Source organism: Nocardiopsis sediminis (genome assembly GCF_042650565.1).
Taxonomy (GTDB): domain Bacteria; phylum Actinomycetota; class Actinomycetes; order Streptosporangiales; family Streptosporangiaceae; genus Nocardiopsis_B; species Nocardiopsis_B sediminis.
Genome location: NZ_JBHSBH010000015.1, coordinates 669221 through 726891 on the forward strand (window position 1 = coordinate 669221; position 57671 = coordinate 726891).

Sequence of the window (57671 nt, forward strand, 5' to 3'; positions counted from 1 at the left end):
CCGAGGCCTCGGCGATGAGCCCTTCGGTATCGGCGTCCGCGTCCGTGCCATACCCGTGGGCGAAGGTGACGTGGTCGTGCCCGAGCGCCGCTCGCAGTTCGTGCAGCGGGATGTCGACCCGCGTCGGGTTGACATGTGAGCTGCCTCCGCCCTGGAACTGCGGGTCGATCGCGAACCCGCCGATCACGGCGACGTTGCGACCGGGGACCAGCGGCAGCGTCTGGGCCCGGTTGCGCAGCAGGACGACCGATGCCGCACCCGCACGCCGCGCGAGCGCGTGGTGTGCGTCGTGGTCCAGTTCGGTGCCGCCGTCGGGAGCGGTCCTCTCCGCGAGACGGGCGAGGCGTTCGTGGGCGCGTTCGACGGCGTCGCGGTCGAGGCGCCCTTCGCGCACCGCGCCGATGATCGCCGTGGTTCCCTCGTCGTTGGAGGACGGCATTTCGAGGTCGAGGCCCGCGCGCAGTGCCTCGACGCGATCCTTGACGGCGCCCCAGTCGGAGACGATGAGCCCGTCGAAGCCCCATTCGTCGCGGAGGAGTTCTGTCAGCAGCCACGCGTTCTCCGAGGCGAAGACGCCGTTGATCGCGTTGTAGGCGCTCATCACGGTGGCGGGTCGCGCCGTTGTGACGATGCGTTCGAATGCGGGCAGGTAGATCTCGCGCAGAGTGCGCTCGTCGACGTCCGCGCTGACCTGCATCCGATCGGTTTCCTGGCTGTTGACGGCGAAGTGCTTGACCGAGGCGCCGACCCCACTGCTTTGCAGACCCTGCACCCATGCGGCTCCGAGCTCGCCGGCGAGGCGGGGGTCCTCGGAGAGGTACTCGAAGGTGCGGCCGCCCAGCGGCGAGCGCTTGATGTTGATCGCGGGGCCCAGGACGACGTCGACTCCCAGGAAGCGGGCCTCTCGCCCGATCGCCTCGCCGATTTCGCGCATCAGCGCCCGGTCCCAGCTGGATCCGGTCGCCGCCCCGGGCGGAAAGCACGTCGCCGGCCGTGAGGAGTGGACCCCCAGATGGTCGGATTCGCCGTCCTGTCGGCGTACCCCGTGGGGCCCGTCGGCGAGGACGAGTGACCGGATGCCCTCGGCCGCCCGCGTGGACGCGAAGTCGCGGCCGGTCAGCAGCGCGGCCTTGGCCTGGAGACCGGCGTCCTCCTCTGCTGTCGGCTCGGGCGCGCTGAGGACGTCGAGGGGGATCTCTTCTCCCGCTGACACCGCGGCGAGGCCGCGTTCCAGGTCCGCCAGCACACCGTCGGGGCGCGGCAGCATCGCCGCGATCTGGCGCGGCGTGACCTGGTCCTGTCCGCGCAGGCCCGCCGACATGTGCTCCGCCGCCTCGGGGATGTACTTCGTGACCACGCCCTTGAGCACGGCCATGGCCTCGGCGTCGTCCATCATCTCGCCGAGCGGTGTGTCGACGGTGACGGTACGGCGTGTGGACGGCTCGACCTCGAAGGGCTCGGTGTACACGTGCGTGCCGTGTCCGGCCTCGTGCACGGCGCCGGAAGGCAGGACGACCTCCGCGGTGGCGCCCACCGGCACGACGACGGTGAGCTCGACCGCGCCGTCGGTGAGCGTCCATGCGCTCGACGCCGTGCCGTAGGGCGTGTGCAGGAGTGCCGAGGCCGCGGTCAATCCGCGCCGCGGCGGCCGAGGCGCCACGCGCAGGCGGCGGTAGCCGGGGGCGGCGGGGGCGAGGCCCGCGACCACGCGGTGCATCCAGTCGCCGACCGACCCGAAGGCGTAGTGGTTGAACGAGGTCATCCCGCTGGGGTTGACGGTGCCGTCGGGCAGGAGCGAGTCCCACCGCTCCCAGATCGTGGTGGCGCCGAGCTCGACCGTGTTGAGCCACGACGGGCTCTCGGTCTGCAAAAGCAGACGGTAGGCGGCTTCAGCGTGGCCGTTCGCGCTCAGCGCGTCGCAGATCAACGGCGTGCCGATGAATCCGGTGGAGATCTTGTACCCGTTGCCGCGCACGATCTCGGCGAGCCGGTCGGCGGCCCGCCGCCGCTCGTCGGCGTCGTCGATGAGGCCGAAGACGAGCGCGAGGGAGTAGGCGGTCGCGCTGTCGGAGAGCAGGCGACCGGAGCGCGCGACATATTCGCGGTGGAAGGCGGTGCGCACCTCGTCGGCGAGCACGCCGTAGTGGGCCGTGTCGTCGTCACGGCCGAGGAGCGCGGCGGCGTCGGCGACGATCCGTGCCGAGCGGGCGAAGTAGGCGGTCGCCACGATCTCGGGATAGGTCTGCGCCGCCTCGGGGCGCGTGGCGGGGGCGGTGGGGTCGAGCCAGTCGCCGTACTGGAACCCGGCGTCCCAGATGCGGTCGGCGCCCGCTGCCGCCTCGACCTCGTCGACCCAGGACGCCATGCTGTCGAACTGCCGGCGCAGCACGTCGAGGTCGCCGTAGGACTGGTAGAGCGTCCAGGGGACGACGGTGGCGGCATCCGCCCAGCCGGCCATCGGGCCGTTGTACCCGACCGTCACCGCGGGCACGATCATGGGGGTTCCGCCGTAGCGTTGCTGCTCGGCGGCGAGGTCGCGCAGCCACGATGACAGCATTCCGGCCGAGTCGTAGAGGTAGGCGGCGGTGGGAGCGAACACCTGGAGGTCGCCGGTCCAGCCGAGCCGCTCGTCGCGCTGGGGGCAGTCGGTGGGCACATCGACGAAGTTGCCTTTCATGCCCCAGACGATGTTCTCGTGGAGCCGGCCGACGAGGGGATCGGTTGCCGAGAACCATCCGGTGCGCTCCATGTCGGTGTGCAGCACCTCGGCGACGACGTCGTCGGCACCGACCTCTCCGGGCCAGCCCGTGATCTCCGCGTAGCGGAAGCCGTGGAAGGTGAAGCGGGGTGCCCACTCCTCGGCTCCCGTGCCGCGGAGCACATAGGTGTCGGTGGCCTTCGCGGCGCGCAGCGGACCGGTCGCGAGCTCGCCGTTCTCAAGCACCTCGGCGTGGCGGAGGGTGATGACGTCGCCCTCGTTGCCCCTGACGCGGATCCGCAGGCGCCCGACGAGGTTCTGGCCGAAGTCGACGATCGCCGCCCCCGAAGGGCTCCTCGTGATGTTCTGCGCGGTGAGCGTCTCGACTCGGCGGACGGGTGGGCCGTCGGGGGCGGTCAGCACGCCCGCATCGAAGGTGCGGACGGTCACGCTCTCCCACGCGGAATCGTCGAACGCGGCGGTCGACCACGCCGTGTCGAAGAGCCGCGCGTCGAAGTGTTCGCCGTTGTAGAGGTCGGCGGAGCGGATGGGGCCCGCGCCCGCCTTCCACTCGGGGCCGGATGCCACGGTCTGGCACTCCCCGTCCTCGTACTCGATCTCGATTTGGACGATGACGCCGAGTTCGGAGCCGTAGAGCGCCTTGCGTCCGTCCCATCCGAGGAACCCACGCCACCAGCCGTCGCCGAGCCACGCGCCCACCGCGTTCTTCCCGCTGGTGAGATAGCCGCTTACGTCGTAGGTCGCGTAACGCAGGCGCGATTCATAGGCGCTCCAGCCCGGAGCCAGCTCGTCGCGTCCGACGCGATGGCCGTTGACCTCCAACTCGAACACGCCGTGCGCGCTCGCGTGGACACGAGCGCGAGACACCGGCACATCCCGCACCCCGAACGTGCCCCGTACGAGCGGCGAGGACTCGGCGGCGATCGCGCCGGCCGCATCCGGGCCCACCATCTGCGCGACCCAATCCGAAGGGCTCAGTAGACCCGCCTCAACGGTGGCCCACTCGCTCCATGCCGACAGGGAACCGTCTTCTCCGGCGACGCGCACCCGCACGGCCCGCCGCTCCCGGGAGGAGAGCGGCGCGAAGGGCCACGCGACCAGCACCGACTCGTCGCCCTCGACCGACACGGTCATGCCGTCGTCGAGTTGGACCTCATAGCCGGACTGGCGCCATCCGGTCGGCGCCTCCGGAACGATCCAGCTCATGCGCGGTCGGGTCTCGGCGATGCCGATCGGATCGCGGTGGTGCTCGAAGCGCAGGCGTGTGGGGGTGATGGTCACGGAGACGGCCTCCTCGGGCTTGGTGCCGGACGGGTCGAGAGTGGGCGTGTCGGCGGCGGTTGCATGGGGGGCGGTGGGGTCGCGATCGTTTCCGGCGCGCTCACCGGACCGACCGAATCCGGGTGGTGGCGAGCCCTCCGGCCAATGTGCACACGGCCGCGACGGTGTAGAGCAGGGCGTAGTTCTTCTCCCCTGTGGCGCCCGCGCCGACGGCCAGGAACGCCGGCGCGATGAGCGGTGCGACCGCCTGCGGGATCGAGGTCGCGAACCCGGTGATGCTCATGAAGCGGCCGGCGTCGGTCTCGCGCTCGGGCAGCACGTCGAGCAGGAGCGCCTGGTCGACCGCTGCGAACGCGCCGATGCCGACGGAGGTGAGCGCGGCTCCGACGATGAGCAGGGGAAGATCCGCGGAGACGGCCATGACGATCGCGCCGGCCGCGAACAGGGCCCCGGCGCCGAACACGAAGACGCGGCGGCGGCGCAGCCGATCGGAGAGGAAGCCGCCGCCGATGGCTCCGACCGTGGTGGCCACAACACCGAACAGTGAGATTCCGGCGATCACCCCGGCGGCTTCATCGACGCTCACCCCCATGCGAGAGGCGAAGAAGAACGCCGTGAACGTCGTGTTGAGGGTGAGCCCGAAGTAGAAGAGGAAGCGGCCGAGCCAGTTCCACGAGTAGTCGGGGTAGGTGCGCGGGTCGTACAGGTACTTGCGCAGCAGCGACCCGGGTGTCAGCGCCTCGGGGAAGGTCGCGCTGCGGGTGTCGTCCTCGTGGACGAACACGACGAACAGCGTGACGAGCACGATGCCGATGGCGCCCGGCACGAGGAAGAGGAGGAGGTTGTCCCGCGTCAGCTGTCCCGCAAGCGCGACCCCGAGAACAGGGGCGACCTGGGTGGCGAATCCGGTCAGCCCGGAGACCTTGCCGCGCTGGGATTCCGGGAGCCGGTCGGCCGTGGAGAATTGCAGGTTTCCGAGCACCTGTCCCCAGCCGAGCTGCGCGAGGATCCAGCCCGCTCCCAACAGGACGATGTCGGGGGCCAGGGCCATCACGCACAGGGACGCGGTACCGAGTACCATTCCGGCGATCATGAACGGGCGCCGGCGCCCCAGGCGCGTGCGGGCACGGTCGCTGAGCACGCCGAGGACGGGACCGGCGACCATCACCGCCAGCGCCCCGGAACCGGTGATGTAGCCGAGGTACTCCTCGTGCCCGGGTGCGAGCTGATCGACCCGGATCGACAAGGAGATCGCCAGCGGCGTGATGAAAGCGACGAACACCCCGAACTGGGCGAACACCATCAGCCAGATGTAGACCGCCCCGACCTCGGGCAGGGTGTCGCCCGTGAGCGCCTCGTTCGGCGGGGACGCCGACTGCGCACCCGCGGAGGACGGTTCCTGGGCTGGCGCGCCGCTGGGGTTCATGGTCATGGCGATGGCTCCAGGGGGTGCGTGAACGCGCGACCAGCAACTATTGCGCGCTAGTTGTGCAATGACGTGATCGTAGACACATTCACTAGCGCGCGCAAGTAGGGGCAATTGGGCGGACCCAGAGGCGTCCACCGCGCGAGTACCACTGGTCGGCGGCCAGGAGCCGCGGTCGCGGGGCGAGATCGGTGCCGATGTCGTGCACGCGGACCCACGGAGCCGCCGGCGGGCCCGATCGATCAGCGAGAGCAGATGTGGGGAAGCGATGCCGCCAGGGCCCGCCGCGCCCGAGTTCAGGTCGAAAGGCGGATGCTCACGTGGATTCGCGCCGTACGACGGTCGCGTCGACGTCGAGGTGCCCGTGCGGCCGTGAGAGGCCGCCCACCTCGTCGAGGACCCACTGCGCGAGATACCGGCCGAGCCCGGCGGTGTCGAGCCGCACGCTGGAGATTGAGGGGAGGAACACCGCTGCCAGCGGGCTGTCGTCGTGGCCGACCACGGCGAGGTCTCCGGGCACCGACACACCCGCGCGGATCGCGGCACTCACGGTGGCGGCGGCGGTGTCGTCGTTGTAGGCCACGATCCCGGTCACTCCGGTCGCCCGCCATTGCGCGATCACGGAGCCGGCGCGCTCGTCGTCGTGGGCCACCGGCCGCACCTCCAGGGGCTCCAGACCGAGCCGCCGGGCGGCCTCCTGGGCCGCGCGCGCACGTTCGGCGACGATTGCGGCGATGCGCGGATCCGGTGCAGCGGCGAAGGCCAGGCTCCGGTGGCCCAGCCCGTGCAGGTGCTCGACCTGGAGCCGCGGCCCGGTGGTGAGAGCCGGCGACCCGCGGAAGGACGCCGGCTCCTCCTCCGGGGAAGGGATGATCCTGCCGACCCCGTTGGCGCGCATGGAGGCCACGTCCTCAGGGCCGAACGAGCTGAAGCCGACGACCACATCGGGGTTCAGCGACTCCCACAGGGGATGCGCCTGCCCGCTGGGGTGCGGGGTTGAGGTGACCAGGCTGTAGCCGGCCTCGTCGAGAAGGAGGGACGCCTCCTCCAGGTAGCGCCGCATGCTGTAGTCCACCGGCCAGTCGGGCAGGACGAACAGGATGATCCTGCTCTGACCGCTTGCGAGTGCCTGAGCGGCCCGGTGCGGCCGGTAGCCGAGGCGGACCGCCGCGTCCAGGACGCGGCTGCGGGTAGCCTCGGAGATCTTCTGTCCGGGGGTCTCGTTGAGGACGAAACCGACAGTCGCGCGTGACACGCCGACTTCATTGGCGATATCCGCGGCCGTGGTCCGTCGTTGCGAAGCCCGCCGTGCCATCGTGTGCTGTCTCCCGACCGTGCATATACTTGCGCGCGCTAGCAATGTGACAATACCAAAGCGCCCAGTGTGTCGGTCGGCAGATCAAAATGGCCGGCCTCCACAACAACGACCCAGCGGAACGTGTGCTCCGTTTGTGCTCGGTGGTCATGGACCGGGCCGGATGCAAACGGCACCGATCGACACCGGATGAATTCGCATCGCGGATCAGCAGGCACAAAAGGGCACTCCCTGCGACCGCCCGGCAGCTGGCTGGGCAACTTCTAATCCGACGGTCGCAGGTTCGAATCCTGCCAGGTGCGCCAGGTCAGACGGGGTGCGAGGAACAAACCGGACACCCAAAAGGGCCGATGTGTGCTCCATGTGTGCTCGGTAGTCGGGGACCAGTCGTTTCCGCAGGTGAAGACACCTCGACGGCGCCCTCGCCACCGCCATCGACCGCACCACATGGGCCGAACGGCCCTGGGCCCCATGCTGAATACGCGCTGAAAACCCCGCAGCGGGCCCTGCGCGCCGCACACCGGCCGACGACCCCGCCACCGGCGGGGAACCCCATGCGGCCCCCACTGGCCGGTAAAACGCCGTGCGGGGCGGACCACCATGGTGATCCGCCCCACCGGAACCATCCCCGCGGCCGTTTCACCCGATCCACACCGGCCAATCCCGGACGCCCTTTTCGCGTCCGAGGACCGGCGCCGGGCGGGTTCAACGACTGGCCGGTCTCACGCCCGCAACGGCACCAACGCGGCGGTGGCCTCGGCCGCCGCACGCGCGACCTCCGGGTACACACTCTGGTAGGTGTCCTGGGTGAAGCGGGCGGTGGAGTGGCCGAGTTCGGCCGAGTCCACCTTCACATCCACCCCCGATGCGAGGCCGTGGGAGGCGGCACCGTGGCTCGTGCAGCCCGATCGGGAGTTCGTGCTCGCCGAATACAATGACGACTCATCGTTCTTTGATCCGTCAGGCGAATCGGGACCGTTCCCAGAATCGGCGGGTAAACGCGGGACTGACAGATGCGGAGGTGATCATGGGCGAACCGGCCCGATCGGTCGGCCAGTGGCTCCGGTTGGCGACCACGGCTCTCCCGGAGGACCAGCGGTTGGAGCAGTGGGAGAGCCGCATTAGCCGGGTGGTGGCGCCTTTACGCTGTCGCACGCTGCAACCGCGTTTCCATGCCAGTGCCACGCTCGCCCGGTCCGGCTCCCTGATTCTCACGCGCGTTACCGGCGCCCCCCACATGATCGAGCGCGACAGCGAACACATCCGAGCCCAGCCGGGCGAATACGTCAGGGTGCTCGTCCCGCTCAGGGGCAGGACGGCCTTCTATACCGGCGATGGTGCGTGGACGCTGCGCCCGGGGCAGGCCCTCGTCCATCACTCCACCCTGCCCTGCCTGGTCGGATCCGCCAAGGGCATGGCGGAAGTCGCCGTCGTCATTCCCAGAGGCGTCTACGAGAACGCGGTGGGACCGATCGACCTTGCGGCGCCGCAGACGATCGGTACCGACGGCACCAGCGGCGCTTACGTGGCCGCTTTAGGCCGTCTCCTGGAAGGCGCCACCCGTTCCGAGACCGCGCCGAGACCCGACGAGGCCGCCGTCCTGGAACTCGTCGGCGCCATGTCCGCCGGAGGACGCGCTTCCCCCTCCCCACGTGCTCACTTCGACGCCGCCTGCGAGGTCATTGAACGCGGACTTGCCGACTCCGCCTTGGGAGCCGGCTACGTTGCGGCGCGGATCGGGATCAGCGAGCGTCACCTCTCCCGCGTCTTCGCCGCCCACCGAACCACGGTGCCGCGGTACATCCTCGGGCGGCGGCTCGACCATGCCCATCGCCTCATCACCTCGCGCGAGGGCGGGATGCTCACCGTCGCGGAGGTGGCCCACCGGTGCGGGTTCGCCTCGCCATCACACTTCTCCGGGAAGTTCACCGAGCGCTTCGGGGTCCGCCCGGCCGAACTCCGGCGGCAGGCCCGCAGCGCCTCGTCCGTACGCGCGTGAGCGCGGCGGTGGCGGATCCCGGCGCGTGCGCGGATCCGCCACCGCTTCCCGTTTCCGCCGTCTTCGCCCCTATTCCTCGCCGGTCATGCAGTGGAGCCGCGACACTCGCCTGTACCGACCTCTACACGGGTTGTGAGCGCTCCGGCGGCCGCCGGACCACCTCATGGCCGCACCGTGTGGTTCCGGTCGGCTCGCCCCTGCGGAGCGCAGGGGCCACGGGGAGAGGAGAAGCGGCATGACGACGACCGGCAGCGGTCCGAACACCTTGGGACTGGTGGGGTCCCCCATTCCCCAGCCTGAGCCGGGGCTCACGGCCGAGATGGTCATCCAGCGAGCCCGCGACATGCGCGACCACCTTCGCTCTGAGCAGGAGGCGACGGAGAAGCGGACGTACTACTCGCAGGAGACCCACGAGAAATTCGAGCGCGCCGGTTTCTACCGCATGCTCATGCCCAAGGCGTTCGGCGGCTACGAGATGCGGATCACCGACTTCATGCGCGTGGTCGTGGAGGTCTCCCGCGGCTGCCCCTCGACCGGATGGTGCCTGTCGCTCGGTTCCTCGCACGTACTGATCATGGCCGGATTGTTCGCCCCTGAGGTGCAGGCCGAGGCGGTGGGCTCAGCCGGGCATTTCGTGGCACCGTCCCGCATGGTCCCCTCGGTCCGGGCGGTGCCGCATGAGGACGGGTGGGAGCTCAACGGCACGTGGGACTACTCCTCGGGCGCCCCGTACTCCACGCATGCGATGAGCTCGGTCATGCTGCCCGCCGGAGACAACGATGCGCCCCGCATCGGCATGGCACTGGTGCCCCGCGCCCAGTGCACCGTTCTGGACGACTGGGGGAACACGCTCGGAATGCGCGGCAGCGGCTCGCACTCGATCCGAGTGGAGAACGCCGTGGTGCCAGCGGAGCACATCGTAGAGATGGGACCGTCCTCCATCAAGCTGGACCCGAACATCGGAATGGCGGCGCACGGGAACCCCATGTACACCGGCCGCATATTCGGGGTGCTCATGGCAGAGCAGCTCGCCATCGAGATCGGTCTGGTCCGGGCGGCGCTCGACGAGTACACCGCGATGATGCACGGCAAGAAGGCCACCTGGAACCCGCGCGTGACGCGCGCGGAGGACCCGCAGTACCAGGAGTGGTACGGCCGGATGTCCACGCTGGTCGACGTCGCCGAGGCCGCATTGGACCGCATCGGGGACTCCTACCACACCCTGTGTGAGCGCGATGCCGCCGGCGAGGGCGAGTTCTCCCACGCCGACGACCTGCGCCTGGCGAGCATGGCCCAGCAGGGCTGCCGACTCGTGACCGAGGCGATGGACCTGCTGGCCCGCACCAGCGGGACGAGCGTGATGCGCAGCGGTTCGCGGCTGGAACGCTACTGGCGGGACTTCAGCACCTGCCGTACGCACCCGGCCGAACTGATGCGGGAGCTCAATGCCACGCAGCTCGGATCCGAACTGCTCACGGCCGAAGACGCCGCTAAGGCCGGCGCGCGATGAACGCCACAGACCGAGGCCCGCGCGGTGGCGGGGGGAAACCGGCGCGTGTGGACCCGGCACACTTCCGCGACGTGCTCGGCCGGTTCTGCTCCGGCATCACCGCGGTGACGGCCGACGTCGACGGCCGTCCGGTCGGGCTCACCTGCCAGTCGTTCATGAGCATGTCGCTGGAGCCGCCCCTGGTGGCCTTCGCACCCGCGATCACCTCCACGAGCTATCCCTCGATCCGGGAAACCGGCCGCTTCGCGGCCAGCGTCCTCGCCGAGAGCCAGGTACAAGTGGCCCTGTCGTTCGCGCGGAGCGGCGGCGACAAGTTCGCCGACGTGCCATGGCACCGTGGGGTCACCGGTGCTCCGCTACTCGACGGGGCGGTGGCGCACATCGAGTGCGAACTGGCCGACGAGTACCGCGTCGGCGACCACCTGCTGGTCGTCGGAAAGGTCGTGGCATTGTCGGGCCATCCGGATGCCGCGCCTCTGCTGTACTTCCAGGGATCCTTCGCTGCCCTGTCCGCCAGTCACCGGCCGAAACCGGAGCGCACCGGCGAGGGGAAGCCCACGGCCGACGCCGGGTTCTGACGACACCTCCACATACCCGCGTGGAAGACCAGTCGCCCGCCCGGGGCGGTACCGGCTCACGTGCAGGGAGGCGAACCTGATCTCGCGTCGGCGCGGATCGGCGGCCCTGCCGTCCGGCGGGGCGATCGTAGCGGTCAAGAGAGGGCACCACAGGGATACCGCCGGCGGCGAGGAACGTTTGACCTGTCTCTCGTGCCCGGCGCTGGGGAGCGTCACGCCCGTGATCGCTCCAACTGCCGCCCCATGCGCGCCGCAGACGCCGGTAAAGCGCCGGGTGGGGCGGACCACCATTAGTGATCCGCCCCACCCGAACCATTCCGACGCCCCTTTCACCAGGTCCGCGCCGACCATCCCGGATGCCCATTTAGCGTCCGAGGACCGGCGCCGGGCGGGTTCAATGATCGTCCGGTCTCACGCCCGCAACGGCACCGATGCGGCGGTGGCCTCGGCCGCGGCACGCGCCACCTCGGGATAGACGGTCTGGTAGGTGTCCTGGGTGAAGTGGGTGGTGGAATGGCCGAGTTCGGCCGAGACCACCTTCACATCCACCCCCGCCCCCAGACTCAGCGAGGCGGCTCCGTGGCGCAGCCCGTGCAGCCCGATCGGCGGCAGCCCGGCCTCGGCGGCAATGTGCTGGGTTTGGGCGCCGCCCTCGTTCACGCCCTGGCGGACGACTTCGGGTGCGAGATCGCCGATGTGTGTCGTGGTCCAACCCGATCAGTGACACTGGCCGTCCCCTTGCCCGTCGGCTCTCACCCAAGGGCAGCTGGGTCAGCTGACCTGCCCGTACGCACCCCACGACCACCTGCCCCCGCGCACGCAGCGAGCAGCGTCGCTGCGCCATCGGCCCTCGGCGCCCACCCGGCCGATCTCCGCGGCTGGGACGGGGATCGTCATGTCCCGATCAGATCGAACGGCCCGGACAGCGGGCTACGGGAGCGGGCGCGGGCGCGGGCGTCGTCGTCGAGTCGGTGGCGGATCGCGTTGATCGCCGGTTCGACGGCGTCGAACGGGCAATCGCCGCGTGGAGCAGTTCGACGGCGCTCACCGCCCGGATTTCGCCGGCTCGGCCAGCCCGACGGCGCCGTGCTCCCGGTGGTCATCCTAGGTGATACCCATACGAGTGCTCCCATCCGAGCGATAAGGGGCCCGGTCCGCGGCAGGTCCGACAGCACGCCTCGGTCATCGGCGTCCCGGCCACGACCTCGTGCAGGTCTCGGCCGTCCGGTCGTGACCGCATCGGACACTGTTCAGCGATGTCGATCGGCCTTGGTTCGAGTCAACACCGTGCCGCAACGGCACACTCAAGCTCTTGGACCGGGATCACACCACGCCGGGTTCTGGGCGTCGGCGCGGTCGATCCGAGCACCCTCGAGACACGGTAGGGTTCGTGGCCACCGGCGACCGGGACGACGTCGCGCAGGGCCGCCTCACCCTCAAAGGTGGTCCGGGATGTGCTGCAAGAGGTGCGCAACGACACCGGACCGGCTCCCCCAGGCTTTGCCAGATCCATTTCCCACATATCGCCGAGAGGCCGTCCGGCGGCTTGGCCCCCGACCGGGGCGGAACGCCACCGAACTTCGTTGACCGCGCCGGTCTCCGGCTCCATGCCGCCGCCGTCGACGGCCGCACCCAGGAGCGACACACAGGAGTGACCATGCAATCTCGTGCCCATGCCATTGCCGACGACGCAGTCAGCACTGCCTTGCTGGCCGAGCTGCGGTCCAGCATCCCCGCAGGCCGCGTACTCACCAACGGACCGGAGTACGCGAAAGCAGCGACGTTGTTCAATGCAGCGGTCGATGTCCGTCCTTCCGTCATCGTGCGGTGCGCGACCACCGCTGACGTGCAGGCCGGGGTACGCGCGTCTCGCAACCACGGGGTGCCGCTCTCGGTGCGCGGCGGGGGTCACGACTTCTGGGGGCGGGCGTTCCGTCCCGGTGGACTGGTTCTCGATCTGACCGACATGCGGGGAGTTCAGGTCGACATCGGCCGCCGTTTCGCGACGGTGGGTGGCGGGGCGCTCTCGTCCGACGTCGTATCCGCCGCCGAGCGGGCAGGCCTGACCGCCGTCACCGGAACGGCGGGCGCCGTCGGCATGGTCGGCCTCACGCTCGGCGGCGGATACGGCCCCCTGACCGGGCGGTTCGGGCTCGCAGCCGACAACCTGCTCGGCGCCGAAGTCGTCCTGGCCGACGGTTCACTGGTGACCACCGACGCCGAACATCATCCGGACCTCTTCTGGGCGTTGCGCGGCGGCGGCGGCAACTTCGGTGTCGTGACCTCGGCGCGGATCCGTCTGCACCCCGTGCCGACAGTGGTGTCGGGAACCATCTTGTACCCGATCGTCCAGAGCGCCGACATTCTCGCCCGCCTCGGTGGGATCCTTCAGGACAGCCCGGACGAGCTGACGGTGGATGTGGGCTTCCTTCCCGGCCCGGACGGGAACCCCACGGTGTACGTCGCGCCGACCTGGTCGGGGGATATCGAGGTGGGCAACGCCGAGAACGGGCCGGTGCGTGCCCTGGCCGGACTCGGTACACCCGTGCTGGCCGAAGTCGGACCGATCGCCCGTTCCGCCGCGCTGGCCGCGACGGACGCCATGTTCCCACCCGGGCGGATGGGCGCGATTCGCACGCGCACCGTCCAGAGCATCTCCGGTTCCATCGCGACCGTCCTGGACCGGGCCGCCCAGGAGTTCACCTCACCGTACTCCGCGATCGTGTGGCATCAATTCCATGGTGCCGCCGCCCGTCCGCCCCTCGGCTCGACGGCTTTCGGCCGACGCGAACCGCACCTGATGATCGAGCTGATCTCATTGTGGGAGGACGGCGAAATCGAGGACAACGCAGGAGGTGGCGGCGGTGGGTCCTCGCACCTGCGCTGGCTGGAACAGCTGCACGCGGCGCTTGAGCCGTTCTCGTTGCCGGGCGGCTACGTGAACTTCCTGGGGCCGGAGACTCCCGACCAGGTTGCGGAGTCCTACGGGCCGAACACCGAACGTTTGCTCGCCGTGAAGTCCGCGGTCGACCCGGATTCCGTCTTCGCCGCCACGCCGCTCCCCAGCGGGACCGCCGACGCCGGTCCCAGACCCGTGTGAGGCGTTGAACCGAAGCATCCGGGGGTGCCGCCGGCCCCGCCGCAGAACGGAATCGGGTCGTCGGACCATCTGGCGCGCGGTCGTCGTCGGACTGATCATGCTCGCCGTCGGCGGACTGACCTTCGCCTTCCCTCTCTGATCAGCCGTGGCGGCGGCCTCCCAGGTGGCGGGCGAGGAAGTGCTCGGCCGCGCGGTGGGAGGCGATCGTGTTCTCCGGGTTCACGAAGTCGTGGCCCTCGTCATCGAAGACGATGTACTCGACCTCGACCCCGCCGGCGCGCACCGCCTCGACGATGTTGTCGGACTCCTCCTGGACGACGCGGACATCGTTGGCGCCCTGGACCACCAGCAGCGGCGTGCGGATGTCGGCGACCCGTCTGATCGGCGAGCGGGCCAGCATGTCCGCCTCCTGCTCGGGGACCTCGGGGTCGCCGACGTAGCGGTACCAGTTGTTGACCAGGCCCGGCTTGGCGCCCTCCGGCAGGTTGCGCATGAAGTTCGCCAGGTTGGAGATGCCGACGAAGTCGACGGCCGCCGCGAAGCGGTCCGGTGTGAAAGCGGCGCCCACCAGCGCCGCATAGCCGCCGTAGGAGCCGCCGAAGATCGCCACCCGCTCGGGGTCGGCGTAGCCCTGGGCCACCGCCCAGTCCACGGCGTCGATGAGGTCGTCGTGCATCGCGCCCGCGAACTCACCGATCGCGGCCTGGGTGTGGGCCTTGCCGTAGCCGGTGGAGCCGCGGAAGTTGACCTGGAGCACCGCGTAGCCGCGGTTGGCCAGCAGCTGCACGGTCGGGTTGAAGCCCCAGGCGTCGCGGGCCCAGGGGCCGCCGTGGACCAGCAGCACCATCGGCAGGCCTGAGGGCTCCACCCCAACGGGCAGGGTGAGGTAGGAGGGCAGCGCCAGCCCGTCGCGGGCGGTGATGGTCACCGGTGTCATCGGGGCCAGCGCCTCGGGGTCGAGGCCGGGGTAGGGCCGGAACAGCAGCCGGGACTCACCGGTGGAGTGGTCGTAGAGGTAGGTGGCCTCGGGGTCGCGGTCATGGAAGAAGCTGACGACCCACCGCTGTCCGCTGGTGTCGCCGGACAGTTCGCCGACGTCGCCGTCGGACAGCTTTTCCAGGTCGGCCAGCACCTCGGCGAAGTGCGGGTCAAGGGCGTGAATGACCTGGCGTTCGCCGAGGTAGCGCACCCCGAGCAGCTCCCCGGTCTCCCGGCCGAGGATCAGGGGCGACTCGGCTTTGGCGGCGGTGCGCAGCGATACGGCGAGTTCGGCGTCGGGGTGGGCGTCGACCTCGGTCTCCTCGCCGGTGGCCAGATCGATGCGCACCAGCCGGGTGAGGTCGCGGTCGCGGTTGGAGTCGATCCACATCGCGGTCCTGTCCGGCGTGAGCTGGGCCAGGGACATCCCCATCGGGTAGTCGGCGCCGTCGAGCACCAGCAGCCGGTGCAGGTCCCCCGTCGCGGGGTCGCGGCGGGAGATCTCGAGGTCGCCGTCGGCGTTGAGCGCTGTGGCGAGCAGCTCGCCGTCGCGGCCCTGGAACCAGCCCTTGCCGGGGCCGGGGCTCTGGGCCAGCAGGGTGAGCTCTCCGGTGGCGATGTCGAGCTCGTGGAGGTCGAACTCGGCGGTGTCGCGGGCGTTGAGGTAGAAGGTCACCTTGCCCGGCCGGCCGTGGGACGGCTGGACGCCGATGGCGGTGGCCCCGGGGAACGGGGTCAGGTCGACGGCCGCGGCGCCGGGGGCCTCCAGGTCGGCCCGGAACAGGTGCCAGTTCTCGTCCCCGCCGTCGTCTTGGAGGTAGAGCAGCCAGCGCGGGTCGTCGGTCCACAGGAAGTTCCGCACGCTGCGGACCTCGTCGGCGGTCACGCACCGCGGCCCGGTGCCGTCGTCGAGGTTCTGGACCCAGACGTTGAGCCGGTTCTTCCACGGCGCCAGGAACGCGATCCGGGTGCCGTCCGGCGAGATCGACGCGCCGGTCCGCTCCGGCGGGCCGAGGAGGTCCTCGACCGGGATCATCTCGGGCAGGGCCATGTCGTTGTCTCTCTTCCGGGATCGATGAAGCGGGCGGTGGGAACCGGGAGACGCTGTGGGATCTCGTGGCGTCGCCCTGCCGTCGATTCCATCGGTCGCCGCGCCCGCACGGCAGTGGGGCCACGTCACCACCTCGCCCGTAGGTTCGTCAGGGTGAACTCATGACGTGGTGTCACTGGTGGCGCGACGGGGCGCGTCCGTGCCGCCGCCTCGCAGTACACGGCATGGCCGGGTCCGGCCGGCCGGCGCCGCCGCACCCCTCGGCGATTGGTGACCAGCATCACATCGCCCGCATTTGAGTGTGCCGCAGCGGCACGGCCTTTCATGGCTTCCCGTCGCTTCGCACCCCTGAACACGGTGCGGAGCGATACGGAACCGACCGAGCCGCTGATCGCCATGTTCAACGCCACCGAGCGCTTCCTGGCGCAGCACCTGAGAGGACGGAAAGACCATGACCGGCCAGGACCTCACCCACGGCTCCACGTACGAGACCATCCGGCCTGAGCCGCCCGTCGGTCCCGAGCAGCCCGTCGCTCCCGAGCAGCCCGGGTCCGGCAAGAAGGGCAAGGGCACCCTGTCGACGATGATGTACGCGTCGATACCGGTCGTGGTCTTCGCGACCGCCGTCGGCTTCGTCGCGCTGCCCATCGCGATCGGGATCTCCATCGCCGTCGCCGTGGCCGTCGGCGTGTTCCAGATGATGCGCGGCGACACCTTCGGGAACGCGATCGGCGGCGTCATCGGCGTCGCGGTCGCCGGGGGCATCTCCGCCTGGACCGGATCGGCCAACGACTTCTTCCTGATCGGCATCTGGGCCGCCCTGATCGGGGCCGTCGTCACCCTCGCCTCGCTCATCATGCGCCGGCCGCTGACGGGTGTCATCTGGAACGCCATGCACGGCAACGACCGGCCCTGGCGCGAGGACCGGCCCACGCTGCTCGCGCACGACCTGGCCACGGCCGCGGTGACCCTCCTGCTCGCCGGCCGGTTCATCGCCCAGCAGTGGGCCTACCTGTCCGACTCCACCAGCCTGCTGGCGTTCGCCGACATCGCGACGGGCACCCCCGTGACCGCGGTGGCCGGGGTGGCCGTCTTCTGGGCGTTCCGCCGCTCCACCAAGCGCCTCATCAAGAACGCCGACGCCCGAAACACCGCTCAGGCCTGACTCGGTCGGCGTCGGCGGAGCCGTTCGGCCCTTCGGTGGGTTCGAGCGCACCGGGGCGGAGCGCGGCCCCGATGTCGTTCACAGGCGGGGCCCCGGCCACCGGCCGGGGCCCCGCCCCTTCATCGCGTGGATCAGGTGCAGCTGGTCCGAACCGCCGACGCCACCACATGGGCGTTGGTGTCCTGGCCATCGACCTGATCGGCCCCGCGGTTGTTGAGCTTCACGCTGAGCGTGTCACCCGGCGGGGAGTACTGGCCCACGTGGACCCAGGACCCCTTGTCCTCGACCTGGTTGACCCGGAACGAGCCGAAGGGCTCGCTCGTGGCCGGGTCGGCGGAGGGGTGGACCTGGTAGTAGGCGGGGACGCCGCCCACCCACCGCGGGCTCTCGGCCTCAGGGATGTGCACGTAGATGTCGCAGTTGGCACCCGTGAAGCCGATGTTGAACGTCCAGAAGGAGTACGGCTCGCTGGGTGCGGCCGGGTCCCCCGAGACGGGGATGGCGTGCCATCGTCCGTCGCAGTTCTGCTCGGTGTAACCGCCGTCGAACCCGAAGGCCCAGCTGTCGGTTCCGTCGCCCTCCCAGAACTCTCCGGACGTGCCGTAGGCGATGCGCTCATCAGGCGCACAGCCCACACCCGCGACCGCCTCATAGCGGGGTTCGGGAGCCGGCGGAGGCGGGGGCTGCTCCGCCGGCGGCTGCTCCGCGGGAGGCTCCTCCTGGGGAGGTTCCTCGTCGCGGACCGCCTCGTGCTGCGGCTCCTGGGGTTCCTCCCGCTGAGGCTGCTGCTCCTCGGCAGGCTCCTGGGGCCGCTCCTCCTGAGGCCGCTGCTCCTCAGCAGGCTCCTGCGGACGCTCTTCCTGAGGCCGCTGCTCCTCGGCGGGCTCCTGCGGACGCTGCTCCTCAGCCGGCTGCTGAGGCAGGCGGTCCTCGAGCCCCTCGGGGATGTCGCTGGAGACCATGGGCCCCGGCGCCATCGGCGCAGCAGGCGCATCCGACGCACCGTCCGCGTCCTGGGCGGCGGGTTCGTCGCCCTTTTCAGCGGAGGAGTCGTCGTCCTCGTCCCGGTCGTTCCCGGACCCGCCGGAGCCGGCCAGCGGCACGGCGCCATCGGTGTTGCGATCGGACAGGCCGCCGGACTCCCCGTCGGCCTCCGCGTCCTCATCCTCGGCGGAATCGGAATCGGAGGAGGAGTTGGAGGAGGAGTTGGAGGTGGAATCGGACTCGTCGCCGCCCCGGCCATTGCCGGACGCCGAGGAGCCCTCTTCCTCCTCTTCCTCTTCCTCGTCGTCACTGCCGAACAGGCCCCAGCCCGAGAACCAGTCGTCACCGGAGGAGCCCGACGACCCCGGCGAACCGGAGCCTTCACTGCCCGGCGTATCGCCCGGGTCGCCCGATCCCGCACTGGAGGAACCGTCCGAGCCCGAACCCGAACCCGCGGAGTCCCCGGAGCCCGGGTCCTCCTGCTCGCCGGCGGCGCCCTGCTGGGGCTGCTCCTGAGGCTGTACCTCGGGAACATAGCCGGTGTCGGGCGCCGGCTCGCTGTCCACACCGGTCGGCCCGGCTGCCGATGACCCCGAGGGCGGACGCTCCTCGGTCGCGGTCATCGCCGAGCCCGATGCGTCACCGTCGGGCCGCACCATGTACCCCAGCAGACCCTCCTGGTCCACCGGATCGATCGACGTGGCGACCAGTCGCTGCGAGGTCTCGTTCACGGCGAAGGGGGTGGCCATGAGCACCACACCCGCGATCGCCGCGAACGCCAGCACCGGACGGCCGGGCCGGCCGAGCCGGTCCCGGGCATCCGCCTCGGCGGCTGCGGCACCCGCGGCAGCAGGTGCCGCCGCGGCGGCCGCCGCCTCCTCGCGTCCGGTATCGGCCGTCTCCGTGCCGGCCTCGGCCGGAGCCGCCTCGGTGGCGCCCCCCGCCGGTGCCGGGGGGTCGGCCTGTGCCGCGGCCGGACGCTGTTCCGGCTCGGGGCGCAGGCTGGCCGGGACGACGGGGATCGGCTGGGAGATCGGCCCGCTGGATGCGGACGACGGCTCCGGTGCCGGACCCGTCCCGCCGACCTGGCCGGAAGGCGTTCCGGAGGCTGCGGCGTCGGCACGCCCCAGCGTCCCGTTGGTGAGAACCGAGGGGGTGCGGTCTTCGGCGCCGGCCGCGCCGACGTCCGCGGGAGCACGGTCCGTTGCCCCACTGTCCGCTCCGCGGGGGGCGGCACCGGAGTCCGGGCCGTCTGCGGGAGCGGATGCGCCCGGTGCGGGCGCGTCATGGTCGGCCGCCGCAGCGTTCCCGGCCGCAGAGCCGGGATCGCGGGCGGCCTGTGCTGCGGCGGGATCAGCGTCGTCGCCATACGCATATGTCGGCGACGACGCGTCCCTTCCGGCAGCTTGCTCTGCCATATCTCACTGGTCCTTTCATTTTTCCCTCGGGGGATAAGGACACCCGGGCCGCCCCTTCGCGCTCTTAGGAGGTCGCGAATGAGGCAGGGGAGGTTGCCGGCACGGCCGAGCCTCCATTCCCTGCCGCTTCGGCGAGGTACCGGGGACGCCCGGGACCATGCATCGTGATCATCCCCGTGGCCGCTGCGATCGTCCCCGTGGCGAGTTGGTTCGGAGTTCTCCGGCTCACCGGATGCGGGGGCCGCCGGTGGCGTGCCGTTCAGCGCGTCGACGACGGCGTTCCGCAGTTCGGGGGTGGCAGCGTGACCGGGGGGCAGGTTCGGCCCTCGGAATGCGGGGGGTGATCACGAATAGCAGACGCTACAGCGCCGGTGTCTGTTTCGTCCATTACGTGCGGTGACGCTTCGGTATCCATTGCGTCTCCACGAGACGCTCGCGACGGCGGCCCCGCTCGCGCAGCGGGACGGGTCCGTCGGGGACCGGCGCCGGGGCCGGCGCACGGATGCTTCAGAGGCGTGCCGAGTGCCCCGGCGGCAGGTCGGCGGGTGTGGCTCCGGGCGGGCCGAGGAGGATGTCGCCCATCTCCGCGGCGACCGCGTTGAACAGGTCCGCGTCGAGTGCGGTGGCGTCCGTCGCCAGGTGGAGCGGGGTGCCGGCGCGGGCGATGAGCTCGGCGAATCCGGCGGGCGAGGAGATGTTGATGGCGCGGGCGCCGTCGGCACCCGCTGCGATCGCGTGGGGGACGCTCAGCGGGATGGTGAAGAAGTCCCCCGAGCGCAGGGTCACCTTCTCGTCTCCCGCCCACACGGTCAGCGAGCCCTCGGAGACCCAGAGGCGCTCCTCGTACCTGGTGTGGGCGTGCAGCGGTGTGGCCGCGCCGGCGGGCATGAAGGAGTCCGTCACGTCGTGGCGGCCTTCGGTCTCCTCCGACGAGGTGAGGATCGAGATCCGCAGCTCCTGGCCGAGGACGTACTGGCGGTCGGGATGGGCCGGGTTGGTGGACAAGGACGGGAGGTGGCTCATTGGTTCTCCTTCACCAGGGCTGCCTGCGCTACTGCGGGGACATGGCAGGCGGGCACGGCAGCCGGAACGGCGCGAGCGGTAGCATGGCGCTCAACAATGATTAGAGGGACCCTATATCGAAAGTTGGTGCCGTGCCGCCCAAGGGTGCCGACCACCATGACGATGCGTCCGCGCAGCAGCGTGCGCACCGCCCCTATCACTCACCGGGCCGCGCGAGGGCGGCTGCGGGGACCCGCGGAGCGATCCTCGACGCGGCGACGCGGCTTTTCGTGGAGCACGGGTACGCGGGCGTCACCGTCGCCGAGATCGCCCGTGAGGCGGGGGCCGCCGTCCCCACGGTGTACGCCAGCACCGGCGGCAAGGGCGCCATCCTGACGATCCTCATCGAGGAGGGCATGCAGAGCTCCGCGTCCGAGGAGGCACTCGCCGCTGTGGGCCGGTCGAGCGGACCGCGCGAGGCGCTCGCGGCGGCCGCCCGCGGTACCCGCCTGGACAATGAGAGGCACCACCGCCTCGTCCGGGTCATGGTCAGCGCGGCGGACGCGGACGAGTACGCCGCCGCGGCGCTCGCCCGCGCGAACCATGCCTACCGCGAGGCCCTCGCCGCCGTGGCGCGCCGGCTCGGTGAACTGGACGCCCTGCGGCCCGGCCTCACCCTCGGACGCGCCACCGACATCCTCTGGTTCTACCTCGGCCACCGCTCCTGGTACGAACTGGTCGTCGAACAGGGCTGGCCGTGGGAGACGACGGAGCACTGGCTCGCAGAGCAGATCACGGCGGCCCTGGTGCCCGCGTCGGGCACGGTCACGGGTCACGCCACCGACGACCGGTGACACCGGACCCCGGGGAGCGGCACGCGGCCGGTCCCCGCTCTGTCAGTCCGCGTCCCTCCCGGCCGGCGCCGCCTCCTCCGCTTGCTGAGTCGCCGCCCAGCTGGCCAGCATCGTGAGCCCATCGGCGCCGGGGCTGTCCGGGGGTGCCGTGTAGACGTTGAGGGTCAGCCCCGGCTCGGAGGGCAGGTCCATCGACTCGAAGAAGAGGTCGAGCCGGCCCACGACGGGGTGGCGCAGGCGCTTCTGTCCGCTGCGGTGGAACTGCACGTCGTGGGAGGCCCACCGCTGCCGGAAGACCTCGCTGCGCGTCGACAGCTCGCCGACCAGCGCCACGAGCGCCTGGTCGTGCGGGTCGCGGCCCGCTTCCAGGCGCAGCATCGCGGCGGCGTCGTTGGCGACGCGCTCCCAGTCGACGAAGAACTCGTGCGCCGCGGGGTCGAGGTAGATGAACCGTGTGGTGTTGGCCGGCCGGCGGGGGTCGGCGAGCACGGGCGCGTACAGGGCGCGGCCCAGGCGGTTCATGGCCACGATGTCGTGGCGGCCGTTGCGCACCCAGGCCGGGGCATCGGTGATGGCGTCGAGCACCTGCTGGACGGCCGGCCGCACACCGGTCGGCGGGGTGCGTCGCGGGCGGCGGGCGGGGCCCGCTGCGCGGGCGAGGGCGAAGAGGTGGTCGCGTTCGGCCTCGTCGAGGTGCAGGGCGCGGCCCAGGGCGTCCAGCACGCTCTCGGAGGCACCGGCGAGGTTGCCGCGTTCCATGCGGATGTAGTAGTCGATGGAGACCCCGGCGAGCATGGCGACCTCTTCGCGGCGCAGCCCCTTGACGCGGCGGTTACCGCCGTAGGCGGGCAGCCCGGCCTGCTCGGGCGTGATGCGTGCCCGCCGGGAGCTGAGGAACTCGCGGATCTCGGCGCGGTGGTCGGCCTGGCTCATCTGCCCAGGTTAGGCGCTGGTCCGGGCGTGAGGGAGGTAGTGGCGGTACCCCGAACGACAGGCTCTCCCTGCCTGTGATCCGCCACAGTTGACTGGGCGGCATGAGAGCCACCTACATGTACGGGGCCGGCGACGTGCGCGTCGTCGAGGTCCCCGATCCGCGGATCCAGCTGCCCACCGACGCCGTGGTGCGCGTGGTGCGGGCCTGTGTCTGCGGGAGCGACCTGCACCCGTTCCACTCGCTGCCGGCCACCCCCGAGGGCACCCCCATGGGCCACGAGTTCGTCGGGGTGGTCGAGGATGTGGGCTCCGAGGTGTCGACCGTGGCCCGCGGCGACGTGGTCATCGCCCCGTTCGCCTGGTCGGACGGGACCTGCGAGTTCTGCCGCGCGGGGTTGCAGACGTCCTGCCTGCACGGCGGCTTCTGGGCGGCCGGCGGGATCGGCGGGGCCCAGGCGGAGGCGGTGCGTGTCCCCTTCGCCGACGGCACCCTGGTCACGGCCCCCGTCACCGAGGACTCCGGCCTGCTGCCCTCGCTGCTGACCCTCTCCGATGTCTATGGCACCGGCTACCACGCCGCCCTCAAAGGCGGTGTGACGCCGGGCAGCACGGTCACCGTCGTCGGCGACGGCGCGGTCGGCCTGCTCGCCGTGCTCGCGGCGCGCCGGCTCGGAGCCGAGCAGATCGTGCTGATGGGCCGCCACAAGGCGCGCACCGATCTCGGGCGCGAGTTCGGCGCCACCGACGTCGTCGCCGAGCGCGGCGAGGAGGGCATCGCCAAGGTGCGCGAGCTCACCGGCGGTCAGGGGAGCCCGATCGTGCTCGAAGCGGTCGGCCACATGCCCGCCTATGAGCAGGCGTTCGGCGTCGTGCGCCCCGGCGGCGTGATCAGCCGGGTCGGCGTGCCGCAGTACGACCAGGCATCGGTCGGGTTCACCAGCCTCTTCGGGCCCAACATCACCCTCACCGGCGGACCCGCACCGGCCCGCGCCTACATCGAGACCCTGATGCCCGCGGTCCTCGACGGCACCGTCGACCCGGGCAGGGTCTTCGACCACACCGTCGCGCTGGACGACGTCCCCGAGGGCTACCGGGCCATGGACGAGCGCACGGCGCTCAAGGTCCTCGTCCGGCCCTGACCGTCCGGGCCGGCCTGGCAGGAAGGCGGCGCGCCGGGCCGGTGCGCCTCCTAGACCTCGACCTCCGTGCGGTCGCCGGACCACAGCCGGTGGAAGGTGCCCGGCTTGTCGACGCGCTTGTAGGTGTGCGCGCCGAAGTAGTCGCGCTGCCCCTGCACCAGGGCGGCGGGGAGCCGGTCGGCGCGGATGCCGTCGTAGTAGGACAGCGACGACGAGAACGCCGGAGCGGGGATGCCCGCCCGGGCCGCCGCGACGACGACCCGGCGCCAGGCGGCCTGGCCGCGGGACAGGGCCTCGGTGAAGTAGGGGGCGGTCATGAGCAGCGGCAGGTCCGGCTCGGCCGCATACGCGTCGGCGATGCGGTTGAGGAACTGCGCGCGGATGATGCATCCGCCCCGCCAGATCTTGGCGATCGCACCCGGGTCGATGTTCCAGGCGTGCTCGGCCGCCCCGGCGCGGATCTCGTCGAACCCCTGCGAGTAGGCGACGATCTTCGACGCGAACAGCGCCAGCCGTACGTCCTCGATGAAGCCCTCCGTCTCGGTAGCAAGGGACGGCTCCTGCGGACCGGGCAGGTCCGCCGCCGCGGCGCGCTGCTCGGGGTGCGAGGAGAGCGAGCGGGCGAAGGTCGCCTCGGCGATGCCCGACACCGGCACGCCGAGGGAGAGCGCGGTCTGCACCGTCCATGCGCCGGTGCCCTTCGCTCCCGCCTGGTCGAGGATGACGTCGACCAGCGGCTTCCCGGTCTCGGCGTCGGCCTGGCGCAGCACCTCCGCGGTGATCTCGATGAGGTACGACTCCAGGTCGCCCGTGTTCCATTCGGCGAAGATCTCGGCGATCTCGGCCGGTGACCTGCCGGTGCCGCGGCGGATGAGGTCGTAGGCCTCGGCGATGAGCTGCATGTCGGCGTATTCGATGCCGTTGTGCACCATCTTCACGAAGTGGCCGGCGCCGTCGCGTCCGACGTGGGTCACGCAGGGCTCGCCTTCGGCGACGGCGGCGATCGACTTCAGGATCGGGCCGAGGGTGGCCCAGGACTCGTCGGAGCCGCCGGGCATGATCGAGGGGCCGGTGAGGGCGCCCTCCTCGCCGCCGGAGATGCCCGCGCCGACGAAGTTGACCCCCGTCTCCCGCACCGCCTTCTCGCGGCGGATCGTGTCGGGGAAGTAGGCGTTCCCGCCGTCCACGATGATGTCGCCGGGCTCGAATACGCGCAGGAGCTCGTCGATGACGGCGTCCGTCCCTGCGCCGGCCTTGACCATGATGATCGCGGTGCGCGGCTTGCTAAGGCGCGCGGCGAACTCCTCGTAGGTGGACGCCGGGACGAACCCCGCTTCGGGATGCTCGTCCAGCAGCGCCCGGGTCTTCTCTTCGGTGCGGTTGAAGACCGCCACCGTGTTCCCTTCGCGGGAGGCGAGGTTGCGGGCGAGGTTGGACCCCATGACGGCGAGCCCGACGACTCCGACGTTCGCTGTGCCGGCGGCGGCACCGCCCGTTGCGGCGTCCACGTCCATAGCTCTCACTTCTCCTCCAGGGTCGGCGGAGGGAGGCTCTCGATCGCGGTCGCGACGATCGTCTCCCCGTCTTCGCATAACTCCACGTACTACCCACGTCGTCCGGTTCGAGCTGCGCCCGGATGCGAATGCGCGGGGGCGTACGGGCGGCCGGCCGCCCGCGTCTCTCATCGGACGATGGCGCGCAGGAGTTCCAGGCCGATCTGGGCGAGGTCGTGCACGTCGATGCGGTGATAGACGTACCGGCCGCTGCGTTCCGACCGGAGCAGCCCGGCCGACCGGAGTTTCGACAGGTGCCGTGAGACCTGCGGGCGTGTCATGTTCGTGCGGCGCGAGAGGTCCGATGTCGTGATCGCTTCGTTCACCAAGTGGCGGCACAGGGCCAGTCGGCTCGGATCGGACAGGATCGTCAGCCGCTGCTGCATTTCGTCGATCGACGGGGGCTGCCTGCGCCAGGCCACCGGGTAGTGCACCACGACCGGGAAACCGGGCTCCCCCCGGATGATGACGTGCGGCCGGCCGTGAATGGTCGGAATGAGGAATGTGCGGTTCCCCCGGAGGGCGACGGTCAGGTTCTGGAGCTTGTCGAAGCGGACCGCCCTGCCGTCCTGTACCGGCTGCGCGGCCGGGCTGACCGATGAGATCAGCTCGGCGAGGGAGAGCCCGCTCAACCGCGATCGGGTCTGCTCGGCCTCGTCCCGCAGCCGCGGCCGGACACGCCCCCACTCTTTCGCGAAGAACTCCTCCACGCAGTCGGTCAGCGTCCGGACGAGGCTGTTCCGGAAATCGTCCGGATCGTCCAGCAGGAATCGCGCCAATTCGCCACGCGAGAACGACCGCGATTCACACGCCGCGATGAATTCGCCCGGCCGGGTGACCGCCTGTTGCGGGTCGAACGCCCCGCCTTGGATCGAGTACGCGGCGGCTGCGATGAATTCCGGATCGGGTAATCGCGCCACCCGCCCGATCTCGTCATCAACGCTCGCGTCGAGCGGCGCGCACAGCGGCAGCAGCAGGCGGCAGCGGCGGCGGGCCCAGAGCGGGGCGAACTCCGTGAGTCGCTGCCGCAGCTCCCGCGACAGGGACTGGCCGGTCTGCACCAGCCACGGCCGGGAGTCGAGGTGGTGGTCAGGCTCGGCCAGCGAGTGCAGGCACGCCTGAAGCTCCGCGATCGGCGACGTTCCGACCGAGACCTTCGAGCTCTCCGCCCCCACCAGGTCGAGCAGTACCGGCACGTCCCCGACCGTACCCCACTGTTGACGACCTCGCGGTAACAGTCCCGCTCCGACCTGCGGATCCGGTCTAGCATCCCGGGTCATCAACGGACCGACGATGTGAAGGAGCGCCCGTGGCCGGCAGTCCGGACGGAGACGACACCTGGCAGCACGTGCCCGAACCCGGCGCCGGCCGGCGCCGGGTGGTCCTGGTGCCGATGCGCGACGGGGTCGACCTCGTCGCGGACGTCTACGCGGCGGAGCCGGACCCGGGCCCGCGTCCGGTCCTGCTCGAACGCACGCCCTACGGCAGGCGGAAGGCGCGCGGCTCCGACGGTGCCCTGGGGTCCTGGAACCCGCCGCCGCCCGAGGCCGTCTGCAAGCGGTTCGTCGACCGCGGCTACCACGTGGTCAGGCAGGACTGCCGGGGGCGGGGCGACTCCGGCGGCGAGTTCGTCAAGTACCTCAACGAGGCCGAAGACGGCTACGACACGGTCGAATGGATCGCGGCCCAGCCGTGGTGCGACGGCCGGGTGGCCACGATGGGGGTGTCCTACGCCGCGCACGTCCAGACCGCGCTCGCGTCGCTGGGGACCCCCCACCTGTCGGCGATGTTCCTCGACTCCGGCGGTTTCGCCAGCGCCTACGAGACGGGGGTCCGGCTGGGCGGGGCCTTCGAGCTCAAGCAGGCGACCTGGGCCTTCGCCAGGGCGAAGACCAGTGCGGCGACGCTGGCCGACCCGGTGCGCCACGCCGCGCTGGAGGCCGAATCCATCGAGGAGTGGTTCAGGCACCTGCCGTGGCGGCGCGGGCACTCGCCCCTGCGCCACGCACCCGAGTACGAGGGCTACCTGTTCGATCAGTGGGAGCACGGCCGGTTCGGGCCGTACTGGCGGCAGCTGGGCATCTACGGCCGGGGGCACTTCGACCGCTTCCCCGATGTGCCGAGCCTGCACATCTCCAGCTGGTACGACCCCTATATCCGGACCGCGATCGAGAACTTCCGTGAACTCGGCGGGCGCAAGACGAGCCCGGCCTACCTGGTGCTGGGGCCGTGGACGCACGGCAAGCGCAGCTTCGCCCACGCCGGCGATGTCGACTTCGGCCCCGAGGCGACGCTGGACGGCAACCTCGCGACCGACTACGCGGAGTTCCGGGCGGACTGGTTCGACGCGCACCTCGCCCCGGCGCCGTCGGAGGATCCGGCGGTGCGCTACTTCCGCATGGGCGGCGGGCCGGGCGGCCGCAACGCCGACGGCCGCCTCGAGCACGGCGGCGGCTGGCTCACCAGCTCGACCTGGCCGCCCGAGGAGGCCCGCGCCGCGGAGTTCTTCCTCAACGCGGACGGCAGCCTGACGTCGCGACCGCGCTCCCCCGCCGGGTACCTGGAGTACGACCACGATCCGCGCGACCCGGTGCCCACGATCGGCGGTCAGGTGACGTCCGGTGAGCCGGTGATCGCGGGCGGCGCCTTCGACCAGCGCCCCGACGGCCGGACGTTCTCGCTGTCGGAGTCGCGTCTGCCGCTGGACGCCCGGCCCGACGTCCTCACTTTCGAGACCGATCCGCTGGATCGGGACGTCACGGTGGCCGGCCCGGTCGTCGCGCGGCTCGCGGTGTCGTCGACGGCGGCCGACACCGACTTCACCGTGAAGCTGATCGACGTCCACCCGCCGAGCGCGGACTACCCGGGCGGCTTCGCCATGAACCTGACCGACGGCATCCTGCGCTGCCGCTACCGGGACTCCTTCGAGGCGCCGTCACCCCTTGAGCCGGGGCGGGTCTACGACGTGACGGTCACCGCCCCCGACACGGCCAACCTCTTCGTCCGCGGCCACCGGATCCGGGTCGACATCGCCTCCAGCAACTTCCCCCGGTTCGACGTCAACTCCGGCACGGGGGGCGCGGAGACGGCCGACCGCCGTCATGTGGTGGCGACGAACCGGGTACTCGTCGGCGGGCGCTCCACGGTCACGCTGCACCTCATCACGGAGGTGGCGCCGTGAGCACCGGCAACGGCGCCGGCGCCGGGTTCACGCTCGCGGCCGTCGGCGATCTCGTCCTCGACGACGACGTCCTGACCCCGCGGCTGGAGGCGACCGCCCCCGGCCTCCTCGCGACCCTGCGCGGCGCCGATGTCACCATCGGGAACTTCGAGACGACCGCGATCGACTTCGACCGCTTCGGCGGGTGGCCCGAGGCCGAGCCCGGCGGATCCTGGCTGGTCACCTCGGTCCGCAGCGGAGCCGATGTCCGGGCGATGGGCATCGACATGGTGTCGCGCGCCAACAACCACGCCACCGACTGGGGCGTGGCCGGCCTGCGCTCCACCAGCGCCGTCCTCGACGCGGCCGGCGTCCTGCACGCCGGGGCCGGTGAGTCGCTCAGCGCGGCGCGTGCACCGCGCTACACGACCACCCGGCGCGGGCGCGTCGCGCTCGTATCGGCCGCGACCCGCTACCAGCCCATGTCCTTGGCCACCGACCCGTTCGGGATCGTGCCCGCGCGCCCGGGGATCAACGGGCTGCGCACGAAGAAGTGGTTCGCCGTTCCCCCCGGCGAGCTCGCGGCCATGGCGTCGATCCGCGACGGCCTCCCGCCGGCCTCGATCCACCCCGCGGCCCGCGAAGCCGACGCGCGGGACGGCTCCGTGACGCTCGGCGGTGCCGCGTTCATCTCCACAGCGGCCACGGGCGGCCGCTCCGGGCCGCACTGGAGCGTCGATACCGAGGACGTCCGCGCCCTGCGCCTCAGCGTGCGGCAGGCGAAGCAGAACTCCGACGTCACTGTGGTCGCCCTGCACACCCATGAACCGGGCAATTACAGCGACGAACCGCCGCCGTTCCTGCATCGGCTCGCGCATGCGGCCATCGACGAGGGAGCCGATGCCGTCCTCGGACACGGGCCCCACCGGTTGCGCGGTATCGAGGTGTACCGCGACCGGCCCATTTTCTACTCGCTCGGGAACTTCATCTTCATGCAGAACCGGCAGTTCCCCCTGACGCGCGAGGCATGGCAGCGGGCCGGCCTGGACCCGTCGGACCACACCCCGGGCGAAATGCTGGAGAAAAAGCGAATCAACGGCCCTTTCGCCGAGGAAGTCTGGTACGAAAGCGCCGCCGTCACCGTTTCCTTCGACGGCCGGCGCCCGCGCGGCATCACGATCCACCCGGTGACGCTCACCTTTGACACGCGCCGCCATTCCGACCGGGGAACACCGAGAATGGCGGACGCGGCCGCCGCAGAGCGCATCCTCGACCGGCTCCGGGCGCTTTCAGCGCCATATGGCACAGAAATCCTCCTTGACCGGAGTCAAGGAACGATCCGCATCGGCAGATGAACGCCGACCTCGGCAGAGGAGCAAGCGAAAATGAACTCCACCTCAGACCAAGCGCATCGATCCCAGCGGCTCACCCGGTTCTTGGACGGTGTCGAGCGCGTGGGCAACAAGCTGCCGCACCCGTTCTTCCTGTTCTGGATCCTGTTCATCGTCGTCGCCGTCATGAGCGCGGTCATGGCCGCAGCCGGGGTGTCGGTCACCGACCCGGCCACCGGTGACCCGGCCCCGGTCAAGAACGCACTGTCCGTCGGCGCCGTCCGCGAACTCATCCTGGGAACCGAGGAATCGTTCCTGACCTTCGGCCCGCTGGGCACATTGCTGATCATCATGATCGGAATCGCCGTCGCCGACCGCGCGGGCCTGCTCGAATCACTCGCCCGGCACGCTTTGGCCCGCGTCAATCCCGGCTACGCCGTGTTCGCCGTGTGTCTGGCCGGCGCAATGTCGAAATTCCTGTCCTACAGTGCCTATGTCATTCTGATCCCGCTGGCCGCTCTCATCTTCAAAGCGGTCGGGCGCTCACCCATGCTCGGCATGATCGTCGGATTCCTGTCGATCAACGCGGCCGGCGACGCGAACCCGTTCATCGCCGCGAGCGATGTCGTCTTCGCCGAGATCGCCACCCAGGCCGCACAGATCGTCGATCCGGACGCGGTCGTCCGCCCCACCGACAACACCTACTTCACCACGGTCTCCGCGATTCTGCTCGCGATCGTGCTCACCGTGGTGACCGAAAAGGTCCTCTCGAAGCGCGAGCACGAACTCGTCCCCGACAGCGACGCCACCGGCCCGACCGCCGGCGGCGTGTCGGGCGCCGTCCCCGATGCGGTCGAGGTGCGGGCGCTGCGCTGGACCGGCGTCGCCGCCGCGGTCTTCGCCGGTCTGCTGGTCGTGGGGATGATCCCGGCCGGCTCCCCCCTCCGCGGCGAGAACGGAGCCATCCTCGACTCCACCCTGTTCAACGGCATCGCCGTCGTCCTCAGCCTGTTCTTCCTGGTCATCGGGTCGACCTACGCCTACCTGACCGGCAGGCTCACCGGCTCTGCGGATCTCCCCGGATTCATGGCGGACGGGATCAAGTCGATCGCTCCGCTGCTCGTGCTCTTCTTCGCGGTCTCGCAGTTCCTGGCCCTGTTCGAATGGACCGGCATCAGCACCGTCGTCGCCGTGTGGGGCGCAGGGGGTCTGGAGGAGCTCAACGCCCCGATCTTCATCGTGCTCATGCTGCTCATCGGCGGCATCGCGCTGCTGAACCTGCTGATCACCAGCGGCACCGCGCTATGGGCACTGATCGCCCCTGTCGTCATCCCCATGACCCAGCTGATCGGGGCCCACCCGGAGACGGTCATGGCCGTCTACCGGATCGCGGACTCCTGCACCAACTCCATCACCCCGATGAGCGCGACGTTCGTCCTCACCGTCGGCTATCTCCAGACGTACCAGAAGAAGGCGGGGATCGGCACTCTGGTGTCGTTCACCCTGCCGGCCGCTCTGGCGATGATGGCGGCGTGGACCGCCCTGTTCGCGATCTGGTACGCCCTGGGCCTGCCGCTCGGCCCGGGAGCGCCCGTCCGCTGACCTCCGGGGGGGGCGGGCGCCGCCGGGTGTGGCGGCGTCAGCGCTCGGCGGGCGCCGGCGGGAGGATGCCGCTCAGCGCTCGCAGTGCGGGTCCGTAGCCGTGGTCGGGCGGGGTGGAGTAGCCGATGACGAGGCCGTCGTGGGCGGGCATGGTGGCGGCGGGGTGGCGGAAGCCGGCGAGCCCGTCCAGGGCGATGGAGTGCGCGGCGGCGGCCTCGACGGTCGACCGCTCGGTTCCGGGCGGCAGGCGCAGTACCGCGTGGAGGCCGGCCGCGATGCCGGTGGGGGTGATGTGCGGTGCGTCGGCGGCGAGCGTGGCGAGCAGGCGGTCGCGGCGGGCGCGGTAGTGCTGGCGCATGCGGCGGATGTGCCGGTCGTAGTGGCCGGAGTCGATGAAGTCGGCGAGGGTGAGCTGGTCCACGACGCCCGCCCAGGCTTCCCGTTCGCCCTTCGCCGTCAGGACGGGGGTGATGAGGTGCTCGGGCAGCACCATCCAGCCGAGCCGCAGGGCGGGTGACAGGCTCTTGCTCAGCGAGCCGAGGTAGACGACCCGTTCGGGGTCCAGGCCCTGGACCGCGCCGACCGGTTCCCGGTCGTAGCGGAACTCGCCGTCGTAGTCGTCCTCCAGGATCAGGGCGCCGCGGGCCCGGGCCCAGTCCACCGCGCCGGCGCGCCGCTGCGGGTGCAGGGGACCGCCGGTGGGGAACTGGTGTGCCGGTGTGAGCAGTGCCGCCCGCACCCCGTTGAGGTCGCCCAGTTCGCCGGTGCGGGCGCCGCGCTCGTCGAGCGGGAGCGGGACCGTGCGGACGGCGGCCGCCTCCAGGATTGACCGGTGGAAGGCGAGCCCGTAGGACTCCACCGCCAGCGGGCCGCGCAGGACCCCGCCGCCGAAGAGCAGCCGCAGCGTGTGGGCGACACCGGAGCACACCACGATCCGCTCCGGTGTCGTCCGTACGCCGCGGGCACGCGCCAGGTACTCGGCCAGCGCCCGGCGCAGTTCGGGGCGGCCGTGCGGGTCGCCCGGGCCGAAGGCGTCGTTGGGCGCGGCGCCCAGCGCGCGGCGGGCGGCGGCCAGCCAGGCCGAGCGGGGAAAGGAGGCGGCGTCGGGCTGCCCCTGCCTGAGGTTGTGCGCCGGCGGCGCCGCACGTGCGGGCGCCGGCTCCGGCGCTCTGGGCGCCCGGGCGGGCCGGGTGCGGGGCGCGACCTTCGTGCCCGAGCCCTGCCGGGCGACCAGCCACCCCTCGGCGACCAGTTCGGCGTAGGCCTCGGCCACGGTGTTGCGTGCGAGCCCGAGGTCGGCGGCGAGCGAGCGGTACGGCGGCAGCCGGGTGCCCGGCGTGAGCCTGCCGTCCCGGATCGCCGCCCGCAGCGCCCCCATGAGCACCGCGCGGCGGCCACCGGACTCCGCCAGCTCCAGGTGCAGGTCACTGCCGAGCCGCTCCGCCAAATTGACCCATGAATCTGCCACGAAAATGAACTGTATCAGGGGTCTTTTCGGCCCATAGCGTGGTGACCACGGCGACGAGAACACCGGCACCGGCACCGGCACGGTCCACCGCGCCGCCGCCCGATCCACGCGAAGGAAAGACCATGAACGCTGTGAACACCCTGCCCTCGATCGTCCGCGGCCGCGTCCTGCTGCCGGGGGACCCCGCATTCGACGACGCCCGCCGCCCGTGGAACCGGGCCGTGGAGCAACCGGTGGCGGCCGTGGTCGAGGCGGCCGATGCCGACGACGTCGCGGCGCTCGTCCGCCACGCCCGCTCCGCCGGGCTGGGCGTCGCCGTCCAGCCCAACGGGCACGGGGCCACCGGCCGCACCGACGGCACGATCCTGCTGCGCACCGGGAGGCTGGACACCCTGCGGATCGACCCGGCCGGGCGCCGGGCCCGCATCGGGGCGGGCGTGGCGTCGGGGCTGGTGCAGGCGGCCGCCGCCCGGCACGGGCTGACCGGCCTGCCCGGCAGTTCCCCGGTCGTCAGCGTCGCCGGTGTCGCTCTCGGCGGCGGGCTGAGCTGGTTCGGGCGCGCGCACGGCTGGGTCGCCGACAGCGTGACGGCCTTGGACGTCGTCGATGCCGAGGGACGGCAGCGCCACGTCACCGCCGAGACCGACGCGGACCTGTTCTGGGCCCTGCGCGGCGGGGGCGGGGACTTGGCCATCGTCACCGCCCTGGAGACGGCGCTGCACCCCGCGCCGCGACTGTACGGCGGCCGCGTCCTGTGGAGCGCCGAACACGCGCCCGAGGTGATGGACGCCTTCCGGCGGATCACCGCCACGGCCCCCGAGGAGCTGACCGCCTGGCTGGACCTGCTGCACTTTCCCGGCGCCGACCCCATGGTCGCCTTCGACACCACCTACCTCGGCGACGAGGCCGAGGCCCGCGCCCTGCTCGGCCCACTGAACCGGCTGCCCGCGCCGCTGTCGGACGGCAGGCGGGTCCTGCCGGTCTCCGAGCTGGGCACCATCACCGCCGAACCCACCACCCCGGGCCCGGGGCTCTCCCGCGGCGAGCTGCTGACCGGACTGGACGACATCGCGGCCAAGACGCTGCTCGCCGACCCCATCGCCCCACTCATGACCGTGCAGATCCGCCACCTGGGCGGCGCGCTCGCCCGCCCGTCCGACTCGCCGCACGGCCCGCTGACCGAGCCCTACGCGCTCTACATGTTCGGCGTCCCCGCCGACCCGGCGACCGCCGAGGCCGTCACCGCCCGGCAGCGCGCGCTCGCGCAGGCCCTGCCCGTCAGCGGCCGCAAGCCGCTGACCTTCCTCAACCCCGGCGAGACCGCGGCCGACGCCTTCACCCCCGCCGCCCTCGCCCGGCTGCGCGACCTCAAGCACCGCCACGACCCGCACAACACCGTCCGCGGCAACTTCCCGGTCCGGAGCTGACCCGCGTGCGCGCGTGTCAGGCGTATCGGTAAAGGCACCCTGCCCTATTATCGAAATGATTTCCGGGGAGAGGGGTGTGGTGGATCGTGAGCCTGCCGAGAGACGTCCGCGCAGGGCCGGGACGCCGGGGGATCCGCCATTATCCGCCGGATATCTACCGGGGAAACGGCGGCGAGGTCAGCGCATGGCTGCGCCCGAGCTCGACGGAGCCGGATCTGACCATGGGCGGCGGCGAGAAGTGCGAGTTCATCGCCACGGGGTCGGACACGAATGGCCGATTCGGGGTATACCGATGGACGTTCGGCGAGGATGAGACCGGGCCGGAAGCGCATTTCCACCGCTCCATCACCGAACAATTCTATGTGCTTTCCGGCGAGGTCCGGCTCTACGACGGCGAGACGTGGGTGACGGGCCGCGCCGGCGACTACTTCTATGTGCCCGAAGGCGGTATCCACGCCTTCAAAGGCGGGGGGTTCGCCTCGATGCTGCTGAGCTTCGCGCCGGGCGGGCCGCGCGAGGCCTACTTCGAGGCGCTGGCCGCCGGCGGGATGTCCCCGGACGACGATCGCCAGGAGTTCATGATCCGGCACGACAACCACTTCCTCGACTAGGCCTTCCGCCGTGGGTCACGCGCGTCGCACCGGTCCCCGATCGGCAGCTCCCCTGGCTCCGGGCGGGGCGGCCGCATCGGTGCCGCGCGGTGGCGGAGCGGCCGCCGATGCGCCCGGCTTTCGGGGGATTGACGCACCGTCAACGTGAAGTTACTGTCGCGTAAATTACCGGCCGGAAACACCGGCCGGTAACCCCGCCCCCACGGAGGTACACAGTGCCCCGCATCTCCCCCAAACCCGCCGGAGTCCTCCTCGGCGCCCTGGCCCTGACCGCGCTCGCGGCAAGCCCCGCCGCCGCGGCCGAAGGCCAAGTGGACGGCACGATCTCGGCCGAAGGCCAGTCGTGCAGCTGGACCGACGGGGTCACCAGCGACCAGGCCCCCAACAACCTCACCGTCGACCGGGCCAGCATCAACCCGTCCGATGGCGGCAACCTCACCTGCGACGGCAGCACCACCGCGACCCTCAACAACGACCCGAACGTGACCTTCGACGACTCCGCGGGCACCCTCACCGCGGACCTGCTGGACATCTCCGTGACGCTGGTCGGCGTCACCTGCCGCTACCAGGCGACCGACGTGTCGGCACAGCGCGACGCCGACACCCGTACCTACACCACCACCGCCGACATCCCGCTGTACGAGGGCGGCATCCTCTGCCCCGACCCGGCGTCCGTCGACGCCAGCTTCACCTTCCGCTGATCGCGCCCCCGACGCGACGACGGTGATCCCCCACTGATTCCTCCGGCCCCAGCAGCGCGAACCCGACGATCACCCACGGTGATCAGGTCGCGACTTTCGGGGTCCGGTCCCAGTGGCTCCGGCGGGCGGGGTCCCGAAAGGGGTCCCGCCCGCCGGCTCGATGCGCTCCCGTCCTGGAACCCCTCCCCCTGGCGACCAGGCTCCCGGCGGGATGCTCTCCGGCCGGGCTACTCCCGGTCCCTCGCCCGGTACTTCGCCCCTTGCTCCCCCGCATCGGCGGCGATCCGCTGGAGCGCGGCGACGTGCCCGGACAGCGCCTCCCGGCCGGCCCGGGTGAGGTTGAGCCACGTGCGCGGGCGCTTGCCGACGTAGCCCTTCTTCACTTCCACATAGCCCGGCTTGCCCAGCGCACCGACCTGTTTGGACAGTGCCGAGTCCGACAACCCGACGGCGTCGCGCACGTAGCCGAACTCCGCCCAGTGCGTCGCCGCCAGCACCGAGACGATCGACAGCCGTGTCGGGTCCAGCAATACCTGATCCAGTCCCCCGCGATCGGCCACGGTGCTACGCCTTCGGTCCGCGCGCCGCGCGGTCGAGCAGCCGGCCCCAGAGCGGTATCGTCGCGACGACCACGACGCTGCCGATCGTGGCCGGGTAGGGCACCTCCCAGATCCGCAACGGGATCAGGACCACCGCGAACAGGGCGCCCAGCGCGAGCATCACGAGCGGCCGCACCACCCTGGCGCGGGCCGAGATCTTGGGCGTGCGCCGGTATCCCAGCGCGGAACCCGCGCGCTTCCAGCGCGGCAGGAACGTCAGAAGCAGGACGGCCGCGGCGAGCACGTAGAGCAGCGGTGTGCCCAGGTCCGATCGCAGATCCGAGGCGACGCAGACGCCGATGGCCAGCGCCCCGATCGCCCACAGCGTCCACTTCGGATGCGCGTCCGAGCCCGACGCCTGCTGCCGGCGCTCGGTGACCTCGTGCAGGGCGCCCGCGGCTTCCTCGGGCGACAGCTGTGATCCCATGTCGAAAACTCCCTCACGTTTCTCCGCCAGGACGGCGAGCGCCACACGAACGTCGGCGCTTGCCTGCGGGCATGTACTTGCCTACAAGGAAAGTACATGACACTTTCCCTTCAGGCAAGTACATGCCCATGGGCAAGAGTTGCGGCCGCGCAGGGGGCGTCGCGGTCGAGCGCCTGCTCGATCGCCGGGGTGAGGCGCCGGTTCAGCTCCGGCGTTCGGCCTCGACGAGGGCGAGGACGCGGTCGCGTTCGCCGCGGCCCCAGGTCTCCCGCGTGAGGAGAATGCCGACGAGGCCGATGACCGCGGCGCCCATGTACAGCAGAGCGGCGCCCGGCCAGCCGAAGGCGCCGGCCAGTGCCGCGGCGAGGAGCGGGGCGAAGCCGCCGAGGGCCGCTGCGATCTGGTAGCCCAGGGAGGCGCCGGACGTGCGGACCGCAGTGCGGAACTGCTCGGTGAGCAGCGATCCCTGGGTTCCGGTGAGGGCCGCATGGATGACGCCGATGCCGATGACGAACACGGCCACGACGAGCGCGGGGCGGCCGTCGTTGGTGAGCAGGTACATCGGGAAGGCGAACAGGATCGCGGCGATACAGGCGCCGATGTAGATCGGGCGCCGGCCGATCCGGTCGGTGAGCGTCCCCGCGAGGAAGGTGACGAAGATGGCGATGATGCTCGCGGCGGTGATCGCGCCGAGGGCCAGCGGCCGCAGCGACGGGTCGCGTTCGGTGAGGTAGTTGAGCAGGTAGGTCGCGGTGGAGTAGTAGGCGAAGGATTCGACGATGCGCAGCGCGATGACGCGGAGGATGCCGCGCCAGTCGTCGCGGAGCGTCGCGACGAGGGGGTTCTTCTCGGTCGCCCCGCTCACCTGCGCCTCCTGGAACTCCGGTGATTCGGAGAGCCGGGAGCGCACGATCAGCGCCACGATGACGAGGACCGAGCTGAGCAGGAACGGGGTGCGCCACGCCCAGTCGCCCTCAAGGCCGGCGCAGAGCGCGAACATCCCGCTGGAGAGGGCGATGCCGAAGGGGTTGCCCGATTGGGGGATCGCGGCGTACATGCCGCGCCGGTGCCAGGGCGCGTGCTCGTAGGCCATCGTGATCGCGCCGCCCCATTCCGCGCCGAAGGCGAGGCCCTGGATCATGCGGATGACGGTGAGCAGGATCGGGGCGAGCACCCCGATCTGGGCGTAGGTCGGCAGCAGGCCGATGACGAAGGTCGCCGCGCCCATGACGATCATGGCTCCGACGAGCACGGGCTTGCGTCCGAACCGGTCCCCCAGGTAGCCGCCGATCGCGCCGCCGAGGGGGCGCATGACGAAACCCACGGCGAGGGTGGCGAACGCGAGCAGGGTCCCGGCGAACCGGTCGCTCTCGGGGAAGAACACCGCACCGAAGTAGAGGGCGGAGGCGGTGCCGTAGGCGATGAAGTCGTAGTTCTCGACGCTGGTGCCCACGGCCGCGGCGACGGCGGTCTTGTTGCGGTCGGCCGAGCCGAGCGGAGAGCGCCGCGGGGTGGCGGCGGGGGATGACGGCAAGGGGGGTTCCTTTGATCGGGCCGGACCCGGCCGGTCAGCTGCCGGGGGTGAGCAGGTCGAGGGCGTTGAGCTTGGCGACGCGGCGGCGGGTGTCCTCGTCGTCGTCGAACGTCGCGTCGAGGAACTCCCGCACGATGTCGGCGACGAGCGCGTGCGGGACCAGCCAGGCGCCCATGGCGATGACGTTCGCGTCGTCGTGCTCGACGGCCTGGTGCGCCGAATACGGTTCGTGGGCCAGCCCGCACCGGATGCCGGGGATCTTGTTGGCGGCCATGATCGCCCCGGCCCCGGTCCCGCACACGAGGATCGCGCGGTCGGCGGTGCCGTCGAGTACGGGGGCGCAGGTGGCCTGGGTGATGTCGGGGAAGTCGACCGGGTCGGTGCCGTGCGTGCCGCGGTCGACGACGGTGTGGCCGAGGGCCTCCACGGCGCGGCGTACCGTGTCCTTGAGGGGGAAGCCGGCGTGGTCGGCGCCGAGTGCGACTCTGATGGGGGTGCTCCTTCCGGGGTGCCGCGGCGGGCCTGCCCGACCGCTGGGGAAACGCCCTTGTTGTCCCCTTTTCTTGATCATTCGAACCCAGCGCGTTCCGTGACCGGAACGTCCGGCACCCTGGCCGGCGACGAGGTGGGCGGGGCCGCTCCCGTCGGCGCGAGGCGGGACCTCGGTACCCGGAGGTCGCGTCCTCCGCCCCTGGCGGGTGGGTACCGCACGCCGCTTACGTGGAGTGATGGGACGGGGCGCGGCCCCGTCGCGACCGGCGACGGCGGGACAGCGGGGACGCCCGCGGCGCACCGCCGCGGAAAGGAGTGTCCGCCATGGGCTTCCCGGACGCAGGCCCCCCTGCACCGGCCGTGTTCCGCGACGCGCTGCGCGCCGGAGAGCAGGCTCCGTCCGTCCACAACACGCGCCCGTGGGTGTTCAGCGGCGGAGACGGCAGCATCACGGTCAGCGGCGACGTCGACCGCGGCCTCCACGTCGCCGACCCGGGCGCGCGGGAACTCGTCATCAGCTGCGGTGCGGCGCTGTACAACATCCGGGTCGCGCTCCGGGCGGCGGGCACGGTCCCCGAGGTCACCGAGCTCCCCGACCCCGATCGGCCCGCGCTCCTGGCGGAGGTGACGGCCGCGGGGACCGCCGAGCCCAGCGATGCCGAGCTGTCGCTGTACGCGGCGATCGACGAGCGGCGGACGCACCGCGGCCCGTTCGAATCGAGCCTCGACGACACCCGCATCCTCGCCGACCTCCGGGCGGCCGCGGCGGCGGAGTCCGCCGGGCTGCGGCTGATCACCGACGACCTGCTGATCCGCTCACTGGCCGGCCTGGTGAACGCGTCGGAGTACCTGCACCGCCGCGAACTGGACCACGCCGAGGAGCTGCACCACTGGGTCCGCGTCCCGGGCAGCCGCCTGCCGGGCGGCGTCGCCGCCGACGACATCCCCGCTGAGGAGTCCGCCGGCGAACCGCTCTTCGCCGGCCGCGACTTCGGCGCCGACGTGCAGGGGCGGCGCGAGGCCAGCGGGACGGCGACCGGGACGGTCGCGATCCTCGAAACGCCGGCCGACACGCGCTCGGACCGGCTCGCCGCCGGGCAGGCGCTGGAGCGGGTCCTGCTGGCCGCCACGGCCAACGGGGCGTCGGCGGCGTTCCACACCCAGCCCCTGGAGGAGCCCCGGCTGCGATCGTTCATCGCCGAGCACTTCTGCGAGGGCGCGCATCCGCAGATGATCATGCGCGTCGGGTACGCCTAGCGCCGCGTGCGCTCCGGCGCGCGCCCTCCGCACGCCGCGCGGCGGCCGGCCGGGCCGCCCCGTCCGCGGCCGCGGCCCGATGTCAAGACCCCGTATGGATCGAGGTGGCTTCCGCGCCATCCGGGATCCGCGGCGTACAAATGCGTCATGAGTGCGATACACGTGGTCGACCTGGCCGAAATCGACGCCGGCATGATCGGCCTGGTCGGCGGCAAGGCCGCCGGGCTGGGCGAGATGGTGCGGGCCGGCGAGCGCGTGCCGCCCGGGTTCTGCCTGACCACCGAGGCCTACCGCGAGGGCGAGGTCCCCGAACGGGAACTCGCGCAGGCCTATGACCTCCTGGGCGGCGGCCGGGTCGCGGTGCGCTCCAGCGCCACCGCCGAGGACCTGCCCGACGCCAGCTTCGCCGGGCAGCAGGACACCGTGCTCGGCGTCGAGGGCATGGCGGAGCTGGTGGCCGCGGTGCGGCAGTGCTGGGAATCGCTGGACTCCGAGCGCGCCGTCGCCTACCGGAGCGCGCAGGGGATCGACCGCGCCGAGGCGTACATGGCGGTCGTGGTGCAGCGCATGGTCGAGGCGGAGACCGCCGGGGTGCTGTTCACCGCCGACCCGCTCAGCGGCAGCCGGTCGGTCATGGTCGCCGACGCCGTGCGCGGGCTGGGCACGGCCGTGGTCGACGGCAGCGCCGTGCCCGACCACTACTCCATGGGCCCCGACGGGGTGGACGGCCCCGGCGACGGGTGCCTGACCCGAGGGCAGGTCGCCGAGCTGCGCGCCGCGGGCGAGCGCCTGCAACGGCACTTCGGCTCCCCCCAGGACGCCGAGTGGGCCTACGACGCCCACGGGGTGCTGTGGCTGCTCCAGTCCCGGCCGGTCACCACCCTGTTCCCGCTGCCCGACGACGGCCACCTGCCCCGGCCCCGCGCCTACATGGAGGTCGGCCACATGCAGGGGCTGCTGCGCCCGCTCACCCCCATGGGCGTCTCCATGATGGGGCTGGTCACGGACCGGTGGATGGGCGACTACTTCACCAGCCACGGCCCGGGCGGGGTCGCCTCCCCGTTCATGGTCGGCATCGGCGGGCGCCTCTACCTCGACCTCACCGACCTCCTGCGCAGCACGGCGACCCGGTCGCGCATGGCGGCAGGGCTGGAGGTCTACAGTCCCCGGGTGAAACAGGCCGTGGAACTCCTGCTGACGGACCCGCGCTTCCCCCCGCGGCGGGGACTGCCGTTCAGCGCCGGGCCGATGGCGGGGCTGGCGCTGAGGTGGGCCCCGTCGGCGCTCGCCGGGGTCGCCCGCGCGATCGCGCGGCCCGCGCCCGCCCGCGAGAGGGCGTTCGCCGGTGTGCGGCGGCTGCGGGAGGCCTCCGCGTCCTTGGCGCCCTCGGGCGCGGGCGCCGCCGCGCGCCTGCGGTTCGTCGAGGGGGACGGCCTCAAGGACGCGATGTTCCAGGGCATCGGCGCGCTGTTGTGGCCCATGTCCACCGGCATCGTGCTCGGCGTCCTGCCAGCGGCGTTGCTCAAGGGCATCGCCACCCGGGAGGAGGCCGACACGGTCCTGGGCGGCATGCCGCACAACGTGACCACCGAGATGGACCTGAAGCTGTGGCGCATGGCGACCCGGGCCGCCGGGCACCGCGAGCTGTTCTCGGGCACCCCGCCCGAGGAGCTGGTGGAGCGGTACCGCGCCGGGGAGCTGCCCGACATCGGCATGGCGGCGTTCCTGGAGGTCTACGGCCACCGGGCGGCGGCCGAGGTCGACATCGGCATGCCGCGGTGGGGCGACGACCCCGCTCCGCTGTTCGCCGCGATCGCCAACTACCTGCGGGTGGACGACCCCGGCCAGGCGCCCGACCTGCGGTTCGCCCGCGCCGCCGAGCGCGCCCAGGCGATGATCACCGAGCTGGACCGGCGGGCGCGCCGGAGCCGGTCGGTCCGCGGCCGCCTGGGGGTGTTCCTCATGCGCCGCTCGCGCGAGCTGACGGGCCTGCGCGAGCTGGCCAAGTTCGCCTGGCTGCTGCCCTTCCACCGGATGCGGCAGCAGCTGGTGCTCATCGGGGAGGAGCTGGCCGCCCGCGGCCTGCTGGAGCGCGCCGACGACGTCATGTTCCTGGAGCTGGCCGAGGTGCACTCGGCGGTCGAGCAGGGCGCCGACCACCGGGGGCCGGTCGCCGAGCGCCGGGCGGTCTACCGGCGCGAGCTGCGCCGTCCGGAGGTGCCCGGGCTGCTGCTGTCGGACGGCACCGACGTGGAGTCGCTGCTGCCGCCCCCGTTGCCGGTGGAGGGCGCGATGGCCGGCCTGCCCGCGGCACCGGGGCGGGCCACGGGCCGGGCGCGGGTGGTGCGCGACCCGGTCGGCGCGCACCTGGAGCCGGGCGAGATCCTGGTGGCCCCCACCACCGACCCGGGGTGGACGCCGCTGTTCATGACCGCGGCGGGCCTGGTCACCGAGACGGGGTCGCCGATCGCGCACGGGCCGACGGTGGCGCGCGAGTACGGCATCCCCGCGGTGATCTGCCTGCGGGACGCCACCCGGCGGATCGCCGACGGCGACCTCATCACGGTCGACGGGACGGCCGGCACGGTCGCGCCGGCCCTGTAACACGGCTGTCATTTTTGTCATTTTGTTGTCATTATAGAAAGTATCTATAATGACCAACAGGTATCCATATAGGTCGCATTTTCCCAGGCATTGAACTTCCACCCCCCGTGGGCCACCATCGATCAACGTGCGCCGCATGATCAGCGATTGACAATTCCACGGAGAAAGCGACCGAATCGCCCGCGACCCCAAAAAGGAAATTCGATTTCCCGCGCCGGCCGAAGCGCCGCACATTCGACACCGTTCATCGCCGGCGACCCTCCAGAGAGGCACGAACTCATGTATCCGCGACCAGGCCGCGTTCTGGCAACCTCCCTCGCGGCGCTCAGCGTGGCGTCCCTCGCCGCGTGCACCGAACCCGAGGGGGGATTCGGCGCCGGCGGCGGGGGCGAAACAGAGATCACGCTGGTCGAACAGCCGTGGGAAGACCTGATGGTCGAGAACGCGATCGCCGGCCGGCTCCTGGAGGAGCTCGGATACACCGTGCGCGTCGAGGAGCTCTCCGTTCCGCTCGGGGCCCAAGCCCTGGCCAGCGGGGACGCCGACGCCTACCTCGGCAACTGGTGGCCGAGCCAGCAGGACGTCTTCACCGATCCGATCGAGGCGGGCGACGTCGAGGTCCTCGGCACGCTCGTCACCGGAACCTCATTCGAACCCGCCGTTCCCCAATACGTCGCCGACGAACTCGACGTGACGTCGCTCGCCGATCTGGCGGACAACGCCGCGGAATTCGACAGCGAATTCCTCGGAATCGAGCCCGGGACGCCGGGCAACCGGAGCATCCAGGACGCCATCGACGACGACGCCTACGGCCTCGGCGACTGGAACCTGCTCGAATCGAGCACCCCGGCGATGCTCGCCGAGGTCCAGCAGCGGGTCGACAACGAGGAGCCGGTCGTCTTCCTCGCCTGGGAGCCGCACTGGATGAACGTCGAGTGGGACCTCGTCTACCTCGACGACCCCGAGGATGCCTGGCCGGGCGCGGGCGAGATCCGGGTCGCCACCCGGGAGGGCTTCGAGACCGACAACCCGAACGTGGCGCGGCTGCTGTCCCAGATGGAGGTCGACCCCGCCACCGCCTCCGACTGGGTCCACGAGGTGAGCCAGGAGGACACGGCCGCACAGGACGTCGCCGATACCTGGATCGCCGACAACCCCGACGTCGTCGCCGCGTGGCTCGAGGGCGTCGAGACCGTGGACGGCGAGCCGGCGGAGGCCCCCCGTGATTGAGGCCCGGAATCTCACGAAGGTCTTCGACCTCTCCCCGGCGCGGGCGCAGCGCGCCCTCGATGCCGCGGACGACCGCGCCGCAGCGGTGCGGGCGGCCGGCGGGGTCCTCGCCGTCGACGACGTGTCCTTCTCGGTGGAGCGCGGCGAGCTCTTCGTGATCATGGGCCTGTCCGGTTCGGGGAAGTCCACGGTCATCCGGATGATCAACCGCCTGGTGGCGCCCACGGCCGGGAACGTCGCCTACGACGGGGCCGACGTCGGCGCCATGACCACCCGGCAGCTGCGCGAGCTGCGCAACCGGCGCGTCGGCATGGTCTTCCAGCACTTCGCGCTCTTCCCGCACCGCACTGTCCGGGACAACGCCGCCTACGGGCTGAAGGCGCGCGGCGTGCCCAAGCGGGAGCGGCTGGCGCGCGCCGACCGCGCCTTGGAACAGGTGGGGCTCGCCCAGCGGGGCGACGCCTACCCCGGCGAGTTCAGCGGGGGGATGCAGCAGCGCGTCGGGCTCGCCCGCGCCCTGACGACCGACCCCGACGTCCTCATCATGGACGAGCCGTTCAGCGCGCTGGACCCGCTCACCCGCCGCTCGATGCAGGACCAGCTGCTCGAACTGCAACGGGAGTTCCGCAAGACCATCATCTTCGTCACGCACGACCTCAACGAGGCCATGCGCATCGGCGACCGGATCATGGTCATGCGCAACGGCCGGATCGTCCAGCTCGGCACCGGGCCCGAGATCATCTCGGAGCCGGCCGACGACTACGTGCGCGACTTCGTCTCCGACGTCGACCGGACGCGCGTCCTCACGGCGGCAACGGTCATGGAGCCCGCGTGGGTCACCGCCGCCCTCGACGAGGACCCGGCGCCGGTCCTGGCCCGGCTGGAGGACTCGCTCGGCCGCGGCGTCTACGTGACCGCCCCCGACGGCACGATCGCCGGCGTGGCCACCTCGGGTCCGCTGTCCGCGGCGGTCGCCGAGCGCCGCACCGGGCTGGCGGACTGCCTCGGCGGCGACTACGCGGCGGTCCCCGACGACACCCCCCTCGTCGGGTTCTGCCATCTCGCGGGCCGGCACGCGGTCCCGCTCGCGGTCGTCGACCGCGGCAAGCGCCTGGTCGGCGTCGTGCCCCGGACCCGCGTCCTGGACGCCATCGCCTCTGCCCCCGAGGACGTGAACGCGCATGCCTAGGTTCCCTGTCGGCGCGGCCATCGAATCCGGGTTGCAGTGGCTGGTGGACAACGTCGGCGGCTTCTTCGACGCCGTCGCCGCGGTGCTGCTGTTCGCCGTCAACACCGTCTACACGGCGCTGGCCTCGCTGCTGCCGTTCGCGCTGATCGCGGTCCTCGCCGTGGTCGCCTTCGCGGCGGCCCGCAGCATCGGCCTGACCGTGTTCACCGTGCTCGCGTTCCTCCTGGTCGACGGCATGGGACTGTGGACGGAGACGCTGGAGACCCTCGCGGTCGTCATCATCGCCGCGCTCCTGTCGATCGCCACCGGGGTCCCGATCGGGATCCTGGCCGCCAACAGCCCGCGGGTGAGCTTCTACGTCCGGCCCGTCCTGGACTTCATGCAGACCCTGCCGGTGTTCGTCTACCTCGTGCCCTCGGTGTTCTTCTTCGGCATCGGGGTCGTCCCGGGCATCGTCGCCACGACGGTGTTCGCCATCCCCCCGGCGGTGCGCCTCACCGAGCTCGGCATCCGCCAGGTCGACGCCGAGATCGTGGAGGCGGCGCGGGCGTTCGGGCCGCGCCGGGGGCAGGTGCTCCGCGAGGTCCAGCTCCCGCTGGCGCTGCCGTCCATCATGACCGGCGTCAACCAGGTGATCATGCTCGCGCTGTCGATGGTGGTCGTCGCCGGCATGGTCGGGGCCGAAGGGCTGGGCGGCGTCGTTGTGAGCGGCGTGACGCGGTTCGACATCGGCGTCGCGTTCGAGGGCGGCCTCGCCGTGGTCGTCCTCGCGATCTTCCTCGACCGGGTCACGGGGGCGCTGGGCCGGTCGCGGGCACCGGGCCGGCGCGCGGCATCGGGCGCGCGCCTCCAGAAGGGAGGACGTCGATGACCGACCCGCACGTCAACCGGCACGACCTGCCGATCGCCGACCCGCCGCGTCAGCCGGCCACATCGATCGACGTGCGGGACCAGGACCCGCCCCACACCCCTCCCGAACCGCTGCGGCCGCCGCAGGGCGCGCCCAACGTCGTGCTGGTCCTCCTCGACGACATGGGCTTCGGCGCGCCCAGCACGTTCGGCGGCCCGTGCGAGATGCCCGCCGCCGACCGGCTGGCCGAGGGCGGCCTCCGCTACACGCGCTTCCACGTCACCTCGCTGTGCTCGCCCACCCGGCAGTCCCTGCTCACCGGCCGCAACCACCACTCGGTGGGCATGGGCGTCACAACGGAGATGGCGAGCGCGGCGCCCGGGTACAACGGCATCCGGCCGCGCAGCGCCGCGACCCTGGCGCAGATCCTGCGCGCCAACGGCTACAGCACGGCCGCGTTCGGCAAGTGGCACCAGACCCCCGCGCGCGACGTCAGCCCGGCCGGCCCCTTCGACCGCTGGCCCACCGGCGACGGCTTCGAGAAGTTCTACGGCTTCCTGTGCGCCGAGATGAACCACTGGTACCCGGTGCTGTTCGACGGGACCACCCCGGTCGAGCCGGAGCGGCGGCCCGAGGACGGCTACCACCTCTCCGAGGACCTCGTCGACCAGGCGATCACCTGGCTGACCACGCAACGGAGCCTCAAGCCCGACACCCCCTTCTTCCTCTACCTGCCGTTCGGCGCCACGCACGCGCCCTACCACGTGCCCCGGGAATACCGGGACAAGTACCGGGGGCGGTTCGACCACGGGTGGGACCGCCAGCGGGAGATCACCCTGCGGCGGCAGCGGGAGCTCGGCGTCGTCCCCGACGACGCCGAACTCGCCCCGTGGGCCGACGGCGTACCGCACTGGGACGAGCTGTCCGAGGCCGAGCGGCGGGCGGCGGCCTCGCTGATGGAGCTCTACGCCGGGTTCGCCGAGCACACCGACGTCCAGGTCGGGCGCCTGGTCGACGCCCTGAGCGAGGCCGACGCGCTGGAGGACACGCTGTTCGTCTACGTCCTCGGGGACAACGGGGCGTCGGGGGAGGGCGGCCTGGGCGGAACCCTCAACGAGCACCGCTTCGCCAGCGGCATCCCCGATTCCGCCGAGTTCATCAACGCCCACGCCGACGCGCTCGGCGACGCCACCACCCACGCCCACTACCCGGTCGGGTGGGCCCTCGCGATGAACACGCCCTACCCTTGGACCAAGCAGGTCGCCTCGCATCTCGGGGGGACGCGCGACGGCATGGTGGTGCACTGGCCCAAGGGGATCGCCGAGCGCGGCGGGATCCGCCACCAGTTCCACCACGTGATCGACGTGCTGCCGACGATCCTCGAAGCGGCGGGCATCCCCGCGCCCGCCACGGTGGACGGCGTCCCCCAGCAGGCCATCGAGGGCACCAGCATGCTCTACAGCTTCAACGACGTCGCGGCGCCCGACCGCCGGCGCCTCCAGTACTTCGAGATGGTCGGCAACCGGGGCATCTACCACGACGGCTGGCTGGCGGTCACCCGGCACGGCACCCCGTGGGAGATGGTGCAGACCGGGCGCCGCTACTTCGACGACGACGTGTGGGAGCTCTACGACACCAGCGTCGACTGGACCCAGGCGCGCGACGTCGCCGCCGAGCACCCGGGCCGGCTGCACCGGCTCCAGCAGCTGTTCCTCACCGAGGCCGCCCGGTACAACGTGTTCCCCCTGGACGACCGGATGACCGAACGGGAGAACCCGAAGGAGGCGGGCCGGCGCGACCTGTTCGGCGACCGCCCCACGGTCACGTTCCACGGCCCCGGGCTGCGGCTCACCGAGGAGACCGCGCCCAACGTGAAGAACCGCTCGCACACCATCACCGCGAGCATCGACGTGCCCGCGGGAGGCGGCGAAGGCGTGCTCGTCGCGCAGGGCGGGCGCTTCGGCGGCTGGTCGCTGTACGTGCACGAGGGGCGGCCGGCCTACGCCTACAACTACTTCGGCCTGCGCGTGCACAAGGTCTCAGGCGGTGCGCCCCTGCCGGCCGGGCCGCACGAGGTGCGGCTGGAGTTCGGCTACGACGGCGGGGGCGTCGGCAAGGGCGGGACGGCCACGCTGCTGGTCGACGGGGAGGCGGTGGCCGACGGCCGCGTGGACGCCACCATCCCCTACTACTTCGCGTTCGACGAGACCTTCGACATCGGAGTCGACCGCGCCACGCCGGTGACCGACGACTACCCCACCGCCGACAACGCGTTCACCGGGCGGCTGCACCGGGTCCGCCTCGACCTCGCCGACGACCTGTGCAGCGACGTCCACAGTGAGAACGAGCGCGAGCAGTTCCGGGCCGCCCATGACTGAGGACCACCGGGGCGGCGGATGCTGCGCCCCGTCGGCGGGCCCGCGGGGCGCGGCCACCCGGGCGGTTTTCACAGGCGCGGACATCCGGGTGGCCGCCGTCGCCGGCGCGGGCGGGAACGGCGGTGGCGCGGTCGCGGGCGGCAACGGCGGCGGAGCGGGCGTCGGCCGCGGTGAGGACGCGAACGGCAGGGAAGCGGCTGGCGGCACCGGGGGCCTCGTCCCGCTCCCCGGCGGCGACTTCCTCATGGGCGGCGACGACGCCCGCGCCTACCCGGAGGACGGCGAGGGGCCGGTCCGGCGGGTCGGGGTCGCCCCGTTCCGGATCAGCCCGACCGCGGTGACCAACGCGGAGTTCGCCGCGTTCGCCGACGCAACGGGGTACCGGACCGACGCCGAGCGGTACGGGTGGTCGTTCGTCTTCGCCGGGCTGCTCCCCGACGACTTCCCGCCCACGCGGGGCGTGGCGGCGGCGCCCTGGTGGCGCCAGGTCGAGGGCGCGAGCTGGCGCCGCCCCGCGGGTCCGGGGTCGGGCCTGGACGGCCTCGCCGACCACCCCGTGGTCCACGTGTCCTGGAACGACGCCGGGGCGTACTGCGCCTGGGCGGGGCTGCGGCTGCCCACGGAGGCCGAATGGGAGTTCGCGGCGCGCGGCGGGCTCACGGGGTGCGCCTACCCGTGGGGCGACGAGCGCGAGCCCGGCGGGGAGCACCGGATGAACGTGTGGCAGGGGACGTTCCCCGGGGAGAACACCCGCGACGACGGCTGGTACGGCACCTGTCCGGCCGGGGCGTTCCCGCCCAACGGCTTCGGGCTGCACAACATGACCGGCAACGTTTGGGAGTGGTGCCACGACCCGTTCACCACGGGCGTGCCCGCCACCGACCCGCGCCGCAGCGCACGGGGCGGCTCCTACCTGTGCCACGACTCCTACTGCCGCCGCTACCGCGTCAGCGCACGCCAGGGCATCGCCCCCGATTCGTCGATGGGCAACACCGGCTTCCGCTGCGCCCGCGACGCTTAGGGGTCGCTCGGCGTCCTGGTTCCGGTGACTCCTGGGGCAGTCCGGGGTCCGGGCCCCGGTAACGCCTAGGGCCGTACGGGGTCCGGGTCCGGGTCCGGGCCGGACACCTCCTCCTGGTCGTCGCCGCCGTGGGGCCAGGCCCGCACGAGGTCGACGAACGCCTGGGCGGCCGGTGAGAGCACATCGGGCGGCCAGACCAGGACGCCGCGGCGGGTCAGGGGCGGGTTGAGGGGGACGACGACCGCCCCGAGCCGTCCCGCCTCCCAGGCGAGCCTGCGCGGCAGCAGCGCCGCCCCGGCGCCGCCGAGCACCAGCGAGACGATCGCCGCACGGTGGGTGGTCTCGACGGCGATCCGCGGAGACGCCCCGGCGAGGGTCAGCGCGCTCTCGAGCGCGGTCCTGGTGGTGCTGCCGCTGGGGGTGGTGACGAAATCGAGGTCGGCGAGCTCCTCCGGCCCGAGCGGGTCGCCGGGGGCGTCGGCGGTGGGCGGCAGCACGGCCAGGACGTCCTGTTCGGGCAGGTCGAGCCGGTGCATCCCGGCCGCGGGGGTGCCGTGCTCGGTGAGCCCCACCTCGCACTGGCCCTGCCGGACGACGTCGACGACCGCGGCGGCGCTCTCCGGGTCGATGATGTTGAACGTCACCCCGGGGTGCCGGCGCCGGAAGGCGCCGACGAACGACGCGAGCGGGTCGACGGCCAGGGTGGTGACCGCGACGATGTCTATCCGGCCCGAGACGAGCCCGGTCACCTGCCGGGCCGCGGTCCGCACCAGCGCGAAGTCGTCGATCACCCGCCGGGCCGGCGCGAGCAGCGCCTCGCCCAGCGGCGTCAGCACCGCCCCGCGGCCGACCCGCCGGAACAGCGGCGACCCCACCTCCCGTTCCAGGACGTTGATGGCGTAGGAGAGCGACGGCTGCGCGATCCGCAGGGAACTCGCGGCGCTGGTGAAGCTTCCGTGGCTCGCGATCGCGAGAAAGTACTCGAGATGCTTTCGCTCCACATGCACGTCCTAGGTCGGGGGCGGGGACAGCGCCCGTCACCGCCCACCGACAGCGGGCGCACGCGGAGCGCGCTCCGCGTCGGCCGGCGGCCTGCTACAGACGCTTTGTAGCAGGGTACGCGGCATGACCCGCGGGGCGGCCGCCCGCACCCGCCGCCCCCGGCCCCGGCCGGGCGGTCGCGGAGGCGGTCTCCGGCCGGCGCGCGGGGCGGCTCGGGGGCGTTGCTCACGGATGCATGCGGGCACCCTTGAGGACCTTGTCCACTGCGTTGCGCGGGCCGAAGACCGATATCCCCACCAGGTCGAGCCGGCCGGTGCCGACCGCACGGACGGCCGCGCGGTTGTCGCGGTCGTTGCCGGTGGCGAACAGGTCCGAGGTGAACACGGCCATCCGCAGCGACCGGGAGACCGCGCGGGTGTGGGCGGCGGTCAGCGTCTCCTTCGCGGCCTCGAAGACCAGGACGGGCTGGCGGAACATCGGCAGGTACTCGGTGTCGTCGGCATCGACGTAGGGCTCGCCGATCACCTCCGGCGCCGCTGTGCCGAGCCCGCTGGCCAGGAAGGCGGTCACGTTCAGCCGCTGCCAGGTCTCGAGGTCGTCGCGCAGCACGATGGCGATCTTGGTGTCGAAGCGGACGGGCCCGCTCTGGTCACCTGCGCCGGTCGGGGCCGCGGTTTCGTCGTCGGTTCGCATACCCTGATCGTGCAGGTCACACGCCGTCCCCGTCTTGTACGTTCTTTGCATCATGCCTCAGCAGGAGATCTCCGTCTGGCGCCCGCGGGTCGCGGGGGTCGTCGAGGTGTTGCACGCGCACTTCACCGCGCACGCCTACCCCATGCACGTCCACGACGCCTGGACCCTGTTGATCGTGGACGACGGCGCGGTCCGCTATGACCTGGACCGCCACGAGCACGGCACACCGACGGACACCGTGAGCCTGCTCCCGCCGCAGGTCCCGCACAACGGCTCGGCCGCCACCTCCGGCGGCTTCCGCAAGCGCGTCCTCTACCTCGACACGACGTACTTGGACGAGCGCTTCATCGGGCCGGCGGTGGACCGCCCGGACCTCGCCGACCCGCTTCTGCGCCGGCGGATCGGGCGGCTGCACACCGTTCTCGCGGCCCGGGGCGAGGAGCTGGAGGCGGAGAGCCGGCTGGCCCTCATCGGCGAGCGGCTGCGCACGCACCTGCGCCCGGGCCCGGACTCCGGCGGCGCGGTGCCCGATCGCGGCATCGCGGGCAGCCTGCGCGACCTCCTCGATGCGCGGCTGGTCGACGGCGTCACCCTGAACGAGGCCGCGCGCTCGCTGCACGCCCACCCCGCGCACCTCGTGCGCGCCTTCAGCAGCGCTTTCGGCATCGCCCCGCACCGGTACGTGGTCTCCCGCCGGGTCGACCTCGCCCGCCGGCTCCTGCTCGACGGGGCTCCGCCGCGCGAGGTGGCGGCCGCCGCCGGATTCCACGACCAGCCGCACCTCACCCGGCACTTCAAGCGGATCATGGGTACGACGCCGGGCCTGTACGCCAGAGCCGGCGGCTGAGCGCGGGCCGCCCCGCCGAGGCGGGCCCGTTCGCCGCCGGGGCGGGCCCGGCTCCGCACGGTGCCGCGCCGACCCGGTCCGCTGCACGGCGACGGCCGGCACCCCTGCGGAGGTCAGTCGGCGATGCCGGACACGGCGATCACCTTGTCGACGTCGGCGCGGACGAGGAGTGCGCCTTCGCCTGCGTTGCGGGCGGCGTACTCCTCTGCCCGGTCCTCGCCCATGTAACGGGCGCCGAGCCGTCCGGCCCAGTGCCGGATCTCCGCCGGATCCTCGGAGATCTCGGCGTTTCCCTGGAGGATGACGAAGGAGTAGGGCGGCCGGTCGTCGTCCACGCAGAGGGCGAACCGCCCGTCGCGTGCCAGACTGCGTCCCTTGACGCTCTCCCTGGCCGTGTTGAACACCACGTCGTCACCGTCGAGCAGGAACCAGACGGGCGTCACGTGCGGGCCGCCGTCGGCCCGGACCGTCGACAGCTTTCCGGTGCGCGTCCCCTGGGAGACGAAGGCGCGCCACTCCTCGTCGGTCATCTCCTGCATGCGTCCACCTTCCGTGCGGGTCCTTCCGTGCCGGTCCCCGGCCGGCCGCGGGCGACCGCGGGCGACCGCGGGCGGGCTCCGCGTGTCGTCGCGGCCGCCTGAACCGTGCCGTCGTCTGCGGCCGACTCTACGGGCGAGCGCGTGCGGTGCACGGGCGATTCACGACGTGTCGCCGCGGTCGCCCTCCTTGACAGCGGCGCCCATCCGGGGAAGCGTATCCAGGGAAGCGTGGGAGCGCTCCCAGTACCGATGTCCAGGAGGTTCGATGAAGAACACCACCGCCATCGCCGTGGCGGGAGCCCTGACGGCCGGACTCATGGCGGCGGCCTCACCGCCGGCGTCCGCCGCGCCGGCCGACGGGGCGACCGGTGCCCTGACCCAGGTGCACACCGCGGGCCGGGTCCAGGCGGACGGGGACGCCGTGCGCTACAGCTGGCCCGGCGTGTACTTCGAGGGCCGCTTCCGCGGCACCGGGGTCGGGATCGTCCTCGACGACCCCGCCGCCGACTACGACGTCCACGTGGACGGCGAGGCCGCCACGACCCTGGTGACCCCCGCCCCGGACACCCACTGGGTCGACGGGCTCCCCGACGGCGAGCACACCCTCCGGGTGGTCAAGCGCAGCGAGAGCCCGTGGGCCACGAGTACGTTCGGCGGGCTGGTCGCCGCGCCCGGCGGGGAGATCCTCGACGCCCCCGCCGCCCGGGAGCGGCAGATCGAGTTCATCGGCGACTCCTACACCGCCGGGTACGGCAACCTCTCCGGCACCCGCGACTGCACGAACGACGAGGTCAACCGGACCACCAACGCCGACCTCGGCTTCGGCGCCCTCACGGCCCGGGGGCTGGACGCCGACTACCAGATCAACGCCTACTCCGGCCTCGGCATGGTGCGCAACTACAACGGCGACCGGCCCGGGGTCGACTACCGGACCTTCGCCGACCGCGCCCTGCTCGGCGTCGAGGGCGACGTCTGGCAGCGCCCGGCCGGCTGGCGGCCCCAGCTCGTCGTGGTCGGCCTGGGCATCAACGACTTCTCCACCGCCGTCGACCCCGGCGAGCCCTGGACCCCGGACGGCCTCGTCACCGCCTACGAAGACGCCTACCACGGCTTCCTCGACCGGCTCCGCGAGCAGTACGGCCCCGGCGCGGTCATCGTGGTCAGCGCGACCTACCTGGCCAACACCACCGCGTTCGCCGAGATCGCGCAGGGGATCGTCACCGAACGCAACGACGCGGGCGACGACCGCGTCCGCTACTGGTACTACGACGACGCCGGCCTGGACTACCTCGGCTGCCACTGGCACCCGTCGGCGCAGGACCACCGGCTCATCGCCGACCGCCTCGGCGAGTTCATCGCCACCCTCCCACTGGAGTGGTGACCGCACCGCAGTATTGACGCGCCCACAGCGCGCTCCTAATGTGGTAAGCGCTTTCAATGGTAAGCGCTTTCCGACTCTCTCCGAGAGCCGACTCCCTGCCTGCCCCACACAGGTACCCCCTGGAGAAGGAGAAGCACCCCATGAGCACCCCATCCCCCCTGCCCTTACTGGCGTCGGCCGCCCTGGCGCTCGGCACCCTCGTGGCGCTGCCCGCCGCGGCCACCGCCGCGCCCGCCCCCGGCGCGGAATCGGGCGCCGCCCCGGCGTCGGCGGAGGCCGAGCTGTACGCGGCGCCCGACGGCAGCGACGACGCGGCCGGCACGGAGGCGGACCCGACGACGCTGACCTCGGCGATCGACCGCATCGACCCCGGCGGGACCATCCACCTGCGCGGCGGGACCTACGGCTACGCCGAGACGGTCACCATCCCGCCGGGCAACAACGGCACCTCGGGCGACCGCACGGAGCTGTCCGCCTACCCGGGCGAGACCCCCGTGCTGGACTTCTCCGCCCAGAGCGAGGACCCGGCGAACCGCGGGCTCGCGGTCAACGGGGCGTTCTGGCACATCTCCGGCATCGTCGTCGAACACGCCGGGGACAACGGGATCTTCGTCGGCGGCAGCGACAACATCATCGAGCGCTCCGTCACCCGCTTCAACCGGGACTCGGGGTTGCAGATCTCGCGGATCGCCTCCGACACCCCCGATGACGAGTGGCCGGCGAACAACCTGATCCTGAGCGTGGAGTCGCACGACAACGCCGACTCCGACGGCGAGGACGCCGACGGCTTCGCCGCGAAGCTCACCTCCGGCTCCGGCAACGTCTTCCGCTACGCCGTGTCCCACAACAACATCGACGACGGCTGGGACCTCTACACCAAGACCGACACCGGCCCCATCGGCGCGGTGACGGTCGAGGACTCCCTCGCCTACGGCAACGGCACCCTCAGCGACGGCTCCCAGGCCGGCAACGGCGACCGCAACGGCTACAAGCTCGGCGGCGAGGGCATCGGGGTCGACCACGTCATCCGCGGCAACATCGCCTACGACAACGGCAAGCACGGGTTCACCTACAACCGCAACGTCGGCTCGATGACGATCTCGGACAACGTGAGCATCGGCAACGAGGAGCGCAACTTCAACTTCGACGGCGGAACGTCGGTGTTCCGGGACAACACCTCGTGCGACAGCGGGTCCAACGACCGGATCATCGGCAACGCCGACGGCTCCAACCAGTTCTGGTCCGGCTCGAACGGCTCACGGTGCTCGTCCTACGCCGGCGGCCTGGACTGGTCCTTCGCCGACGACGGCAGCCTCGTCGTGACCTTCGGCGGCGGCCTGGTGAGGCCGTAGCCGGCACCATCGCCCGGTGGGCCGGGGTGCCGAGCGACCCCCGCCCCACCGGGACCACGTACCGTCGCAGCCCTGCCTCAGCCGAAACCGCCGCCCGGTGCCGCACCTGCCTCCCACATACCGCCCCGGTGCCTTTTCTGGGAACATCAGGACCGATCGGGCAAGGACCTTCGGGCGGAGGAGTGTGCCGTGGCGACCCCCCTACGTGATGGCGACCCCGGCCGGATCGGCCCCTACCGGCTGGAGGCGCGGCTGGGCGGGGGCGGGATGGGACAGGTGTTCCTGGGCCGCTCCCCGGGCGGGCGCGCGGTCGCGGTCAAGGTGATCCGCCCGGAACTGGCCGAGGACGCCGGGTTCCGGCACCGCTTCGCGCAGGAGGTCGCGGCCGCCCGCGAGGTCGGCGGGTTCTACACCGCCCAGGTCGTCGGCGCCGACACCGAAGCCGAGCGGCCGTGGCTGGCCACCGCCTACATCCCCGGCCTCGCCCTGCACCAGGCCGTGGAGGAGCACGGGCCGCTGCCGGCCGAATCGGTGGCCGGGCTGGGTGCGGGGCTGGCCGAAGGGCTGGCCCATGCCGTGGCCTACCGGGTCGTGCACGAGCCCCCCGACCTGTCCGGCCTGCCCGCCTCCCTGGTCGAGGTGGTCACGGCGTGCCTGGCCAAGGACGCGCATGCCCGGCCGGGGGTCGGCGAGGTGATCGACCGGCTGGCCCTTCCCCAACCGGCCGCCGTCCGATGGCTGCCCGACGACATCACCTCCGTGATCTCCCTGCACCGCACGGCGGTCCTCGGCCCGGAGCCCCCCGCTCCCGCTCCCACCTCCGAGCCCGCTGCCGAGCCCGCGGCGTCGACGGACGCCGTGGACGAGGAGCGGCTCACCGAGAGTGTCGGACCCGTTGTAGGGGCCATCGTCATCGGCGCGGTCCTGGTCGTGGGATTCGCGGTGAGCCGGAACCTGGTAGGCCCCACTTCGCCCTGTGAGGACGCTTTGCAGGCCATGGGAGAGTTCGAAGAAGCTCACCCACGATTCTTCACCGACGAAGCGGCCAACAACGACCCCGCGGCGCAGTCCGCCGCCGACCGGCTGGCCCAGGAGATCGCCACGGCCGCCGAGGAAGAGGACAACTGGAACGTCAGCAACGCCCTGTACGAATACGCGAGCGTGGTCGGCAACCCGGCCAATAACGCCACCCGGAACGCCCACCGCGCCGAACTCACCTCCGCCTGCGTCGACATGGGCGACATGGGCTGAACGCGACGGCCCAGTGGCCACGCAGCCGCGGCCCAGGGCCGCGCCTCCCCCGCTACAACGGCGACGCCGGAACCGGCGAGCCCCCGGCCCGTCGGCCGTCAGCGCTCGTCCGTGACGGGGGCCTGCCAGAGGCCGACGATCGCGTCGATGAGGCTCGTCGCGGTGTCGTCCCAGGTGCGGCGGGTGGTGGGGCGGCCATCGGCGAGGGCGCGTTCGCGGTCGGCGCTCACCTGGGCGATCAGGTGGCGTGCCATGGTGCCGCGTTCGGCGCGGACCTCGGGCGGCAGGTGGGGCAGGCACCGGTGCAGGGACTCCCCCAGGCTCCCCAGGGAGGCGGAGGTGGCGAGGGACTCCTCGGTCACGATCTCCTGGAGCGCGGGGTCCGCCGTCGTCTGGGCGATGAACCGTGCGTACCAGGTGGGGCTGCCCAGCTCCTCCAGGTGCCCGGTGACCGGGCGGACGAGGCAGGACACCCAGTCCCGCAGGTCGGTGGAGTCGCCGACCTCGGCGATGAGGCCGGCGCGGATCAGCTCCATCTGCCCGGAGTGCTTGCGGGCGATCGCGCGGACGAGGTCGGCCTTGGTGCCGAAGTGGTAGCCGACCGCCGCGTTGTTGCCCTGCCCGGCGGCCTCGCTGATCTGGCGGTTGGCGACCGCGTGGATCCCGTGTTCGGCGAACAGCCGCTCCGCCGCGGCCAGGAGCGCCTCGCGGGTGGCGCTGACCTGTTCGTCCCGCCGCCTCATCCTGCCTGCCATCACCACCACCGCATCGGGACATCGGGCCGCTCCGCGGCGGCCCGTCCCGATGCCGCCGCGGGCCCCCGCATGATCCGGCGGGGGCGACGACGGAAGCCTACGCAATCGCACGTCGGGAGGTGGACCGCGCCCTGCGGTGGCGGGTCCGCGGGCGGAGGCGTCCCTCCGGGGGCGGAATCGTCCGTCCGGCCGCGCACCGTGCGCATGGCCGGACGGGGCGGGGGTCACGCCGCGCGCTCCAGGGCCAGCAGGGCGCGCTTGGCCGCCTCCCCGCCGGCGTAGCCGCCCGGGGAGCCGTCGGAGCGCACGACCCGGTGGCAGGGCACGACCACCGGCAGCGGGTTGGTCGCGCACGCGGTGCCCACCGCGCGCACCGCCTTCGGGCTGCCCGATGCGGCGGCCACCTCGGCGTAGCTCTCGGTGCGCCCGTAGGCGATACGGGGCAGGTGGTCCAGGACGTCACGGCGGAACCCCGTGGACAGCCGCCGGTCCAGCGGGAGTTCGAAGCGGGTGCGCCGGCCGGCGAAGTACTCCTCCAGCTGCCGTGCGGCCTCTTCCAGGCGCGACGGGGCCTCCAGGATGCGCGGCCCGACCCTGTCGGCCAGCTGCCGCAGGACCGCGTCGTGGTCCTGGACCTCGTAGGCGACCCGGATCAGCCCCTCCTCGGTCGTGGCCAGGAGCAGCCGGCCCACCGGTGTGCCGACCGTGCGGTACGCGACATCGAGGACCCCCTCCTGCCGCGCCCGGGCCGCCAGCCGCTCGCGCAGCCGGGCCATCGCGGGCTCCTCCTCCTGGGACACCCCCGCGAGCAGCCGTCCGGCCTCCCTGTCCGATGCGGTCGTCATCGGGCCGCTCCCTTCTCTCGATCCCCGTCCCTGGCCGTGTCCATGTCCACGGGGTACGTGGTGCGCAGGATCCGGATGCCGTCGGCCGCGGCCCTGCGCGCGGCCTCGGCGGTGCCCCCG

The 57671-nt window shown here is 72.0% G+C and carries 45 protein-coding genes and 2 pseudogenes (1 of these 47 cut by a window edge); 24 read left to right on the plus strand and 23 right to left on the minus strand.

Going from position 1 to position 57671, the window contains the following annotated elements; translation table 11 throughout:
- The 4 genes and pseudogenes from ACFOVU_RS25475 to ACFOVU_RS25490 form a co-directional block, all read right to left on the minus strand.
- Window positions 1-4000: family 78 glycoside hydrolase catalytic domain (locus ACFOVU_RS25475; RefSeq protein WP_378537635.1), on the minus strand; the 4000-nt coding region annotated here is incomplete at its 3' end.
- Window positions 4001-4100: 100 nt separating this feature from the next.
- On the minus strand, window positions 4101-5432 hold the full coding sequence (locus ACFOVU_RS25480) for an MFS transporter (protein ID WP_378537636.1): 1332 nt from the start codon (window positions 5430-5432) through the stop codon (window positions 4101-4103).
- 310 nt (window positions 5433-5742) lie between these two features.
- Complete coding sequence (locus ACFOVU_RS25485; protein ID WP_378537638.1) at window positions 5743-6741, minus strand: LacI family DNA-binding transcriptional regulator; 999 nt, start codon at window positions 6739-6741, stop codon at window positions 5743-5745.
- Between the two features lie 722 nt (window positions 6742-7463).
- Window positions 7464-7634, minus strand: a pseudogene (locus tag ACFOVU_RS25490) (tyrosine-type recombinase/integrase); the annotation flags it as partial.
- A 134-nt stretch (window positions 7635-7768) separates the two neighbouring features.
- Here ACFOVU_RS25490 and ACFOVU_RS25495 point away from each other — a divergent pair.
- The 3 genes from ACFOVU_RS25495 to ACFOVU_RS25505 all read left to right on the plus strand — a co-directional run bounded on the left by ACFOVU_RS25495 (window position 7769) and on the right by ACFOVU_RS25505 (window position 10828).
- Complete coding sequence (locus tag ACFOVU_RS25495; protein WP_378537640.1) at window positions 7769-8740, plus strand: helix-turn-helix domain-containing protein; 972 nt, start codon at window positions 7769-7771, stop codon at window positions 8738-8740.
- A gap of 235 nt (window positions 8741-8975) precedes the next feature.
- Entirely contained in the window at window positions 8976-10250 is a 1275-nt protein-coding gene (locus ACFOVU_RS25500; RefSeq protein WP_378537641.1) for an acyl-CoA dehydrogenase family protein, read from the plus strand.
- Window positions 10247-10828, plus strand: coding sequence for a flavin reductase family protein (locus tag ACFOVU_RS25505; RefSeq protein WP_378537643.1), 582 nt, complete (start codon window positions 10247-10249; stop codon window positions 10826-10828). Before ACFOVU_RS25500 ends, ACFOVU_RS25505 begins: the two co-directional genes overlap by 4 nt.
- Window positions 10829-11239: 411 nt before the next feature.
- Here ACFOVU_RS25505 and ACFOVU_RS25510 read toward each other — a convergent pair.
- Together ACFOVU_RS25510 and ACFOVU_RS25515 are read right to left on the minus strand one after the other, a co-directional pair.
- Window positions 11240-11458 (minus strand): annotated as a pseudogene (locus tag ACFOVU_RS25510) (tyrosine-type recombinase/integrase); the annotation flags it as partial.
- Window positions 11459-11599: 141 nt separating this feature from the next.
- The gene (locus tag ACFOVU_RS25515; RefSeq protein ID WP_378537645.1) at window positions 11600-11725 is read right to left on the minus strand and encodes a hypothetical protein; all 126 of its coding nucleotides are present in this window, start codon (window positions 11723-11725) and stop codon (window positions 11600-11602) included.
- A 760-nt stretch (window positions 11726-12485) separates the two neighbouring features.
- Here ACFOVU_RS25515 and ACFOVU_RS25520 point away from each other — a divergent pair.
- Window positions 12486-13928 (plus strand): FAD-binding oxidoreductase, encoded by a 1443-nt coding sequence (locus tag ACFOVU_RS25520; RefSeq protein ID WP_378537646.1) that lies wholly within the window; start codon window positions 12486-12488, stop codon window positions 13926-13928.
- 139 nt (window positions 13929-14067) lie between these two features.
- Here the strand turns inward: ACFOVU_RS25520 and ACFOVU_RS25525 are convergent, their stop codons facing one another.
- Window positions 14068-15957 (minus strand): S9 family peptidase, encoded by a 1890-nt coding sequence (locus ACFOVU_RS25525; protein ID WP_378537648.1) that lies wholly within the window; start codon window positions 15955-15957, stop codon window positions 14068-14070.
- A gap of 451 nt (window positions 15958-16408) precedes the next feature.
- On the opposite strand from ACFOVU_RS25525, the gene ACFOVU_RS25530 reads away from it, so the two are divergent.
- Window positions 16409-17122 carry a DUF3159 domain-containing protein gene (locus ACFOVU_RS25530; RefSeq protein ID WP_378537650.1) on the plus strand — a complete coding sequence of 238 codons (714 nt, stop codon included), beginning with the start codon at window positions 16409-16411 and terminating at the stop codon, window positions 17120-17122.
- A 131-nt stretch (window positions 17123-17253) separates the two neighbouring features.
- On the opposite strand, the gene ACFOVU_RS25535 is transcribed toward ACFOVU_RS25530, so the two are convergent.
- Both ACFOVU_RS25535 and ACFOVU_RS25540 read right to left on the minus strand, forming a co-directional pair.
- On the minus strand, window positions 17254-19524 hold the full coding sequence (locus ACFOVU_RS25535) for a hypothetical protein (RefSeq protein ID WP_378537652.1): 2271 nt from the start codon (window positions 19522-19524) through the stop codon (window positions 17254-17256).
- 507 nt (window positions 19525-20031) lie between these two features.
- Window positions 20032-20547: a cupin domain-containing protein gene (locus tag ACFOVU_RS25540; protein ID WP_378537654.1), complete on the minus strand. Its 516-nt coding sequence runs from the start codon at window positions 20545-20547 to the stop codon at window positions 20032-20034.
- Between the two features lie 131 nt (window positions 20548-20678).
- Here ACFOVU_RS25540 and ACFOVU_RS25545 point away from each other — a divergent pair, with 131 nt between their 5' ends.
- Window positions 20679-21380 (plus strand): TetR/AcrR family transcriptional regulator, encoded by a 702-nt coding sequence (locus tag ACFOVU_RS25545; protein WP_378537656.1) that lies wholly within the window; start codon window positions 20679-20681, stop codon window positions 21378-21380.
- Window positions 21381-21422: 42 nt separating this feature from the next.
- Here the strand turns inward: ACFOVU_RS25545 and ACFOVU_RS25550 are convergent, their stop codons facing one another.
- Window positions 21423-22313, minus strand: coding sequence for a helix-turn-helix transcriptional regulator (locus tag ACFOVU_RS25550; RefSeq protein WP_378537658.1), 891 nt, complete (start codon window positions 22311-22313; stop codon window positions 21423-21425).
- Between the two features lie 101 nt (window positions 22314-22414).
- Here ACFOVU_RS25550 and ACFOVU_RS25555 point away from each other — a divergent pair, with 101 nt between their 5' ends.
- On the plus strand, window positions 22415-23452 hold the full coding sequence (locus ACFOVU_RS25555) for a zinc-binding dehydrogenase (protein WP_378537660.1): 1038 nt from the start codon (window positions 22415-22417) through the stop codon (window positions 23450-23452).
- Window positions 23453-23502: 50 nt separating this feature from the next.
- Here ACFOVU_RS25555 and gndA read toward each other — a convergent pair whose 3' ends face one another.
- Window positions 23503-24966: an NADP-dependent phosphogluconate dehydrogenase gene (gene gndA / locus ACFOVU_RS25560; RefSeq protein ID WP_378537662.1), complete on the minus strand. Its 1464-nt coding sequence runs from the start codon at window positions 24964-24966 to the stop codon at window positions 23503-23505.
- Window positions 24967-25133: 167 nt separating this feature from the next.
- The gene (locus tag ACFOVU_RS25565) at window positions 25134-26201 is read right to left on the minus strand and encodes an ArsR/SmtB family transcription factor (protein WP_378537664.1); all 1068 of its coding nucleotides are present in this window, start codon (window positions 26199-26201) and stop codon (window positions 25134-25136) included.
- A 113-nt stretch (window positions 26202-26314) separates the two neighbouring features.
- On the opposite strand from ACFOVU_RS25565, the gene ACFOVU_RS25570 reads away from it, so the two are divergent.
- The 3 genes from ACFOVU_RS25570 to ACFOVU_RS25580 are packed head-to-tail and all read left to right on the plus strand — an operon-like array spanning window position 26315 to window position 31098.
- The gene (locus ACFOVU_RS25570) at window positions 26315-28186 is read left to right on the plus strand and encodes a CocE/NonD family hydrolase (RefSeq protein WP_378537666.1); all 1872 of its coding nucleotides are present in this window, start codon (window positions 26315-26317) and stop codon (window positions 28184-28186) included.
- Window positions 28183-29520, plus strand: coding sequence for a CapA family protein (locus ACFOVU_RS25575; RefSeq protein ID WP_378537668.1), 1338 nt, complete (start codon window positions 28183-28185; stop codon window positions 29518-29520). The genes ACFOVU_RS25570 and ACFOVU_RS25575 overlap by 4 nt, the downstream gene beginning before the upstream one ends.
- Before the next feature lie 30 nt (window positions 29521-29550).
- Window positions 29551-31098 (plus strand): AbgT family transporter, encoded by a 1548-nt coding sequence (locus tag ACFOVU_RS25580; RefSeq protein ID WP_378537670.1) that lies wholly within the window; start codon window positions 29551-29553, stop codon window positions 31096-31098.
- Window positions 31099-31135: 37 nt separating this feature from the next.
- Here ACFOVU_RS25580 and pdxR read toward each other — a convergent pair whose 3' ends face one another.
- Window positions 31136-32566, minus strand: coding sequence for a MocR-like pyridoxine biosynthesis transcription factor PdxR (gene pdxR / locus ACFOVU_RS25585; protein ID WP_378537672.1), 1431 nt, complete (start codon window positions 32564-32566; stop codon window positions 31136-31138).
- Between the two features lie 122 nt (window positions 32567-32688).
- On the opposite strand from pdxR, the gene ACFOVU_RS25590 reads away from it, so the two are divergent.
- The 3 genes from ACFOVU_RS25590 (at window position 32689) to ACFOVU_RS25600 (ending at window position 35305) form a co-directional block, all read left to right on the plus strand.
- Window positions 32689-33993 carry an FAD-binding oxidoreductase gene (locus ACFOVU_RS25590; protein ID WP_378537674.1) on the plus strand — a complete coding sequence of 435 codons (1305 nt, stop codon included), beginning with the start codon at window positions 32689-32691 and terminating at the stop codon, window positions 33991-33993.
- Window positions 33994-34067: 74 nt separating this feature from the next.
- Window positions 34068-34604 carry a cupin domain-containing protein gene (locus tag ACFOVU_RS25595; RefSeq protein ID WP_378537676.1) on the plus strand — a complete coding sequence of 179 codons (537 nt, stop codon included), beginning with the start codon at window positions 34068-34070 and terminating at the stop codon, window positions 34602-34604.
- 215 nt (window positions 34605-34819) lie between these two features.
- A complete protein-coding gene (locus ACFOVU_RS25600) occupies window positions 34820-35305 on the plus strand; it encodes a hypothetical protein (protein ID WP_378537677.1) in 486 nt (161 codons plus the stop codon).
- Window positions 35306-35532: 227 nt separating this feature from the next.
- On the opposite strand, the gene ACFOVU_RS25605 is transcribed toward ACFOVU_RS25600, so the two are convergent.
- The 4 genes from ACFOVU_RS25605 to ACFOVU_RS25620 all read right to left on the minus strand — a co-directional run bounded on the left by ACFOVU_RS25605 (window position 35533) and on the right by ACFOVU_RS25620 (window position 38436).
- Window positions 35533-35835, minus strand: coding sequence for a winged helix-turn-helix domain-containing protein (locus ACFOVU_RS25605; protein ID WP_378537679.1), 303 nt, complete (start codon window positions 35833-35835; stop codon window positions 35533-35535).
- Window positions 35836-35869: 34 nt separating this feature from the next.
- Window positions 35870-36331, minus strand: a complete 462-nt coding sequence (locus ACFOVU_RS25610; RefSeq protein WP_378537680.1) for a hypothetical protein — start codon at window positions 36329-36331, stop codon at window positions 35870-35872.
- A 202-nt stretch (window positions 36332-36533) separates the two neighbouring features.
- Window positions 36534-37865 carry an MFS transporter gene (locus ACFOVU_RS25615; protein WP_378537682.1) on the minus strand — a complete coding sequence of 444 codons (1332 nt, stop codon included), beginning with the start codon at window positions 37863-37865 and terminating at the stop codon, window positions 36534-36536.
- A 34-nt stretch (window positions 37866-37899) separates the two neighbouring features.
- Complete coding sequence (locus tag ACFOVU_RS25620; RefSeq protein ID WP_378537684.1) at window positions 37900-38436, minus strand: RpiB/LacA/LacB family sugar-phosphate isomerase; 537 nt, start codon at window positions 38434-38436, stop codon at window positions 37900-37902.
- 245 nt (window positions 38437-38681) lie between these two features.
- Here ACFOVU_RS25620 and ACFOVU_RS25625 point away from each other — a divergent pair, with 245 nt between their 5' ends.
- The 7 genes from ACFOVU_RS25625 to ACFOVU_RS25655 all read left to right on the plus strand — a co-directional run bounded on the left by ACFOVU_RS25625 (window position 38682) and on the right by ACFOVU_RS25655 (window position 48886).
- Window positions 38682-39614, plus strand: coding sequence for an Acg family FMN-binding oxidoreductase (locus ACFOVU_RS25625; protein ID WP_378537686.1), 933 nt, complete (start codon window positions 38682-38684; stop codon window positions 39612-39614).
- Between the two features lie 156 nt (window positions 39615-39770).
- On the plus strand, window positions 39771-42218 hold the full coding sequence (locus ACFOVU_RS25630) for a PEP/pyruvate-binding domain-containing protein (protein ID WP_378538220.1): 2448 nt from the start codon (window positions 39771-39773) through the stop codon (window positions 42216-42218).
- A 279-nt stretch (window positions 42219-42497) separates the two neighbouring features.
- Complete coding sequence (locus ACFOVU_RS25635; protein ID WP_378537688.1) at window positions 42498-43448, plus strand: ABC transporter substrate-binding protein; 951 nt, start codon at window positions 42498-42500, stop codon at window positions 43446-43448.
- Window positions 43441-44637, plus strand: coding sequence for a quaternary amine ABC transporter ATP-binding protein (locus ACFOVU_RS25640; protein WP_378537690.1), 1197 nt, complete (start codon window positions 43441-43443; stop codon window positions 44635-44637). The genes ACFOVU_RS25635 and ACFOVU_RS25640 overlap by 8 nt, the downstream gene beginning before the upstream one ends.
- Entirely contained in the window at window positions 44630-45508 is an 879-nt protein-coding gene (locus tag ACFOVU_RS25645) for an ABC transporter permease (RefSeq protein ID WP_378537692.1), read from the plus strand. Before ACFOVU_RS25640 ends, ACFOVU_RS25645 begins: the two co-directional genes overlap by 8 nt.
- Complete coding sequence (locus ACFOVU_RS25650; RefSeq protein ID WP_378537694.1) at window positions 45505-47865, plus strand: arylsulfatase; 2361 nt, start codon at window positions 45505-45507, stop codon at window positions 47863-47865. Before ACFOVU_RS25645 ends, ACFOVU_RS25650 begins: the two co-directional genes overlap by 4 nt.
- A gap of 88 nt (window positions 47866-47953) precedes the next feature.
- Window positions 47954-48886 (plus strand): formylglycine-generating enzyme family protein, encoded by a 933-nt coding sequence (locus ACFOVU_RS25655; protein ID WP_378537696.1) that lies wholly within the window; start codon window positions 47954-47956, stop codon window positions 48884-48886.
- A 65-nt stretch (window positions 48887-48951) separates the two neighbouring features.
- On the opposite strand, the gene ACFOVU_RS25660 is transcribed toward ACFOVU_RS25655, so the two are convergent.
- The gene (locus tag ACFOVU_RS25660; RefSeq protein ID WP_378537697.1) at window positions 48952-49887 is read right to left on the minus strand and encodes a LysR family transcriptional regulator; all 936 of its coding nucleotides are present in this window, start codon (window positions 49885-49887) and stop codon (window positions 48952-48954) included.
- Between the two features lie 226 nt (window positions 49888-50113).
- A complete protein-coding gene (locus tag ACFOVU_RS25665) occupies window positions 50114-50581 on the minus strand; it encodes a DUF2000 family protein (protein WP_378537698.1) in 468 nt (155 codons plus the stop codon).
- A gap of 52 nt (window positions 50582-50633) precedes the next feature.
- Here ACFOVU_RS25665 and ACFOVU_RS25670 point away from each other — a divergent pair, with 52 nt between their 5' ends.
- Window positions 50634-51428 carry a helix-turn-helix transcriptional regulator gene (locus ACFOVU_RS25670; RefSeq protein ID WP_378537699.1) on the plus strand — a complete coding sequence of 265 codons (795 nt, stop codon included), beginning with the start codon at window positions 50634-50636 and terminating at the stop codon, window positions 51426-51428.
- Between the two features lie 113 nt (window positions 51429-51541).
- On the opposite strand, the gene ACFOVU_RS25675 is transcribed toward ACFOVU_RS25670, so the two are convergent.
- Window positions 51542-51967: a PPOX class F420-dependent oxidoreductase gene (locus tag ACFOVU_RS25675; RefSeq protein ID WP_378537700.1), complete on the minus strand. Its 426-nt coding sequence runs from the start codon at window positions 51965-51967 to the stop codon at window positions 51542-51544.
- Between the two features lie 265 nt (window positions 51968-52232).
- Between ACFOVU_RS25675 and ACFOVU_RS25680 the strand changes: the two genes are divergently transcribed.
- The 3 genes from ACFOVU_RS25680 to ACFOVU_RS25690 all read left to right on the plus strand — a co-directional run bounded on the left by ACFOVU_RS25680 (window position 52233) and on the right by ACFOVU_RS25690 (window position 55951).
- Window positions 52233-53348, plus strand: a complete 1116-nt coding sequence (locus ACFOVU_RS25680) for an SGNH/GDSL hydrolase family protein (RefSeq protein ID WP_378537701.1) — start codon at window positions 52233-52235, stop codon at window positions 53346-53348.
- Window positions 53349-53488: 140 nt separating this feature from the next.
- Complete coding sequence (locus ACFOVU_RS25685) at window positions 53489-54700, plus strand: hypothetical protein (protein ID WP_378537702.1); 1212 nt, start codon at window positions 53489-53491, stop codon at window positions 54698-54700.
- A 189-nt stretch (window positions 54701-54889) separates the two neighbouring features.
- Complete coding sequence (locus tag ACFOVU_RS25690) at window positions 54890-55951, plus strand: protein kinase (protein ID WP_378537703.1); 1062 nt, start codon at window positions 54890-54892, stop codon at window positions 55949-55951.
- A gap of 98 nt (window positions 55952-56049) precedes the next feature.
- On the opposite strand, the gene ACFOVU_RS25695 is transcribed toward ACFOVU_RS25690, so the two are convergent.
- The 3 genes from ACFOVU_RS25695 to ACFOVU_RS25705 all read right to left on the minus strand — a co-directional run.
- Window positions 56050-56706 (minus strand): TetR/AcrR family transcriptional regulator, encoded by a 657-nt coding sequence (locus ACFOVU_RS25695; RefSeq protein WP_378537704.1) that lies wholly within the window; start codon window positions 56704-56706, stop codon window positions 56050-56052.
- A gap of 224 nt (window positions 56707-56930) precedes the next feature.
- A complete protein-coding gene (locus ACFOVU_RS25700; protein ID WP_378537705.1) occupies window positions 56931-57551 on the minus strand; it encodes a methylated-DNA--[protein]-cysteine S-methyltransferase in 621 nt (206 codons plus the stop codon).
- A protein-coding gene (locus ACFOVU_RS25705) for an RNA polymerase sigma factor (RefSeq protein WP_378537706.1) crosses the window boundary here: on the minus strand, window positions 57548-57671 show its 3' portion. The gene runs 389 nt beyond the window's last position; 124 of the gene's 513 nt are visible here — the last part of the coding sequence; its start codon lies beyond the right edge, outside the window; it ends in the stop codon at window positions 57548-57550. Before ACFOVU_RS25705 ends, ACFOVU_RS25700 begins: the two co-directional genes overlap by 4 nt.

Bases quoted from the DNA above. Each gene is read 5' to 3' on its own strand.
- ACFOVU_RS25540 (WP_378537654.1), bottom strand. From the start codon at position 20,547: ATGAGCCACCTCCCGTCCTTGTCCACCAACCCGGCCCATCCCGACCGC.
- ACFOVU_RS25680 (WP_378537701.1), top strand. From the start codon at position 52,233: ATGAAGAACACCACCGCCATCGCCGTGGCGGGAGCCCTGACGGCCGGA.
- ACFOVU_RS25495 (WP_378537640.1), top strand. From the start codon at position 7,769: ATGGGCGAACCGGCCCGATCGGTCGGCCAGTGGCTCCGGTTGGCGACC.
- ACFOVU_RS25635 (WP_378537688.1), top strand. From the start codon at position 42,498: ATGTATCCGCGACCAGGCCGCGTTCTGGCAACCTCCCTCGCGGCGCTC.
- ACFOVU_RS25670 (WP_378537699.1), top strand. From the start codon at position 50,634: ATGCCTCAGCAGGAGATCTCCGTCTGGCGCCCGCGGGTCGCGGGGGTC.
- ACFOVU_RS25535 (WP_378537652.1), bottom strand. From the start codon at position 19,524: ATGGCAGAGCAAGCTGCCGGAAGGGACGCGTCGTCGCCGACATATGCG.
- ACFOVU_RS25525 (WP_378537648.1), bottom strand. From the start codon at position 15,957: ATGGCCCTGCCCGAGATGATCCCGGTCGAGGACCTCCTCGGCCCGCCG.
- ACFOVU_RS25500 (WP_378537641.1), top strand. From the start codon at position 8,976: ATGACGACGACCGGCAGCGGTCCGAACACCTTGGGACTGGTGGGGTCC.
- ACFOVU_RS25700 (WP_378537705.1), bottom strand. From the start codon at position 57,551: ATGACGACCGCATCGGACAGGGAGGCCGGACGGCTGCTCGCGGGGGTG.
- ACFOVU_RS25610 (WP_378537680.1), bottom strand. From the start codon at position 36,331: ATGGGATCACAGCTGTCGCCCGAGGAAGCCGCGGGCGCCCTGCACGAG.
- ACFOVU_RS25675 (WP_378537700.1), bottom strand. From the start codon at position 51,967: ATGCAGGAGATGACCGACGAGGAGTGGCGCGCCTTCGTCTCCCAGGGG.
- ACFOVU_RS25550 (WP_378537658.1), bottom strand. From the start codon at position 22,313: ATGAGCCAGGCCGACCACCGCGCCGAGATCCGCGAGTTCCTCAGCTCC.
- ACFOVU_RS25515 (WP_378537645.1), bottom strand. From the start codon at position 11,725: ATGACGATCCCCGTCCCAGCCGCGGAGATCGGCCGGGTGGGCGCCGAG.
- ACFOVU_RS25625 (WP_378537686.1), top strand. From the start codon at position 38,682: ATGGGCTTCCCGGACGCAGGCCCCCCTGCACCGGCCGTGTTCCGCGAC.
- ACFOVU_RS25555 (WP_378537660.1), top strand. From the start codon at position 22,415: ATGAGAGCCACCTACATGTACGGGGCCGGCGACGTGCGCGTCGTCGAG.
- ACFOVU_RS25650 (WP_378537694.1), top strand. From the start codon at position 45,505: ATGACCGACCCGCACGTCAACCGGCACGACCTGCCGATCGCCGACCCG.
- ACFOVU_RS25665 (WP_378537698.1), bottom strand. From the start codon at position 50,581: ATGCGAACCGACGACGAAACCGCGGCCCCGACCGGCGCAGGTGACCAG.
- ACFOVU_RS25645 (WP_378537692.1), top strand. From the start codon at position 44,630: ATGCCTAGGTTCCCTGTCGGCGCGGCCATCGAATCCGGGTTGCAGTGG.
- ACFOVU_RS25530 (WP_378537650.1), top strand. From the start codon at position 16,409: ATGACCGGCCAGGACCTCACCCACGGCTCCACGTACGAGACCATCCGG.
- ACFOVU_RS25480 (WP_378537636.1), bottom strand. From the start codon at position 5,432: ATGACCATGAACCCCAGCGGCGCGCCAGCCCAGGAACCGTCCTCCGCG.
- ACFOVU_RS25580 (WP_378537670.1), top strand. From the start codon at position 29,551: ATGAACTCCACCTCAGACCAAGCGCATCGATCCCAGCGGCTCACCCGG.
- ACFOVU_RS25620 (WP_378537684.1), bottom strand. From the start codon at position 38,436: ATGATCAAGAAAAGGGGACAACAAGGGCGTTTCCCCAGCGGTCGGGCA.
- ACFOVU_RS25685 (WP_378537702.1), top strand. From the start codon at position 53,489: ATGAGCACCCCATCCCCCCTGCCCTTACTGGCGTCGGCCGCCCTGGCG.
- ACFOVU_RS25485 (WP_378537638.1), bottom strand. From the start codon at position 6,741: ATGGCACGGCGGGCTTCGCAACGACGGACCACGGCCGCGGATATCGCC.
- ACFOVU_RS25505 (WP_378537643.1), top strand. From the start codon at position 10,247: ATGAACGCCACAGACCGAGGCCCGCGCGGTGGCGGGGGGAAACCGGCG.
- gndA (WP_378537662.1), bottom strand. From the start codon at position 24,966: ATGGACGTGGACGCCGCAACGGGCGGTGCCGCCGCCGGCACAGCGAAC.
- ACFOVU_RS25590 (WP_378537674.1), top strand. From the start codon at position 32,689: ATGAACGCTGTGAACACCCTGCCCTCGATCGTCCGCGGCCGCGTCCTG.
- ACFOVU_RS25695 (WP_378537704.1), bottom strand. From the start codon at position 56,706: ATGGCAGGCAGGATGAGGCGGCGGGACGAACAGGTCAGCGCCACCCGC.
- ACFOVU_RS25520 (WP_378537646.1), top strand. From the start codon at position 12,486: ATGCAATCTCGTGCCCATGCCATTGCCGACGACGCAGTCAGCACTGCC.